Origin of the sequence: Pseudomonas sp. F1_0610 (genome assembly GCF_047470865.1) — a bacterium.
GTDB lineage: Bacteria > Pseudomonadota > Gammaproteobacteria > Pseudomonadales > Pseudomonadaceae > JAZDRH01.
This window is the reverse complement of the sequence record NZ_JAZDRH010000007.1, coordinates 1-56,503: the sequence shown is the minus strand read 5'-3', so window position 1 is coordinate 56,503 and position 56,503 is coordinate 1. Positions and strand designations below refer to the sequence as shown.

58 protein-coding genes, 2 tRNA genes, 1 other RNA gene, 1 pseudogene and 1 CRISPR repeat array are annotated in these 56,503 nt (G+C 41.7%); of the genes and pseudogenes, 39 read left to right on the top strand and 23 right to left on the bottom strand.

The features are described from left to right. The first annotated feature begins 21 nt into the window (after positions 1-21). The gene (locus tag VQ643_RS05820; RefSeq protein ID WP_414198370.1) at positions 22-216 is read left to right on the top strand and encodes a hypothetical protein; all 195 of its coding nucleotides are present in this window, start codon (positions 22-24) and stop codon (positions 214-216) included. Between the two features lie 176 nt (positions 217-392). Here the strand turns inward: VQ643_RS05820 and phrB are convergent, their stop codons facing one another. The 4 genes from phrB to VQ643_RS05800 all read right to left on the bottom strand — a co-directional run bounded on the left by phrB (position 393) and on the right by VQ643_RS05800 (position 4,939). Beyond that, complete coding sequence (phrB, locus tag VQ643_RS05815) at positions 393-1,796, bottom strand: deoxyribodipyrimidine photo-lyase (RefSeq protein WP_414198368.1); 1,404 nt, start codon at positions 1,794-1,796, stop codon at positions 393-395. A 10-nt stretch (positions 1,797-1,806) separates the two neighbouring features. Next, positions 1,807-2,730: a DUF523 and DUF1722 domain-containing protein gene (locus VQ643_RS05810; protein ID WP_414198366.1), complete on the bottom strand. Its 924-nt coding sequence runs from the start codon at positions 2,728-2,730 to the stop codon at positions 1,807-1,809. Positions 2,731-2,732: 2 nt separating this feature from the next. Further along, on the bottom strand, positions 2,733-3,410 hold the full coding sequence (locus VQ643_RS05805) for an endonuclease (protein ID WP_414198481.1): 678 nt from the start codon (positions 3,408-3,410) through the stop codon (positions 2,733-2,735). Positions 3,411-3,733: 323 nt separating this feature from the next. Further along, entirely contained in the window at positions 3,734-4,939 is a 1,206-nt protein-coding gene (locus VQ643_RS05800; protein ID WP_414198364.1) for a multidrug effflux MFS transporter, read from the bottom strand. Positions 4,940-5,160: 221 nt separating this feature from the next. Here VQ643_RS05800 and VQ643_RS05795 point away from each other — a divergent pair, with 221 nt between their 5' ends. Then, positions 5,161-5,403 (top strand): hypothetical protein, encoded by a 243-nt coding sequence (locus VQ643_RS05795; RefSeq protein ID WP_414198362.1) that lies wholly within the window; start codon positions 5,161-5,163, stop codon positions 5,401-5,403. Continuing rightward, positions 5,369-5,692, top strand: a complete 324-nt coding sequence (locus VQ643_RS05790) for a low molecular weight protein tyrosine phosphatase family protein (protein ID WP_414198360.1) — start codon at positions 5,369-5,371, stop codon at positions 5,690-5,692. Before VQ643_RS05795 ends, VQ643_RS05790 begins: the two co-directional genes overlap by 35 nt. A gap of 1 nt (position 5,693) precedes the next feature. Here VQ643_RS05790 and VQ643_RS05785 read toward each other — a convergent pair whose 3' ends face one another. Further along, positions 5,694-6,563 (bottom strand): MBL fold metallo-hydrolase, encoded by an 870-nt coding sequence (locus VQ643_RS05785; RefSeq protein ID WP_414198359.1) that lies wholly within the window; start codon positions 6,561-6,563, stop codon positions 5,694-5,696. Positions 6,564-6,669: 106 nt separating this feature from the next. Between VQ643_RS05785 and VQ643_RS05780 the strand changes: the two genes are divergently transcribed. The 3 genes from VQ643_RS05780 (at position 6,670) to VQ643_RS05770 (ending at position 9,264) form a co-directional block, all read left to right on the top strand. Beyond that, entirely contained in the window at positions 6,670-7,602 is a 933-nt protein-coding gene (locus VQ643_RS05780) for a LysR family transcriptional regulator (protein WP_414198358.1), read from the top strand. A gap of 63 nt (positions 7,603-7,665) precedes the next feature. Next, complete coding sequence (locus VQ643_RS05775) at positions 7,666-8,790, top strand: NAD(P)/FAD-dependent oxidoreductase (RefSeq protein ID WP_414198357.1); 1,125 nt, start codon at positions 7,666-7,668, stop codon at positions 8,788-8,790. Between the two features lie 12 nt (positions 8,791-8,802). Further along, positions 8,803-9,264, top strand: coding sequence for a methyltransferase family protein (locus VQ643_RS05770; protein ID WP_414198356.1), 462 nt, complete (start codon positions 8,803-8,805; stop codon positions 9,262-9,264). A 76-nt stretch (positions 9,265-9,340) separates the two neighbouring features. On the opposite strand, the gene htpX is transcribed toward VQ643_RS05770, so the two are convergent. Genes htpX through VQ643_RS05755 form a run of 3 tightly spaced genes read right to left on the bottom strand, consistent with a single transcriptional unit; the run spans position 9,341 to position 11,360 of the window. Next, positions 9,341-10,312, bottom strand: coding sequence for a zinc metalloprotease HtpX (gene htpX, locus VQ643_RS05765; protein ID WP_414198355.1), 972 nt, complete (start codon positions 10,310-10,312; stop codon positions 9,341-9,343). 31 nt (positions 10,313-10,343) lie between these two features. Further along, positions 10,344-10,904, bottom strand: a complete 561-nt coding sequence (locus VQ643_RS05760; protein WP_414198353.1) for a LemA family protein — start codon at positions 10,902-10,904, stop codon at positions 10,344-10,346. A 12-nt stretch (positions 10,905-10,916) separates the two neighbouring features. Next, positions 10,917-11,360 (bottom strand): hypothetical protein, encoded by a 444-nt coding sequence (locus tag VQ643_RS05755; RefSeq protein ID WP_414198350.1) that lies wholly within the window; start codon positions 11,358-11,360, stop codon positions 10,917-10,919. A gap of 323 nt (positions 11,361-11,683) precedes the next feature. Here VQ643_RS05755 and VQ643_RS05750 point away from each other — a divergent pair, with 323 nt between their 5' ends. Further along, entirely contained in the window at positions 11,684-12,814 is a 1,131-nt protein-coding gene (locus VQ643_RS05750) for an NAD(P)/FAD-dependent oxidoreductase (RefSeq protein WP_414198349.1), read from the top strand. Positions 12,815-12,831: 17 nt separating this feature from the next. Next, complete coding sequence (locus VQ643_RS05745; protein ID WP_414198347.1) at positions 12,832-13,203, top strand: RidA family protein; 372 nt, start codon at positions 12,832-12,834, stop codon at positions 13,201-13,203. 67 nt (positions 13,204-13,270) lie between these two features. On the opposite strand, the gene VQ643_RS05740 is transcribed toward VQ643_RS05745, so the two are convergent. Genes VQ643_RS05740 through VQ643_RS05725 form a run of 4 tightly spaced genes read right to left on the bottom strand, consistent with a single transcriptional unit; the run spans position 13,271 to position 16,876 of the window. Then, positions 13,271-14,491 (bottom strand): NRAMP family divalent metal transporter, encoded by a 1,221-nt coding sequence (locus tag VQ643_RS05740; RefSeq protein WP_414198345.1) that lies wholly within the window; start codon positions 14,489-14,491, stop codon positions 13,271-13,273. Between the two features lie 32 nt (positions 14,492-14,523). Further along, on the bottom strand, positions 14,524-15,441 hold the full coding sequence (locus VQ643_RS05735) for a biotin-dependent carboxyltransferase family protein (protein WP_414198343.1): 918 nt from the start codon (positions 15,439-15,441) through the stop codon (positions 14,524-14,526). After that, on the bottom strand, positions 15,438-16,139 hold the full coding sequence (gene pxpB / locus VQ643_RS05730) for a 5-oxoprolinase subunit PxpB (protein WP_414198342.1): 702 nt from the start codon (positions 16,137-16,139) through the stop codon (positions 15,438-15,440). Before pxpB ends, VQ643_RS05735 begins: the two co-directional genes overlap by 4 nt. Continuing rightward, a complete protein-coding gene (locus VQ643_RS05725; RefSeq protein WP_414198341.1) occupies positions 16,136-16,876 on the bottom strand; it encodes a 5-oxoprolinase subunit PxpA in 741 nt (246 codons plus the stop codon). Before VQ643_RS05725 ends, pxpB begins: the two co-directional genes overlap by 4 nt. 157 nt (positions 16,877-17,033) lie before the next feature. Between VQ643_RS05725 and VQ643_RS05720 the strand changes: the two genes are divergently transcribed. The 3 genes from VQ643_RS05720 (at position 17,034) to VQ643_RS05710 (ending at position 18,354) form a co-directional block, all read left to right on the top strand. Next, positions 17,034-17,549: a winged helix DNA-binding protein gene (locus VQ643_RS05720; RefSeq protein ID WP_414198340.1), complete on the top strand. Its 516-nt coding sequence runs from the start codon at positions 17,034-17,036 to the stop codon at positions 17,547-17,549. A 96-nt stretch (positions 17,550-17,645) separates the two neighbouring features. Next, on the top strand, positions 17,646-17,987 hold the full coding sequence (locus VQ643_RS05715) for a DUF5713 family protein (RefSeq protein WP_414198339.1): 342 nt from the start codon (positions 17,646-17,648) through the stop codon (positions 17,985-17,987). 25 nt (positions 17,988-18,012) lie between these two features. After that, entirely contained in the window at positions 18,013-18,354 is a 342-nt protein-coding gene (locus VQ643_RS05710; RefSeq protein ID WP_414198338.1) for a DUF5713 family protein, read from the top strand. Between the two features lie 1,020 nt (positions 18,355-19,374). Here VQ643_RS05710 and VQ643_RS05705 read toward each other — a convergent pair. Beyond that, positions 19,375-20,397, bottom strand: a complete 1,023-nt coding sequence (locus VQ643_RS05705) for an SMI1/KNR4 family protein (RefSeq protein WP_414198337.1) — start codon at positions 20,395-20,397, stop codon at positions 19,375-19,377. Beyond that, positions 20,394-22,415, bottom strand: coding sequence for a S9 family peptidase (locus VQ643_RS05700; protein WP_414198336.1), 2,022 nt, complete (start codon positions 22,413-22,415; stop codon positions 20,394-20,396). Before VQ643_RS05700 ends, VQ643_RS05705 begins: the two co-directional genes overlap by 4 nt. 96 nt (positions 22,416-22,511) lie before the next feature. On the opposite strand from VQ643_RS05700, the gene VQ643_RS05695 reads away from it, so the two are divergent. The 12 genes from VQ643_RS05695 to VQ643_RS05640 all read left to right on the top strand — a co-directional run bounded on the left by VQ643_RS05695 (position 22,512) and on the right by VQ643_RS05640 (position 32,495). Continuing rightward, positions 22,512-22,958, top strand: a complete 447-nt coding sequence (locus tag VQ643_RS05695) for an MFS transporter (protein ID WP_414198335.1) — start codon at positions 22,512-22,514, stop codon at positions 22,956-22,958. 522 nt (positions 22,959-23,480) lie between these two features. Beyond that, on the top strand, positions 23,481-23,885 hold the full coding sequence (locus tag VQ643_RS05690) for a DUF4189 domain-containing protein (protein WP_414198333.1): 405 nt from the start codon (positions 23,481-23,483) through the stop codon (positions 23,883-23,885). Between the two features lie 152 nt (positions 23,886-24,037). Then, entirely contained in the window at positions 24,038-24,433 is a 396-nt protein-coding gene (locus VQ643_RS05685; RefSeq protein WP_414198332.1) for a DUF4189 domain-containing protein, read from the top strand. A gap of 60 nt (positions 24,434-24,493) precedes the next feature. Then, positions 24,494-24,886, top strand: a complete 393-nt coding sequence (locus VQ643_RS05680) for a DUF4189 domain-containing protein (protein ID WP_414198331.1) — start codon at positions 24,494-24,496, stop codon at positions 24,884-24,886. A 91-nt stretch (positions 24,887-24,977) separates the two neighbouring features. Next, the gene (locus VQ643_RS05675) at positions 24,978-25,754 is read left to right on the top strand and encodes a class II glutamine amidotransferase (protein WP_414198329.1); all 777 of its coding nucleotides are present in this window, start codon (positions 24,978-24,980) and stop codon (positions 25,752-25,754) included. A 122-nt stretch (positions 25,755-25,876) separates the two neighbouring features. Beyond that, complete coding sequence (locus tag VQ643_RS05670) at positions 25,877-26,647, top strand: DUF3450 domain-containing protein (RefSeq protein ID WP_414198328.1); 771 nt, start codon at positions 25,877-25,879, stop codon at positions 26,645-26,647. After that, a complete protein-coding gene (locus VQ643_RS05665; protein ID WP_414198327.1) occupies positions 26,644-27,993 on the top strand; it encodes a MotA/TolQ/ExbB proton channel family protein in 1,350 nt (449 codons plus the stop codon). Before VQ643_RS05670 ends, VQ643_RS05665 begins: the two co-directional genes overlap by 4 nt. Then, complete coding sequence (locus VQ643_RS05660; protein WP_414198325.1) at positions 27,986-28,540, top strand: MotA/TolQ/ExbB proton channel family protein; 555 nt, start codon at positions 27,986-27,988, stop codon at positions 28,538-28,540. The genes VQ643_RS05665 and VQ643_RS05660 overlap by 8 nt, the downstream gene beginning before the upstream one ends. 17 nt (positions 28,541-28,557) lie before the next feature. Beyond that, a complete protein-coding gene (locus VQ643_RS05655; RefSeq protein WP_414198323.1) occupies positions 28,558-28,971 on the top strand; it encodes an ExbD/TolR family protein in 414 nt (137 codons plus the stop codon). Further along, the gene (locus VQ643_RS05650) at positions 28,971-29,654 is read left to right on the top strand and encodes an energy transducer TonB (RefSeq protein ID WP_414198321.1); all 684 of its coding nucleotides are present in this window, start codon (positions 28,971-28,973) and stop codon (positions 29,652-29,654) included. Before VQ643_RS05655 ends, VQ643_RS05650 begins: the two co-directional genes overlap by 1 nt. A gap of 61 nt (positions 29,655-29,715) precedes the next feature. Continuing rightward, entirely contained in the window at positions 29,716-30,813 is a 1,098-nt protein-coding gene (locus VQ643_RS05645) for a tetratricopeptide repeat protein (protein ID WP_414198319.1), read from the top strand. 191 nt (positions 30,814-31,004) lie between these two features. Beyond that, the gene (locus VQ643_RS05640) at positions 31,005-32,495 is read left to right on the top strand and encodes an aldehyde dehydrogenase family protein (protein WP_414198318.1); all 1,491 of its coding nucleotides are present in this window, start codon (positions 31,005-31,007) and stop codon (positions 32,493-32,495) included. Between the two features lie 62 nt (positions 32,496-32,557). Here VQ643_RS05640 and fdxA read toward each other — a convergent pair whose 3' ends face one another. Together fdxA and mutS are read right to left on the bottom strand one after the other, a co-directional pair. Further along, a complete protein-coding gene (gene fdxA / locus VQ643_RS05635; protein WP_414198316.1) occupies positions 32,558-32,881 on the bottom strand; it encodes a ferredoxin FdxA in 324 nt (107 codons plus the stop codon). Positions 32,882-33,004: 123 nt separating this feature from the next. Then, positions 33,005-35,569 carry a DNA mismatch repair protein MutS gene (gene mutS, locus VQ643_RS05630; RefSeq protein ID WP_414198314.1) on the bottom strand — a complete coding sequence of 855 codons (2,565 nt, stop codon included), beginning with the start codon at positions 35,567-35,569 and terminating at the stop codon, positions 33,005-33,007. Positions 35,570-35,883: 314 nt separating this feature from the next. Continuing rightward, positions 35,884-37,353: a CRISPR direct-repeat array (repeat unit 28 nt; unit sequence GTTCACTGCCGAGTAGGCAGCTTAGAAA). 176 nt (positions 37,354-37,529) lie between these two features. Between mutS and VQ643_RS05625 the strand changes: the two genes are divergently transcribed. The 3 genes from VQ643_RS05625 to VQ643_RS05615 all read left to right on the top strand — a co-directional run bounded on the left by VQ643_RS05625 (position 37,530) and on the right by VQ643_RS05615 (position 40,442). Then, positions 37,530-39,521, top strand: coding sequence for a TonB-dependent receptor domain-containing protein (locus VQ643_RS05625; protein ID WP_414198313.1), 1,992 nt, complete (start codon positions 37,530-37,532; stop codon positions 39,519-39,521). A 151-nt stretch (positions 39,522-39,672) separates the two neighbouring features. Next, entirely contained in the window at positions 39,673-40,131 is a 459-nt protein-coding gene (locus VQ643_RS05620; protein WP_414198311.1) for a hypothetical protein, read from the top strand. A gap of 65 nt (positions 40,132-40,196) precedes the next feature. Beyond that, complete coding sequence (locus tag VQ643_RS05615; RefSeq protein ID WP_414198310.1) at positions 40,197-40,442, top strand: DUF4113 domain-containing protein; 246 nt, start codon at positions 40,197-40,199, stop codon at positions 40,440-40,442. 89 nt (positions 40,443-40,531) lie between these two features. Here VQ643_RS05615 and VQ643_RS05610 read toward each other — a convergent pair. From VQ643_RS05610 to VQ643_RS05585, 6 genes are all read right to left on the bottom strand, one after another. Then, positions 40,532-40,605: transfer RNA gene (locus tag VQ643_RS05610), tRNA-Cys, on the bottom strand. A gap of 47 nt (positions 40,606-40,652) precedes the next feature. Next, positions 40,653-40,728: transfer RNA gene (locus VQ643_RS05605), tRNA-Gly, on the bottom strand. A gap of 99 nt (positions 40,729-40,827) precedes the next feature. Continuing rightward, positions 40,828-41,307, bottom strand: a complete 480-nt coding sequence (gene eco / locus VQ643_RS05600; RefSeq protein WP_414198308.1) for a serine protease inhibitor ecotin — start codon at positions 41,305-41,307, stop codon at positions 40,828-40,830. Positions 41,308-41,378: 71 nt separating this feature from the next. Next, positions 41,379-41,927: a CDP-diacylglycerol--glycerol-3-phosphate 3-phosphatidyltransferase gene (gene pgsA / locus VQ643_RS05595; RefSeq protein WP_414198306.1), complete on the bottom strand. Its 549-nt coding sequence runs from the start codon at positions 41,925-41,927 to the stop codon at positions 41,379-41,381. A 41-nt stretch (positions 41,928-41,968) separates the two neighbouring features. Continuing rightward, complete coding sequence (gene uvrC, locus VQ643_RS05590; protein WP_414198304.1) at positions 41,969-43,795, bottom strand: excinuclease ABC subunit UvrC; 1,827 nt, start codon at positions 43,793-43,795, stop codon at positions 41,969-41,971. Beyond that, entirely contained in the window at positions 43,792-44,442 is a 651-nt protein-coding gene (locus VQ643_RS05585; protein WP_414198303.1) for a response regulator, read from the bottom strand. Before VQ643_RS05585 ends, uvrC begins: the two co-directional genes overlap by 4 nt. A gap of 184 nt (positions 44,443-44,626) precedes the next feature. On the opposite strand from VQ643_RS05585, the gene rnd reads away from it, so the two are divergent. Both rnd and VQ643_RS05575 read left to right on the top strand, forming a co-directional pair. After that, a complete protein-coding gene (rnd, locus tag VQ643_RS05580) occupies positions 44,627-45,757 on the top strand; it encodes a ribonuclease D (protein WP_414198302.1) in 1,131 nt (376 codons plus the stop codon). After that, entirely contained in the window at positions 45,754-46,047 is a 294-nt protein-coding gene (locus VQ643_RS05575; RefSeq protein ID WP_414198301.1) for a YcgL domain-containing protein, read from the top strand. The genes rnd and VQ643_RS05575 overlap by 4 nt, the downstream gene beginning before the upstream one ends. A gap of 32 nt (positions 46,048-46,079) precedes the next feature. Here VQ643_RS05575 and VQ643_RS05570 read toward each other — a convergent pair whose 3' ends face one another. Further along, positions 46,080-46,343 (bottom strand): ComEA family DNA-binding protein, encoded by a 264-nt coding sequence (locus VQ643_RS05570; RefSeq protein ID WP_414198300.1) that lies wholly within the window; start codon positions 46,341-46,343, stop codon positions 46,080-46,082. A 140-nt stretch (positions 46,344-46,483) separates the two neighbouring features. Between VQ643_RS05570 and VQ643_RS05565 the strand changes: the two genes are divergently transcribed. The 11 genes and pseudogenes from VQ643_RS05565 to VQ643_RS05515 form a co-directional block, all read left to right on the top strand. After that, on the top strand, positions 46,484-47,143 hold the full coding sequence (locus VQ643_RS05565; RefSeq protein ID WP_414198299.1) for a thiopurine S-methyltransferase: 660 nt from the start codon (positions 46,484-46,486) through the stop codon (positions 47,141-47,143). Between the two features lie 110 nt (positions 47,144-47,253). Then, positions 47,254-47,350: signal recognition particle sRNA small type (gene ffs, locus VQ643_RS05560), an RNA gene on the top strand. A 122-nt stretch (positions 47,351-47,472) separates the two neighbouring features. After that, the gene (dnaX, locus tag VQ643_RS05555; protein WP_414198298.1) at positions 47,473-49,434 is read left to right on the top strand and encodes a DNA polymerase III subunit gamma/tau; all 1,962 of its coding nucleotides are present in this window, start codon (positions 47,473-47,475) and stop codon (positions 49,432-49,434) included. 10 nt (positions 49,435-49,444) lie between these two features. Continuing rightward, complete coding sequence (locus VQ643_RS05550) at positions 49,445-49,771, top strand: YbaB/EbfC family nucleoid-associated protein (RefSeq protein WP_414198297.1); 327 nt, start codon at positions 49,445-49,447, stop codon at positions 49,769-49,771. Between the two features lie 52 nt (positions 49,772-49,823). Beyond that, positions 49,824-50,423, top strand: coding sequence for a recombination mediator RecR (gene recR / locus VQ643_RS05545; protein ID WP_414198296.1), 600 nt, complete (start codon positions 49,824-49,826; stop codon positions 50,421-50,423). Positions 50,424-50,432: 9 nt separating this feature from the next. After that, positions 50,433-50,918, top strand: a complete 486-nt coding sequence (locus tag VQ643_RS05540) for a TlpA disulfide reductase family protein (RefSeq protein WP_414198295.1) — start codon at positions 50,433-50,435, stop codon at positions 50,916-50,918. A gap of 141 nt (positions 50,919-51,059) precedes the next feature. Next, positions 51,060-52,160, top strand: coding sequence for a D-alanine--D-alanine ligase (gene ddlA, locus VQ643_RS05535; protein WP_414198294.1), 1,101 nt, complete (start codon positions 51,060-51,062; stop codon positions 52,158-52,160). Positions 52,161-52,268: 108 nt separating this feature from the next. Beyond that, positions 52,269-53,819 carry an AbgT family transporter gene (locus VQ643_RS05530; RefSeq protein WP_414198293.1) on the top strand — a complete coding sequence of 517 codons (1,551 nt, stop codon included), beginning with the start codon at positions 52,269-52,271 and terminating at the stop codon, positions 53,817-53,819. A gap of 137 nt (positions 53,820-53,956) precedes the next feature. Next, on the top strand, positions 53,957-55,369 hold the full coding sequence (locus VQ643_RS05525) for a sulfatase-like hydrolase/transferase (protein WP_414198292.1): 1,413 nt from the start codon (positions 53,957-53,959) through the stop codon (positions 55,367-55,369). A 31-nt stretch (positions 55,370-55,400) separates the two neighbouring features. Continuing rightward, the gene (locus tag VQ643_RS05520; RefSeq protein ID WP_414198291.1) at positions 55,401-55,796 is read left to right on the top strand and encodes a DUF1090 domain-containing protein; all 396 of its coding nucleotides are present in this window, start codon (positions 55,401-55,403) and stop codon (positions 55,794-55,796) included. A 95-nt stretch (positions 55,797-55,891) separates the two neighbouring features. Continuing rightward, positions 55,892-56,503, top strand: a pseudogene (locus VQ643_RS05515) (transposase); the annotation flags it as partial.

Sequence of the window (56,503 nt, the reverse complement as noted above, 5' to 3'; positions counted from 1 at the left end):
TTAACCATTTGGCACAAGTCATTGGCTATTACTCTTGTAGTATTAGTACCTGTGCGAATTCTGCGGCGGTTAACAGATGCTGCGCCTGAGCTACTTCAGTCCGTTAGCCTATTTATGCAAAGAGCGGCTAAGCTAGGGCATTTGGCTATTTATGTGTTTGCCTTGGTTTTACTCCCGCTTTCTGGTTGGTTTTGGCGTTCCGTAGCAGTTTTTTAGCCCATGCTAATGGCACCTAATCTAGAGTGTTATACGCTGGCTAAATGGTGGCATGTAGGCTCTGACATGGCTGTGTGGCGCTATGATTACAGGGCATATTCTAATGGCGTTCAAACACAAGTTTATAGACAAAGATGCTGTGCTGGAAAACATCTGGCCTTGTCAAAAAAAATTAGTTAAATAGCTTTGAAGGCTTGCATAACACGTTCACGACTAAAGGCTAGATCTACTATAGGTTGAGGATAATTTAACCGCTGTCGCTCAGTAGTGGAAGGCTGGTGAATAGACTTATCGCTTAGACTAGCTAGCTCAGGAAGCCAATGGCGAATAAAGGTTCCTTTAGGATCAAACCGTTGGGACTGGGTGATGGGGTTGAATAAGCGAAAGTAAGGCACACTATCTGTGCCAGTGGATGCCGACCACTGCCAACCACCATTGTTAGCGGCAAACTCTCCATCGACTAAATGCTGCATAAACCAATGCTCACCAGCGCGCCAATTGATCAGTAAATTTTTACTTAGAAACATGGCGGTTACCATACGTAGGCGATTATGCATCCAACCGGTGGCTTTAAGTTGACGCATGGCCGCGTCAACTAGAGGAAACCCTGTATTGCCCGTTTGCCAAGCAGCAAGCTCATCGGGCGCTTGCCGCCATTGTATAAATTGGGTTTTATCACGGAAGGGGTAGCCTCGACTTAACTTCGGGTGCCCTTGCAAAATGTGATGATAAAACTCGCGCCAGAGTAATTCATTAATCCAGCATAAAACACCTTGCTCACCACTGAATAGCTCACCTTGGTTGGCGAATAAGGCACTACGTAAGCACTGGCGAATAGAAAGTACGCCACTATTTAAATAGGCGCTTAACCGGCTTGTACCTTGTAATGCTGGAAAATCACGTTGCTCGTGGTAGCTGTATATTTCACTGGTGGTGAATTGTTCGAGTTGTTGTTGAGCATAAGCCTCACCAGCAGGATAGCTAGCTGCTATTTCCGTCGCTACAGATAGCTGTGCTAGCGTGTTAGTGAGGTTTTTACCGTGTAACTTAATAGGTGCTTGGGGGGTGACAGCCCTTTGTGATTCTACTAAATCCGTCTGTATGCGTTTTAAGCACGCTTTTTTAAACTGACTGAAAACCTGAAAGTAATCACCTTTTTGTGTTACTAGAGTGCCAGGCTTAAACAGCAAGTGGTCTTGGTAAGCGTGAAAAGCTATGCCCTGTTGTGCTAGCGAGTCGGCACAGTTTTTATCACGTGTTTGTTCGTTTAATGGGCTTTCTTGGTTGCAGTGCACCTGAGTAATTTTTAGTTGCAAACAGAATTCAGTCAATTTTTCAGGGATCTGATGCCATCTGTCTACTTCAAGCACTATAAGCGGAATATTTAGTGCGCTTAGCGATTCTTGTAATAGCTGTAGGTTGCGTAGCTGAAAGTCAATTTTAGCTGGCGCATCTTTATGTAATTGCCATTGCTGTAGGCTGATAAAGTAGATAGCTAGGCAGCTACCTTGCTGGCGCGCTTGGCTAAGAGCGGTATTATCAGCAATGCGTAAGTCATTCCGAAACCAAACAAGTTGCATGAGTGAGTCCTCATTCTTGGTATAGGTTATAAATAACCTCTGGCATATACAGATAAAACTGCTTGGCTAAATAAGGGTGCGGATAGCTTAATTGCAGTTGGCGTAAGTGATCAATAGCTTGCGCTAAACTGCATTGTTGTTGATGAAAAGCTTGTAGCTGCGTATGTACTGCTTGACGTTCACTAGCGGTCAAGAAGTTTTTAAAATAACCAGCAATATGCAGTAAGCCGTTGTAGTGCTGGCCTCTAGTAGTAGGTTTTTGTAAAGCACTAATAAGTTGATTGACATAGCTTATATCAGAAAAGTCAGGTTTGGAAAGCTGTTTGCCAAGCTGCTTATAAATTGCATTGTCACTGACCATTAGTTGGTATTTATACTTAGCATGTAAGGCTTGCCATTGGGCTGTTGTAGCTGTTTGCTGAAGTAACAGTTGGCAATCTTGTAACGCAAAGGCCGCTGTTAGAAAAGCAGCTAGCTGAGTTTTGTCGGCTAATTGTTGTTCTTCTATGAGGGGTAAATAAAGGCGCTGCGCCTGTAATCCTTGAGTAAAAGCACCAGTGCCTAATGTTAGACTGCCATCGAGTTGCTTTATTGTGCTGCTGTAAAGTCCACAAGAAGGGGATTTTTGCATCAAAATAAAGCCGCAAAGCTTGGGGTGGGTTGTTAGTACATGCTGAGCATATTGATGAAGTGCGGGTGCAAAGTCGTGGTTATTAGGGTTATGGACACTGACAACGGCTATACCATCAGCCCTTTGTTCTAGCTGGATTGGTGGGCGTGGAACGCCTAAGCCAATGGCCATTTCAGGACAAAATGATTGCAAGTTAATATGCTGACTTAACTGCTCTATGCAGTAGCTACTGGCTTTGTCGCGCCCATCGTAGCGAACTTTTTGTCCCATTAAACAGGCGCTAATCCCTAATGTTAATGACATGGCTAGCCCTTTTTATTACAGAGGCTTAAGTCTACTTCTGAAACATAAGGGTTGCCATTGCCTTGTACACAAGCGTTTTGTTGATTACGCCAAAGTTCCCACTCTGTTACAGGGTATTTTCCGTGCCACGCCTTATAAAGCTTACTGTCAGCACTGGATAAATTAATTCCATAACGCTGGCTCATATACAAATAAGCGCGAGCAATAGTGCCGCGAGTATAGTCAGGCGGCATAGCTTTGCGCCCTTGAAAATCAATGACAAAGCGGCATTTGCCATATTGCCAATCTTGCTCACGCTTAGGCGGAGCTAACATGGCAAAACGGAAGTTACTGCGATCGCCGTTTACTTCGCCTACCACAGGTACCAGGTTATGCAAATCAGCTTCTGCTAGACTGAACCTAGCGTCTGTTTCGGAGCAGCGCTTGCGCCCGCCATCTTTCCAACATTGAAGGTTATGCCCAATATTCCAGGCTGGGACAATATGTTCCCATTCTAGGCGTGCTGCACGCTTAGGCTGTTTACGTGGTTTGTAACCGCAACTAGCCAAATCAATTTCACTGCCTGAATAGCGACAGCCGCAGTAAAAATCAATAGGTTTTTCAGCATAGATTTTACGTGCAGCATATTTGGCTTGATTGAAATTTCTAGGCGCTTTGGGATTAGCTGGAGTGATCTTTATTTCTGCTTGTTCAGATTTAGGTGTATCAGGTGTTGGCGCGGTTTTAGAAGGGCTAATTTGCGCAAGCACTTGGTCAATTTCAAGATAGCGCGCAATTTCGTTTAAACCTGGGATATCAGGCTTGACCAGTAGAACAAGTAAAAAAATAAGTAGGGCAGAGGCTTGAATCATTAATTTAGCCGGCGTTGTTAAGCCTAGCTTGCTAAAAGGTTTAAATGGTCGGCGCACAGTGTTATCAAAAATAGTTAAATTAAGATGAATAAGTTTAACTGAAATAGGCTTAGGAAACTAAGCCTAACTCGTTGTTTTAAAGTAGAACTAGATTAGCTATTGCTTGGGCCGATACGTTGTGCCATCACACTAAATACTAAAGCTAATAGGCCACAGACCATCATTGCACTAGGTATGATAGCTATGCTCAGTGGAAATTTACCGACAATAAAGCTAATTCCAGCCGCCAAAGTAAATTGCAGCATACCCATCAGCGCCGAAGCAATGCCAATATATTCACCGGCTTTTGACATGGTCATTGCCACTAAATTACTGGAAATAAAGCCTAACATAGAGATATTTAGCGCTAGTAATCCCATGTAGCTCCAGCGGTTAACAAGATCAGCATAAGAGAGCGCCATTGAGACAGCAGCAATAACAATATAACCAACTAAACCTAATACCAGAATGCGATAAGGTTGGTAGCGTTTGAGTAAGCGCACGTTGAGTAAACTGGCCGATACACTAATGAACGCATTACCTGCAAAAATAATTGAAAATGCTTGCTCACTAAAGCCAAAGTGCTTAATAAATACCAAAGGTGCGTTGCCAATATAGCTAAAAAGAGCCCCTAAGTTTAAGCAGGTGGCGAGCGTGAAAAGCATGAAAGCAGGGCTTGTGCATTGGCGTGCATAGCCGCGGAACGTATTTTTTAGATTGAGTGGAAGGCGTTTTTCCGGCTGTAATGTTTCGGGTAAATAAGGCAAGCTAAATGCAATGCAAATAATACCTACAAGCGCCATACTCCAGAAAATAATATGCCAATCGCCAAAGTTTAAGAGAATCCCGCCTAAGATGGGTGCTGTAATAGGTGCAATAATAGTGATTTGCATCAGCAGTGCTAGTAAACGCGCTGAGCTTGCTAAGTCACTGGTATCACGAATCATGGCACGAGGAACTACCGCACCAGCCGCAGCGCCCATACCTTGTAAAAAGCGTGCAGCTAATAGCAATTCAAAACTTTTAGTGTTTGCTGCAATTAGTGAGCCTATAACGAAAATAACAGTGCCAATAATCAACGGCATGCGTCGTCCATAACGGTCAAGAATAGGGCCGTAAAAACCTTGTCCAATACCAATACCAATTAAAAATACACTGAGGGTATATTGCATTTGTGCATCAGTGACTTTTAAGTCAGCAATAATGGCAGGGAAGGCAGGCAGATTCATATCAATAGCTGTTGCAATCAAGGCACTGAGCGCAGCTAATAGAAAGACAATACCAAGGCTAAGCGAGGTAACCGGAGCTTTTTGAGTCATTATTTAAAAACCATGAGTTATGCCTTAACGGTATATAAGGCGTAGCGCTGGAGGCAAGCTATGCTAACACATTGAATGCTTTATGTTGCTGTAATCACAGACTACTTAACAATTTTACAGCTCGTGTTTAGGGGCTGTTGCGGTATTTTGTGCATTTTTATACACTCTCGTTTCTTGTGTTATCGCGGCTGCTGAACCCGATTAACATAAGGAAATTCACTATGTCGAATTCACGAAGTTTAGCGTGGCGCCGTTATCAAGATGTATTGCATAAAGGTAATGGCATGGGCAGTGCAGCTTTGTTTAAAGCTGAAAAAAACTGGAAAATGCTGTACTTGCGTTCAGATAAAGTAAAGCGTGGCAAGCAGCTAGGTTTTACTTATCCTATTCAAAGCCCGCAACGTGTTTTAAATGAAGCTTGGGATGCCTATGAAACAGAAGCTGCTTTTTATTTGCAGTCGTAATAAATGGCGCAGCCCTACTGCTGAGGATGTGTGGCGTAACCTAGGTTACGCCACACGATCAGCGGGTACTAGCCGTGATGCAGTAAATCCAGTGAGCCTTGAGGACTTACGCTGGGCAGAGCATATTTTTGTCATGGAAGTTAAACACCGCCAGCGTTTATTAGCGGCTTATGCTCGTGTTTTAGCGCATAAACCGCTACATGTGTTACATATTCCAGACAATTATCAGTATCAAGATCCTGCCTTAGTTAACTTGCTCAAGCAAAAGGTGGAACCTTTTTTGCGTTAACTTACTGCCATTGCATTTCGCCGGTTAGCACTTTGGCACTAAGTTCTAGGCTTTCAACTCCACCTAATTGTGGATAGTGCCGTTTCATGCGTTCTATGAAGGTTGCCGCCTTAGGTTGGTCAGCTAAAGCTGCTTCAGCGTGTTGTAAATAATTTTGCATAAAGTCCAATGCTTCGTTTGCATTAGGTCGTACACCATTAAAGTGGCTGGGGATCACTTGCTCAGGCTTTAGCTGGGCAAGTTGCTGTAATTGCTGGCGCCATGTATCACGGCTAGCCTTACTGGCGGTATCTGCCAGCCAAACATGCCCACCTGTTTCAACTAAAATACCAGCAAAGGCTGTTTTTAAACTAGGCATCCATAATATGTTACGTTCTGGTGTTTGGCTGTCAGTACCAAGGATTTCAATGATTTGACCTTCAAACTCTAGCTGATTAGCTGTTAATGCGGTAGGTACTATTAAACGCTTAGGAGCATATTCAGCCAAAGCAGGTGCCCAAGTGGTGAGTTTGTGATCTTTGGTTGCTTTAATGTGTGCTACCACAGCCGGCGTAGCTAGTACTTGAGCTTGCGGATAAGCCTGAGTAATAGTGTCTAGGCCAAAGTAGAAATCAGGGTCACCATTGCTAATGAAAATTCGTTTTAAGGGTTTGCCTGTAGCTTGGATTTTTTCGACTAATGCCTGTGCATCTTTACTAGAAAACTGAGCATCAACTAAAAGCACTTCATGCTGGCCAATAATTAGCTCTGAGGTTACAGGAAAAATGGCATCATCGGCGGCTTTAAATACTTCAATACGCGCTTCCTGTGCCCAACTTGAATGGGCAGCAAAAAGGCTGGTAAACAGAAATGCTTTGCTGAATGTGTTCATTATTAACACCTGTGAATGAGTCAGTAAAATCAAGTTTACAGGCTTGACCTTGATGAAAAAGCCGCTTATTAGTGTTTTATTTGTTGCATAAATCGAGCAAATAGCTATGGATCGTATTACGGCAGCACAGGTTTTTATTGAGGTGGTTAGCCAGCAAAGCCAAACGGCTGCGGCCGATAAGCTAAATATGTCGCGAGCAATGGTATCGCGCTATTTGCAAGCGCTAGAAGCCTGGGTAGGGGTGCGTTTGTTGCATCGGACTACGCGACGTCTGAGTTTGACGGAAACAGGGAAGGACGTGCTAATGCAATGCCAGCAACTGGTTGCTGTAACGGAGCAAATGCAAATGCTAGGTTGGCAGCGTAGGACTGAACCTGCAGGCGTGCTACGTATTACCAGTAGCTCATCCTTAGCCCAAGCTTGGTTAATGCCCTATTTAGTACGCTTTACTCAAGAATACCCCTTGCTAAAGCTGGATTTTATAACCAGTAGCTCAACGCTTAACTTAGTAGAGGATAGAATTGATTTGGCAATACGTATTACAAACCAATTAGAGCCGAATCAAGTCGCTTTGCGCTTGGCTGATTGCACCTCTGTATTATGTGCTACGCCAGACTATCTTGCACAGCATCCTGAAATTACTCAGCCTGAGCAGCTGAGCCAGCATAACTGCTTGACTTATAGTTATTTTGGGCAAAAGTTATGGCAGTTTCAGTTAGGTAATGAGCGGCGTAGTGTGCCTGTCATGGGAAATGTAACGGCGAATGAATCTAATCTGTTATTAGAGGCTACAGTGCAGCATTTGGGTATTAGTCAGCAGCCTGTCTATGCAGTTGTACCGCTCATTGAACAAGGTAGATTAGTGCCCGTGCTAGAACAATGGCAGCTGCCAAGCTTGGGCATTTATGCAATTTATACAAGTAGAGAACATTTATCACCTGCTTTACGTGCATTGGTTGATTTTTTAAAACAAGGTTTTTCCAGTGAGCAATGGCTGCACTTGGCGGTATTACCTAAGAATATTATGAAAGTTGATTGACGCTACAGGCGCTGAGGTTTAGATTTTTCTTTTTATTTATCCATGATTGTTAAGGAACCCCCCGTGACTTCAGAACCACAAATTTATGACTATATTGTTGTTGGCGCAGGAATTGCAGGGGCATCAGTGGCTTATCGGTTGGCAGAGCAGCATAAGCTCATAGTGCTTGAGCGTGAAGATCAGCCAGGCTATCACTCAACAGGTCGTTCGGCTGCCATGTTTCAAGAGGCCTATGGTACGCCGCAAATTCGAGCATTAACACGTGCCAGCCGACGTTTTTATGAAAATCCGCCACAAGATTTCTGCGAAAGCCCAATTATGACACCACGTGGTTGTTTCTATGTTGCCAAGCCTGATCAGTTGGATGCATTAGAAAAAAGCCGTAGCATTGAAGGCTTGGCCGATATTGACTTGGAAACTGTATTTGAGCGTGTGCCTAGCTTAAATAGAGACTTGGTAGCTGGCGCTTTATTTGAAGAAGATGCACAGGATTTAGATGTGCATGTATTACACCAAGGCTATTTAAAGGGGCTTCGTAAGCAAGGCGGCCAGCTAAAGTGTAATGCACATGTGGTGGCTGCTGACTATGTGGAAGGTTTATGGCAAGTGAGTTTGGCTAACCATGAGGTTATCTTTGGTAAAGTGCTGGTCAATGCCGCAGGTGCTTGGGCTGATGAGCTAGCTAAAATTGCCCATATTGAGCCTGTTGGTTTGCAGCCTAAACGTCGCACCGCGTTTACCTTTAGCCCGCAACCTGCTTATGATTTTACGCATTGGCCGAGTGTGTGCGGTATTACTGATGACTTTTACTTTAAGCCAGATGCAGGGCAGTTGCTGGGTTGTCCTTGTAATGTAGACCCTGTTGAGCCGCAGGATGTGCAGCCAGAGGAGTTAGATATTGCCTTAGGTGTACATCATATTGAAGAAATGACCGATATGCGTATTGGCCGGCCGAACCATGTATGGGCAGGATTACGCTCCTTTGTGCGTGATGGCGATTTAGTCGTAGGCTATGAGCCACAACAACCTGCCTTTTTTTGGTTGGCTGCGCAGGGCGGCTATGGTATTCAGTCCTCAGCAGGGGTTTCGCTATTAGCCTATACGCTGCTCACTAAGCAGGCTCTGCCTGAGGTTTTAGTTAGGCAAGGTGTACAGCCTGAACAATTATCACCCGCGCGTTTTCGTTAAATAAGGACTTTTATGGGCTTTCTCTATAACCGCATTCCGCCACCTATTGTGATGCTATTTAGCGCTATCATGATGTGGGTGCTTTCTTATGGTATGTGGCATTGGCGTTTGCCTATGCGGCTACGCTTAATTATTGTGGTTATTTTGCTCATGTTGTCGATGACGATAGGCTGGTTAGCCTTAGCTCAATTTAAACGTGCACAAACCACCGCAAATCCGCTGAATTTAGAACGCTCTAGCCGTTTAGTAATGACGGGCGTTTACCGTTTTTCACGAAATCCAATGTATTTAGCTTTAGCCTTAATTCTATTGGCATGGGCAGTACTGCTTTCATCACCCTTTACCCTTATAGGCTGGGCGTTTTTTATTTTTTATATCACCCAGTTTCAAATTAAACCTGAAGAACGTATGTTAGAACAATTATTTCCAGAGCAGTATGAAGTTTATCGTAATAATGTCAGACGTTGGCTGTAAGTAGCTTTTATAAATTAGTAACACACACGACCTATAAAATGAAAGCTTATAGGTCGTGTGTGTTACTAAAACATTGTTATTTGTTGAAGTTTTGGTAGCCTAATAAATTATTAATTCTATTTTCAATGGTAGGGTGAGTTGAGAAAATCGAATCACCTTTATTGAAAATATAGGCAGCACTACGGTAAGACTCGCCTGTTGACTTACTTTCTGATTCATACTCATTTGTTTGATGATCACCAGAAATTTTCTTTAACGCATCAATCATGGCTTGGTTTTCGCCTGTTAGTTTAACCGCAGCTGCATCGGCCATGTATTCACGGGTACGAGATAAATAAAAGTATAAAACTTGGGTGATAATAGGTAGTACAAAGTTTAGTACTAACAAAATAATGCGCGCATTTTGTGCAGCTTTATTATTGCTATTACCGCGTCCCATATAAAATGCAATACGTGCAAAAATATTAGTGAAGGTTAATATAACGTTCGCCAAAATCCCGACATAGAGCGTAAGTTTTGAATCGTTATGAATAATATGACCCACTTCATGAGCCATAACAGCCTGTAATTCTTGACGATTAAGAATACGCAGCAAGCCAGCAGTTACCCCTAAAATAGCATTATTTTTATTCCACCCTGCAGCAAAGGCATTAGGGGCATCGTTGTGCATAATATAGAGCTTTGGAATGTAGCCTAATGAGGCGCTAAGAGATAACTCTTCAACAATATTAAGTAATTGACGTTCTACACTAGTACGGGCTGTTTCTTCTGTGAGTAACTGCGCATTGACACCCGAGAGCATCATTTTATGGCCAAATTTACTGATAATAAAAATACCAATAATAGTGCAGCCCATAACGACCATAGTGACGTATGGTATAAATTGAAAAGTGGCAAATTTTTGCATGTTTTGCAGTAGGCTTAGTTTAGGGTGTGCAAATAAAGCCACATCGCCTAGCAAGCCAACAATCAACATGATAAAAATATAAGTTGCAATAACCAATTTAGTACGCTGGTTATTTTTTTTAATAATTGCGCGAAAGTCCATGAAATTCCCTATTCAGCAGCGGGTGTTGAGCTTAAAGCTCAACACGGCGCTCTTCTTCTTTAGCAATACGGGCTTCATCTAAACGCCAGTAATCTTTATCAATGACTAACTGCGGAAAAAACTTAACAACGAACACAGCAGGAAACGAAGCAATGTAAGCTTTGTAGGTTTCTAAGGTGTTGTTATAGCCTGATTTAGCAAAGGCTAATTTGTTCTCTGTAGAAACAATTTCTTCTTGCAGTTGCTGTACGTTTTCGTTTGAACGCAGTTCTGGATAGTTTTCTAAAGCAATTTTGATAGAGCCGTCATTAACGATCTTACTGAGTTCATCTTGGGCTTCACGGCTTTGACTTGCATTACTATTCATTGTTTGTGCGCGTAACTCAGCAATGCGCGTAAAAATACTATTTTCATGTTCCATGTATTTTTTCACGACATTAATTAAGCTATCAAATACTTTACCGCGGCGGTCAAGTTGCACTGAAATCATACTCTCACTAGAAATCACTGCTTCACGTTTGGCAACAACGTTGTTGTAGACCATAAAGCCAAAAACAGCGATAACAACAAGAATAATGAGGAAAACTGTCATAAATAACATCCTTTAGTGGCGGGAGAGATTCCCATTAATAAGTGCTTGTATAAGTGATTTTAACTCATTTGGCTTATGGATTTCTTTGACTATTCGCCATTGTATGCCACGATTTTTTTGATTCCATTCAACAATCCCAGCCTTTTCTAGAATAACCCCTAAGTAAAGGGCTCCAGCAGCATGTAGTTTGTCGCCTGGATAAACTTGTAAAATGGCGATAGCCAAGCCACTTTTACCATCATCCGTATCAAGTTCGTCTACTTTTGAGCCTAAAGCAAACCAGTCACTACCAAATTTGCCATGAAGCCATGAGAGTATTTCCATGACTTCACGAACACCGAAAGTAAGGGTTTTAGCTATTTGTTGTTCATCAACACGTTTGAGGATTAGGTTGTCATTTTCCAGTAAACAAGAAAATACTTTGCCTTTATTGTCACCACCATGAGTCTTAAACATATGAGTCCTACCTTATTTCAGTTGCTGAGCTTGTGGGCATAGCATTGCAAATAATACGGTTATATGTGACAGCGCCTCTATTTTAGTTTTTCAGTGTTACTCTAAAGCTTTGGGTTACTTAAACCTCGTACTCATATCAATAGCTAAACTTGACTCTTGAGTCAATATTGCGAACCAAGGTGTTATCTAAATGATAAAAAATAATGAATTAGCTAGCATTAATTGACCTCTCTGCTTAGTATTTATGGGTTGATTTTAAAGCCTTGCTTTGCAACCTAAAGCAGTCTATTAGAGGCCAACATAACATAAGCTGAGGAGCTGAAATGGTAGATAATGTAGTAGTCGACTATGTTGTAGTCGGTGGTGGTATTGCAGGTGCTTCGGTTGCCTATCATCTAGCTGAGTATGCCAGTGTTACTGTGCTGGAGCGTGAGGAACAGCCAGGCTATCACTCTACAGGACGTTCAGCAGCAATGTTTATGGAAGCCTATGGCACGCCACAAATTCGCGCCCTAACCCGAGCAGGGCGTGATTTTTATAGTCATCCACCTGCTGTGTTTGGTGAGGCGCCTTTAATGACGCCACGCCCTTGTTTATATGTGGCTAAAGCTGATCAAGCAGATTTGATTGAAAAAAATCGCCATGTACAGGGTTTAGAGGAAATATCAGTAGCACGAGCTTGTGAATTGGTACCTTGCTTAAAGGCTGAAGAAATTTCAGGTGTATTACTTGAAGCCGATTCTAAAGACCTTGAAGTACATAATATTCACCAAGGTTTTTTACGAGGGTTAAAGCAAAAAGGTGGCACCTTAATTTGTAACGCAGAACTTGAAAAAGCTACTTTTGCTGAGGCTGTGTGGACAATTCAGTTAGCCAATGGCCAGTCACTTAAAGCAAAATATTTAGTGAATGCAGCAGGGGCTTGGGCAGATCATGTTGCCCAGCGTAGTGGCATACAGCCCATTGGCTTACAACCAAAGCGTCGTACAGCCTTTACCTTCTCTATGCCAGAAGCTGAGGGTACAGATTTTATGCATTGGCCAATGGTTGCAGGTTTGGCGGATGATTTTTACTTTAAACCAGATGCTGGGCAAATGTTAGGTTCTCCGGCTAATGCTGACCCAGTGCCAGCACAAGATGTACAACCAGAAGAGCTTGATGTCGCTATGGGCATCTATGCAATAGAAACTATGTCCAGCTTACAAATTCGTCGTCCTAATCATGTTTGGGCAGGTTTGCGCTCTTTTGTTGCTGATGGCGACTTAGTTGTGGGCTTTGATGATCAAGTACCTAGCTTTTTCTGGCTAGCTGCCCAAGGCGGCTATGGGATTCAATCAGCGGCAGGTGTGTCATTAATGGCCTCTAATTTGCTGCTTAACCAACCTTTAGCGGATGTGTTGCTGAAAGAGGGCGTAGAGCCTGATTTACTTAACGTAAAACGCTTACGTAAATAATGAGAGAGGATTACCTTATGAGTAAAATTGAACGCTTTGCGAGCCCATTACCACTACCTTTTTCGCGTGCAGTAAAAGCAGGGGGCTTTTTGTTTTTATCAGGCCAAGTACCTGTAGATGCACAAGGTAATGTGGTTAAAGGCAGTATTCAACAGCAAACCGAGGCTGTGATGCAGCGCATTCAAGAAACCCTAGCATTGCATGGTGCGAGTTTAGCCGATGTTGTGAAAGCAACCGTATGGTTAAGTGATATGAAGCATTTTGCTGGTTTTAATGAAGTCTATGCAGGCTATGTGGAAGGTAATTTACCTGTGCGCTCAACAGTGGCTAATTCAACATTGGCTTATGACGTTGACGTGGAAGTGGAAGTACAAGCTTATCTAGGTTAAGACAGATAATTAACTAAGATAAAAATGCCCACGTAAGTGGGCATTTTTGTTCACACTGTAGCTTTAATTAGCTATGCCATAGATTTATCATAGGTTCTAGGGCAAAGTAAAAGCCAACAAAGGACACTGCCACTGTTAGGTAGCCAGTAATATCTAGCCAGAGGGGATGCTTATATTGATCGCCTACAATTTTCTTATTGTGCGCTGCAAGCAATATGCAAAGTAAGCCAACAGGTAAAACAATGGCATTAATGGTGCCTGCAATAATCAGTACTTTTACAGGACGTCCAACTAATGCAAAAACGAGTGTTGAGATACAAATAAAAGCAATTACTAGGTATTTGTGGTTATGTTTAATCCATGAATGCCAAGACTGGATAAAGCTCACACTGGTATAGGCACAGCCAATAATAGAAGATACAGCGGCTGCCAGCAGAACTACACCAAAGGCTTTGTATCCCCAAAAACCGAGAGCATGTTGAAATACAGAAGCAGCGGGATTGTCGGTATCTAATACAAAACCTTGTGACACAACACCTAAGGTCGCTAAGAATAAACAAATACGAACCACACCAATGGTAGCAATACCAGTGATAGAAGCACGTGATACCCGTTTGACGTTCTCAATGCCTGTAATGCCTGCTTCTACTAAGCGATGCCCACCAGAGAAAGGAATATAGCCACCTACCGTACCGCCAACTAAAGTAATAATGGCGAAGATTAAGATGCCAGGATCATCAGGCGCAATAGATTGCACTAAGGCTTCTTTATAGGGTGGGTTGGATTCAATCATGACATAGCCAATTAAGACGAGCATGAGTACGCCTAGTACTTGCACGACAAAATCCATAACACTCATGGCATTGCGCAGCATAAATAGAATGATGACTAATACGCCTGCAATGATAGCGCCTAGAGCTACAGGAATACCAAAAATAACTTGCAAGGCAAGGCCAGCGCCACCCACATTACCAATATTAAAGGCAAGCCCACCTAAAACAATAATGCTTGATAGAAGTACTCCAGCGCCAGGGAAAACGCGGTTAGCAATATCTTGAGCGCGCATTCCAGATACACTGATAACTCGCCAAATATTCATTTGTGCAAAAATATCAATCAAAATAGAAATTACAATGGCAAAAGCAAAGGCCGCTGCAAACTCTTGAGTGAACTTGGAGGTTTGGGTTAAAAAAGCTGGGCCAATAGAGGAGGTTGCCATCATAAAGATAGCACCCAGCATCACCGAAAGCTTGGCACGAGAAGCTGTCGAAACGTTAGGTTCAGACATTGGTTATACCCCTAAAAATTATAAGAAATTGGTCATTGCCACTGTTTTAGCAGTCTGCGTTGTTGGCGCTGTGCTTGTTCTAAGGTGGTGACTTTTAGTTTTAATTTGGCACCTGGCATTAATTGCGCTAAACGTGTTAAAGCAATAGGTGTTAATGCGCCTAATCGTGGGTACCCGCCAATAGTTTGGCGGTCATTCATTAAAATAATAGGTTGTCCATCACTAGGAACCTGAATACCCCCTAAAGGAACGCCCTCAGATATCATGTTACTGGTTGCACAGCTAAGTTTAGGCCCTTGTAAACGTACTCCCATACGGTCAGCTCGAGTATCTACTTGCCATTCCTGATTAAAAGCAGCGAATAAACTCGCACCAGAAAATAGCTCAACTTGCGCACCTAAAATAACGTCAAAAGGCTCTGTGCTTTGGTAATTGGGAATATCTAGGTTGTTGAGTTGTTTGGGCGTAGGGTTATGGCCTTGCCATTGCAAACAGTCTTCATCTTGTAGTGCGCTACCATCATTATGTAGTCCGCCAATTTGTTCACGGGTTACAGTGGCAGCGCTACCCATTAAACGAGGAGCAATAAAGCCGTTAGGTACTGCAATATAAGCGCGCAATCCATGTTTAGGCTGACTGAAACTTAGCACTTGTCCTTTCTTAAGGAAAATGCTTTGCCAAGGTGTAATGGCAACATCATCTATCTGTGCGTTGAGATCAGCACCGCACAGTGCTAGACATACATCATCTTCTGCACGTAAACGTAAACCACCAAACATCACTTCAATGACAGGCGCATTTAGCGCGTTACCCAATAGAAAGTTTGCCCAATACATGGCAATCCAATCCATAGCACCACCTTGGGTAACACCCAGATGGCGTACCTGAAAGCGACCAAAATCTTGAATGCTGGCTAACGAACCTTTGCGTAAAACAGTTAGTTTTTTCATGGACTTACCTCAAACGCGCTGTCATCGCCGCCTAGGCGTATAAATTCAGCTTTCTCTACAGGTATAAAGCGAACTTTATCTCCAGGCTGTAATAGGCTACTGCCTTGTTCGTAATCGAATAAAGGGATAGGCATACGGCCAATGAGATTCCAGCCACCAGGTGAGGGAAGTGGATAAACTGCGGTTTGCTGGTCAGCAATGCCTAAGCTGCAAGCGGGTACTTTCTTACGTGGTGTAGCAAGACGAGGCGTGGCTAGTTTAGGGTCGACTAGACCCATAAATGCAAAGCCTGGAGCAAAGCCAAGCGCAAATACTTGGTAAGTACGCTGGCTGTGTAATTCGATCACTTGAGAAATTGTTAAGCCGCTGCGTTGTGCAATGAGCGTTAGTTCAGGGCCAACGCTAAGGTCATACCAAGTAGCAAGTTCATGAGTTTTACCTTGCGTGGCTTGGCTGATATCTAGGTTCTCTAAAGCATGATGAATCAGTTGTCTAGCTTGTTGATCGCTCAGTACATTCAAGTCATATTGCAGCAATACAGTGGTATAAGAAGGCACTATGTCGACTAATGTTTGTGCAAATACCTGACGTAATGCCGCTGTAGCTGCGCTGATCCAAGGCATATTCTGTTCATCAATATGCTCAAAGAAACGTAGCATTAAGCTATCAATGGCCACTATTTCGATACGGTAACTCATGCGCTTAAGGCTTCACGGATACGTTGAACGGCTGCAATAGAACTTTGATTATCGCCGTGTACGCATAGTGTATCGGCTTCTAAAAATAGCTCACTACCGTCATTAGCTATGAGTGCTTGTCCTTTAGCCAAGGTAATCGCTTGTTGGCATACGACATCCGCATCATGATGTACTGCGCCAGGAATAGAGCGTGCCACTAGGCGCCCTTCAGCATCATAGGCGCGGTCGGCAAACACTTCAAATAGTAGTTTTATGCCAACTTGGTCAGCTAGCTCTTTAGCAAGCTGATTGTCTTTCATTGACATCAGCATTAATGGCAGCTCGCTGTTATAGCTTTTCACCGCCTGCATAATGGTTTTTAGTAGTTCTGGTTGGCGCATCATATCGTTATATAAGCCGCCATGAGGCTTTACATAGGTAATTTGTGTACCTTGTGCACGGCAAATGCCCTCTAGTGCACCTATTTGGTAAAGCATGAAAGCATTTACTTCGGCGTTAGAACAGGTCATAGAACGACGCCCAAAACCTACCAAATCAGGATATCCAGGATGAGCACCAATGCGTACCTTGTTGGCAATGGCTAAGGCGACAGTAGTGTGCATAGTCAATGGATCAGAAGCATGAAACCCGCAAGCAATGTTGGCGCAGTCAATGTGCGGCATGACTTCTGCATCCAGTCCCATCTTCCATGCGCCAAAGCTTTCTCCAATATCACAATTTAAAAGCAAGTCATTCATGTGAACTAGTCCATATAAATACAAATATTTGGTGAATTTAACTTAATATTTATAAAACGTCAGTAAATTGTTGTTGAAATGCGACTAACGTGTAAGGCTTATCCGTGTCAGTCCTTGTGCTAAGATTGGTTACAAAATATGTGAAGATGAGCCGAACATGAACCAAACAATATTAGAAAAGCACATTGTCTCCTCCGCCCACCTCGCAGAACAGGCACAGGAATTGTCTGAGTTAGAATTTGGTTTAGTCATAGCTACAAATGCATTTCATCGCTGGATGGAACGTTGTATGAATGCCGCTGGTGAAATGGAACTAAAAAGCATAGACATTCAAGTTCTACATAACATTACTAGCCGAAACCGCGCCAAACGTCAGGGTGATATTTGCCTATTACTGAATATTGAAGATGCCCACACAGTCACCTATGCCCTTAAAAAGCTTTTAAAGCTTGAGTTAGTAGAAGGTACTAAGCAGGGCAAAGAAATGTTCTATAACACCACGGAAAAAGGCAAAGAGCTCTGTAAAAAATACGCAGAAATACGTAAGCAATGTCTAATTGAGTCATTTAAGAACATGCAAGCAGACCCAGAAATGCTTCGTCATACGGCAAGCTTATTACGCACCTTTTCTGGGCTTTACGACCAGGCGGCACGGGCAGCTACATCTTTATAGCGTACTTGTACAGTAATAACTTCGTATAAATACAAGTTCTAAATACTTGCTGCAAAAGAATAGGGTATAATGCTAGAACTTTTATGGAGATAAATAATGGCAATTTTTAATCAAAGTATTTTGGATCACGACTTTCTTCAAGATATGTACAACGATGGTTATTTTCCAGATAACTGTGTGGATTTAGTAAAAGAAGTACTTCTTAAACTTTGCCAAAGCATAGAAGATGAAGTGCCTAAAACACTGGAAGAACTTTATCAATTAACAGATGTTGCTACCGAAGAAATTAATGAGCTACAAGAGGTGTTTGAGGACGCCGATAGCGAAATTGAAACTGTAGCCCGTGATGCTATTTCAACAGATGTTCTTTTTATTGCACAAAGTTACGGTTTTACAGAAGCAGACATCGAAAGTGTAGTGCGCAATAGAGATTGGTAATTCACTTAAAAACCAGTGAGGGATTATGACGATTACGAATAAAGCTATTTTGGCGCATGAATTTTTAACAGATATGTATAATGACCAATATTTTCCTAAGCATTGTGTCGATTTAGTTAAAGATGTTCTTCTAAAGCTCTGTCAAACCATTGAAGAAAAATCACCACAAAATTTAGATCAGCTTTACTTAATTACTGAAGTTTCAACCGAAGAAATTAATGATTTATGCGATGTTTTTGAAGAAGCTGATAGTGAAATTGAAACTGTGGCTCGTGAAACTATTAGTCAAGATTTTACTTTTATTGCACATAGCTATGGTTTTATTGAAGCTGATCATGAAATGCTAATTAGTGGGCGTGACTGGTAGCTTATTTGACAGATAACAATCATTTTTACTTTTTGTTTGATGGAAAGGTCATAGCTGGAGCAGCCTTTTAAAAATATATAATGTGTGAATAATAGCTGTGCCACTCTATGGAATAAAACTGAAATCAGAGAAGGATGCTGAGTATGGATGCTAAAACTGTAAATATTATATCTGATGGTGAAATTCTCGCCAATTTTACCAAGGAATAAGTTATTGAAAACTTGATGCGTTTATTTAATAAAGAGCGCACGGCTATTGAACAGCTTTTATCTATGGAAGGTGCTGTTATAAAAAAGAACTAGCCGTTACACAGGCTGATACTTATGTAAAAACATTAACTCAAGCTGGTATAGCTGTTCGTATAGAAAATAGTGTTGTAAAACCTATGGATACAGCCGCTAGTTATTCAGCATATGCTACTCCAAAAACTGAGTTACCCAGTTCAGAAATGAATACTAATCATGAGTATGATAAAGTTCCTTTGTTTTTGTTTCATGGGCGTTTAGGAAGGTTACGTTTTTTTCTTGGTAAATCTTGCCGGTTTTTCTTATATTGTTAACAACCTATTTTTTCATACATAACGAAATACTTTTGTTTACTTGGCAGACTCCAATTGTTATATTTCTTACAGCATTATATGTAAGGCGTGCGTATGACTTGAATTAGAATGGTTGGCTTGGTGCAGCTGTGTATTTAGTGCCTATTTTAGTGTCTTTTTTAAACAGCGAGGCACTCAATAAAATTCTAAATTTACCCTTATTTGTATTTATAATTATTTTCTTTTAAAAAAAGGGGACGAATATGAGAATAAATATGGTAAAGTTACTAAGCTTAATACGCTGGCTGTTAAAATGATGGCTATATTGGGTGGGGTTGCACTTGTAGCTATTGTCTCTGGCTGTTTTCTTATTTAAAAGCACAGGTTAGGGGTTCGTGTTTAAATATAGGTGTTTTGGGAGCAATAGCATAAAGTTATTTTAATAAGTATTAATCTTTAGAGGCACTATAGGCTGATAAAAATTAGAGTTGTGTTAGTGCTTTCAGTAATTGTTGTTGTTTATGTATACTAAAAATATAGCCTTGATTACTCTGCTCTAAGCTGCCTTCCTCTAAACGCTTTTCCCACCAGTCACGTAAGAAACCGTAACCAATACCTCCAGTGCAAAAGCTATAACGCGTGTCATCAACAATAGAGAATACAATCATTAAGCCAAAACTGGGTAAGTCATAACGGGTTTCAAATTGTTTGGGTTCGTTAAGAAAATGCTCAATAGATTGTGCTGTTGTTAGTTGGCTGTAGAGGTAAAATAAAGCATCAAACATTAGCCAAGATTGCGCGTCGTTATGTAGGCTAAAATGCCCTTTCTCTTGCACAATGCGCTTGCCTAATGAGCGCAAATAGTGAGGGAAATTAGGCGTTTCATGTTGAATTTTCGCCATTGCTTTTAAAATAATAGGTGAAAAAGTGCCGCGCTCAACTGTAGCTAGCTCAGCCTCGCGCTCGGCTTCTTCATCAATTAAACTTTCACTGTCAACTAAACCTTGAATAAAATGAGTGAAATCAGGGGCAATTGGTGTGATGCAATAGTCTGATTCTTGGTCAATATGCACAATACTAGGCTCGCCTTGCTTGCCACATTGACGGTAATCAAAGGCTACTAAGTCATGTCCTCCAGAAATGGTATCCGCAAAATAAACGCCAACTTCAGGATAGCCCCAGGCTTTGGCGTTGTTTTGCCCAAATTCGCCCAGCAATGAATATCTAGCTTTTTCACCTACTGCGTAAAGACCTGATAATGAAAGGTTAAACCCTTCCCATTCATCATCCTCGCTCATGACAAAACAATCGCGTTTTAAATAGCCACCATTATGTTTTCGCATTAACTCGATATACGCCGCAGGCAATTTATAACCGCCAAGTTTTTGCTCAATTGCAGCAATGTATTCATCGCTAGGGGGCGCTTCATGGTAAGGATCTTCATCTGCATAGCCGTACTCCCATAAATCTACTAAATCTTCTTCTGAAAAATAGGGTTGATTCATGGTGTAACTCCTAATTGATTGAAAATAAAGGCGTACTCTAACGCGCAGTCATGCAGAGCTTGATAGCGACCACTGGCACCGCCATGCCCTGCATTGAGATCCGTTTTTAGCAAGATAGGTTGTTGGCTGAGGTTGTGTTTACGCAGTTTACACACCCATTTCGCCGCTTCCCAGTATTGCACCCGCGTATCGTTATAACCAGCCACTGACAAAATGGCAGGGTACGCTTGGCTTTGGATATTGTCATAAGGTGAATAACTTAAAATGCGTTGATAAGCTTCTGGCTGATTGGGATCACCCCATTCATCATATTCGGTAATAGTTAGCGGTAAATCAGGATTGAGCATGGTGTTTAAGGTATCAACAAAAGGAACTTCTGCGACTGCACAAGCAAATAAATCAGGGCGCTGATTGAGCACATTGCCTATTAATAAGCCGCCAGCGCTGGCGCCATTAATGACCAGTTGCTGCGAAGAGGTAAAGCCTTGTGCGATTAAGTGTTCAGCACAACTAATAAAATCGTTAAAGGTATTTTCTTTGTGCTCTAACTTGCCATTGAGATACCAAGCCTCTCCCAGTTCACCGCCACCACGTACATGGGCAATAGCGAAGATAAAGCCACGGTTAAGTAGACTTAAGCGTGCATGGGAAAACCACGCATCCAGACTTTCACCATAAGCACCATAGCCATATAAGTATAAAGGAGCAGCTTGTGCTTTTTGCAAAACAGATCGCTGTGCGACCAAACTAATAGGAATCTGCGTGCCATCTTGTGCTGTTGCCCATACACGAATGCTTTGGTAGTCATCGGCATTAAACTGGCCTAATACAGGTACTGATTTGAGTGGTTTTTGTTCGAGTGTTTGTAGATTAAGCGCTGAAATTTGCGCAGGTCTATTTAAAGACTCATAGCGTAATCGAATACAGGGTTGTTTGAACTCTAAGCTATTTTGAATAGATAGGTTATAAACGGCATCAGGCTGAGTTAGACGATGTCTACCATTTTGGTTGTGTATCTCTAATACGGGCAGAGCTTGCTCACGGTAACTGAGAACTACAGCAAACTGATTGAGTGTAAAGCTTTCTAACATACGCTGCGGGTCATGGGCAAATAGCAATTGCCAAGTAGACTGGCTAGGAATATTGCTATGAGAAATATAGAGCGCAAAGTTGATGCCATCTCGGTTTGTTTGGATAAACCAGCAAGGGTTGCCTTGCCATATGCCATGGTCGACATAATATTCATGCTGTTGTTGGCGTGGCTGCACACAAATAAAGTCAAACTCAATTTGGTTGGCGTTGAGCACCCAAACTTCTGTGGTGTTTTTGCTTTGGCTGTGAATAGTTAACACCTGCTCGTCAGCAGAGTTTTCTATTTGCACAAAAAAACGCTGGTCTTCTTCGGTGAATACAGTATCTGCCTGCTTGCTGCCTAAACAGCTACGCATAATGCGATAAGGACGGTGCATTTCATCTAATACAGCAAAGAAAAAATGCCGGCTATTGTTTGCCCAAACAAAGCTACCGTCGCACTCAGTAAAGGGCAGCTCGGTTGTTTTGTTGGTTTTTAAGTCTTTGATAAAAAGGCGATAAACCTCACTGCCAGTGGTGTCGAGGCTATAAGCCATATAACGATGGTTGGGACTAATATTAAGGCTGCCTAAATCAAAAAAACCTTCACCAGCTAACAGGTTGGGATCAAGCAGCAGTGTTTGACTGGCGTTATCAATACTTAAGTCAGTTGTACGTTGGCAGCGAAAATAACGAGGATACTCATCACCTGCCTGAGTACTTTGGTAGTACAGAAAGTCACCGTCAGGTTCAGGCAGCGATAAATCGGTTTCTTTAATACGTGCTTTGATTTCCTCAAACAAAGGAGCACGAAAATCATTATGCTTAGAGAAAAAATCATCAATAGCTTGATTTTCATTTTGTAAAAATTGCATAACTTCAGGCGTGTCGCGTTGCTCAAGCCATTGAAACTCGTCATTATGATCAGGATTAACTGGGTGTGTCATTTACGCCTACCTAAAACTTACAGAACTTATGCTGCATAACATGTTATGAAAACAACTATGCATGTATGATAAGCCACCTACACTTGCTTTGTACTAATGATTATGTTTGAAAACGACTACCAAATTGCGTGGGGCATCTACTTAGCCGCTGGACTAATGGCAATGTTAGTTTGGATGAAAATGACTGGTTGGATGTGGCGCTACTTACGAGAGCCTTTATGGGTGGCCATGGGCCTGATTATTTTCACCCCTGCCATTATTGATACGCAATGGTACAGCCCAGCCATAGTGGTGATTGCTTCTTGGCTAGTTTTAGGTGAGAGCTTTCCTGTTATAACGGTGGCGGACTTTGCTGGCTATACACAGATTGCCTTTGGTACCTATATTGCCTTTGCAGTTGTTCGTTTTCCTTTCTTGCGTATGTATCAAAAACGTAAAAAAGCTAAATTAGAAGCACAGGCCTTAGCTCAACAGCAGCGTCAAGCAGAAGAAGCTCAAATAATTGATAATGATGAACCTATTGAGTTTGTCGCTGAACGTTAAGAAAAACTATGTGCGAACTGCTGGGAATGAACGTCTAGGCATGAGCCTGCTGAGTGGTTTATTGGAATGCTAATCACAGGCTATATGTAACAGCAGGCTCAATTTTAATGCTCAATCATGTGTTTTATTTTAATCTTGATAATAGACTCTGCAATTACAGTGTTTGCTTTATTTGTGCAAAAAGGTATAAAAATATAAATGTGCCAAGCTAAAGGAAAAGGAACTTTAAAAAAAGCTTTTATAGAAAAGCACAGAAATTACTCAAGGTTGCGATAAAAGCATGATTAGTTCCAGGGGTAGTAATAATGATGAGGCAGCAAATATCATGCTTTATGCTATCCAATGTTTAATTGCTTGTATGGTTTTAAACCGATGAGTTTCAGAGTCAGCAAATATGGTAAGTTTAATAGTGAGTTCTTCCGGTGTAATACGAGTAGATCACAGGAGGTTTCGGTAGTGCACAGGGGCCTTCTGGAAGACTAACTGCTAGGCTAGAAAATAATGGAGAAAAAAAGGAATCTTATGTTGTTTATTTTTAGGAAAGAATTTATCAAATTTAGTGCAATATTATTATTATTGTTCTCAAATTCAGCTTATTCCCAGTATTATTGGGGAGCAGTTTATGTAGATAAAAACACTAGAATAGCGGGTGGCTCGTATAATATGAGTAGCGAATCTGAGGCAAAAAAAGTTGCCTTGGATTCATGTGTAAAAAAACATAATGGAAAAAGTAATAATTGTGTTTTTGCCCAATCTTTTTACAATGGTTGTGTATCTATATATATAGGAAATAATGCTAAAGGTGGCTGGGGAGTAAATGGAATTGATACTTACAATGCTAAATTCCAGGCAGCTCAGGCATGCCAAGAATCAGGCGGGATAGAGTGCAGAGAAGTTCTGAGTTTTTGCACGACAAGATATTACTAATGTTAGAGTGGTCAATAAAACGATTTTATATGAAAGTGTTTTTTAATCTGCAGATATTTAGTATTGCATCGTCTAATAGGGGGCTATATTTTTAGTTGTTTTGGCTTAGCTGCTGGTGGTAAATTAGCTTAATATTTATATAGGTTAGTATTATGAGAAAATTTGGTACTATATTATTGGTTTTTTCTTTTTTATTTATTTCTAATAATGCACTTGCACAAAAGTTTTGGGGGGCTGTTTATATTAATAAACAAACAGGTATTACAGGAGCATCTTGGAATTGGGAAGGGCAATCTGAAGCTGAAAATGAAGCTTTAAAGCATTGTAAGATAAAAAACTCAGGAAAGCAGGGAGAATGTCAATTTGTTCAAGCTTTTTATAATGGATGTATTTCTATTTATTGGTCTTCTATCACTAAAAACTATGGCTGGGGATTTAATGGTCATGACATGTATATTGCGAGAATGAACGCTGTTTCAGGTTGTTCAGGTGTAGGTGGTAAGCAATGTAAGGAAATATTAAATTTCTGCACAGCAAGGTATTATTAGTATTAGAGTTAATTTAATAATCCTTTGTATAAAATTATTTTTAATAGGTGGTTCAGTATTATGAAGTTTTTTCGCAATATGTTGCTAGTTTCTTGTTTTTTATTTGTCTCTAATAATGCGTTTTCTCAAACATATTGGGGAGCAGTATATATAGATTTAAATACAGGAATATTTGGCGGGGCATATGATGCTCAGTCGGAATATTATGCTAAAGATACAGCATTAAAATCGTGCCAAAATAAACACAGTGGTAAAAAAAATAACTGTGAGCTTTTAATTACATTTTATAATGGCTGTGTTTCTGTATATTGGGCTCCTAATAAAAAGGCGGGTTGGGGGTTTAATAGTGTTGATGCTTATTCTGCTCGAGTACATGCAGTCCAAAGGTGCGCAAACTCGGGAGGAAAGGAATGTAGTGAAGTCTTATTTCTGTGTACAACGAGATATTATTAATACAATGTATCAATCGACATTGTATTTAGCTGTGCAGGCTTAATGCGGCAAATGAACCTATTGAATTTATGGCTGAGCGTTAGGAAAAACTATGTGCGAATTGCTGGGAATGAGCGCCAATGTACCAACCGATATTGTATTTAGTTTTACAGGGTTAATGCAGCGTGGCGGCAAAACAGGGCCTCACAAAGATGGTTGGGGTATTGGCTTTTATGAGGGGCGTGGCATTCGCGTGTTTCAAGATCCAAAAGCCAGCTCTGAATCAGAAGTGGCTCAGCTTATTCAAGGGTACCCCATAAAAAGTACAGCTATTATTGCGCATATTCGCCAAGCAAATGTGGGTAATGTTTGTTTAGCCAATACACATCCTTTTGTGCGTGAGTTGTGGGGGCGCAGTTGGTGCTTTGCACATAATGGACAAATGCCTAACTTTCAAGGATTAACAGATTTTTACCAGCCCATTGGCACAACTGATAGTGAAGCTGCCTTTTGCGATTTGCTCAATCGTATTCGCCATGTATTTGATACAGAACCTAATTATCACGAGCTATTACCAGTACTGAGTCAAGCCTGCGCAGAGTATCGTCAGCAAGGTGTTTTCAATTGCTTACTTAGCAATGGAGAATGGCTCTTTAGCTTTTGTTCCAGCAAATTAGCTTGTATTACCCGACGTGCGCCATTTGGTCCCGCTACATTAAAAGACGCTGATGTTAAAGTCGATTTTCAAGCGGAAACGACCAAGAATGATGTAGTGACGGTGATAGCCACAGAACCTTTAACTCATGATGAGCAATGGACTCTATATAGAGCAGGACAATGGCGTTTATGGCTAGATGGAGAGTGTTTAGCTAGCGGCATTGTAGACTGAGTTGAAGTGTTCGACTAAGAGACATACAGCAAAATATTCTGATCTTTCCCTTGATTTGTTTACTGCGGAAGATGATAATCATTCTTCTTTAGAAATATTAATCAGTTAAGGGACATAAGTTCATGCGTCTACCAGCCTTGCGCCCGTTAGTAGTGGGGTGCTTGTTAGCCTCTCCTCTAGCCTTTGCAGCGCCGCTTGATGAAGCCTTAGATGCCAGTACTCAATTGAGTCAGGCAGCACAATCTTCGCAAAAACGAATTGAAGGTCTTGATGATGCAACACAAAAGATGTTGGATGACTATCGTTATTCCGTACATCAAGCGCAATCCTTAAAAGAGTACAACGCCCAAATGCGTGAACTGGTAGCCGCGCAACAAGCAGAACTTGAAAGCTATCAACAACAGCTTGATACCATTGAGCGAACTGAAGAAGCTGTCACTCCCTTAATGCGTCGTATGGTTCAAGTATTGGCTGAGTTTGTTGCAGCTGATGTACCTTTCCTTCCGCAAGAGCGCGCTGATCGCATTAGCACTTTAGAAGAGTTACTACCTCGTGCTGATGTTGGCGTTGCTGAAAAATACCGCCGTATTCTAGAAGCCTACCAAATTGAAAGCGATTATGGGCGCACGCTAGAAGCATGGCGTGGCGAAATTGAAACAGATAAAAAACAACGTACGGTTGATTTCTTACGTGTAGGCCGCGTAATGCTTTATTACCAAACACCAGATGGACATGAAAGCGGCTGGTTTAATAGTAAAACCCGTCAATGGGAAGTGCTAGATAACAGCGTTCGCAGAACACTACGTCATGCCATTGGTGTGGCTCGTCAAGAAAAAACCACAACATGGCTTGATCTCCCAATTAAAACTGCAGCGTTGGAGGCTAAACAGTGAAGCGTTTGTTAATTGCCAGTGCCCTCGCATTAGCTACTCTAGCTAGCGCACAGGCTGAAGTCTTAACCCCAGATCAACTGTTGCAGCGTATTCGCAGTGAGAAAGTTGCTGAAGAACAAGCTATGCAGCAACGCGAGCAAAGTTTTTTATCTGATCGTAACCAGCAATCAAGTGTGCTAGCCAAAGCACAAGCAGAGCTAAAAGCGCAAGAAACTGAGGCCGCCACTTTAAAGGCACAGTTTGAAGAAAATGAAAAAATTCTAGCTGAACAAGAGAAATTACTTAAAGAACGCACTGGTGCGTTAGGTGAACTCTTTACTGTTGTGCGTCAAAGTGCCGGTGATGTAGCAGGTCAGTGGCAAAGCAGTTTATTGAATGTGCAATACCCAGAACGCATTGCCCAGTTAGAGAAACTATCCGCCAGTCGTAAGCTACCAACAGCCGAGCAAGTAGAAGGCTATTGGATGACACTGTTAGAAGACTTAGCCGCTTCAGGCCGTGTGGAGAAGTTCTCTGCGCCTGTAGTGGGAAAAGATGGACAACGTACACAGCAGGATGTATGGCGTGTAGGTCCGTTCTCTGCGTATAGTAATCAAGCATTCTTAAGCTATGCAGAAGGCTCTGATGCGTTTAGCATCCTTAATAAACAACCAGAAGGTTTTAGCCAAGTAGCCCATTGGCAGCAAGCGAATACTGATCTATCAGCCTTATTAGTTGATCCTACACGCGGATCCCTGATTGAACAGCTACAGCGTGAACCTACGTTCTTCGAGCGAGTGCAGCAAGGTGGCTTTGTAGGTTGGGTTATTTTAACCCTAGGCGCTTTAGGTATTTTATTTGCATTATGGCGTATGACCTATTTAGCAACAGTAACAGCTAAAGTGCGTGCACAAATGCGCAATCTTGCTGCGCCTAAAGATAACAACCCTTTAGGTCGTGTGATTGGTGTATTCGGCAGTAATCCTACAGTCAATGATATTGAAACCTTAGAACTTAAGTTAGACGAAGCCGTCATGCGTGAAGTGCCTAAGCTGGAAGGTGGACAAGGGTTGCTCAAGCTGATCGCAGCGGTGGCGCCTTTGTTGGGTTTGTTAGGTACGGTAACAGGTATGATTATTACCTTCCAAGCCATTACCCAAAGTGGTGGCGGTGATTCACGCTTAATGGCGGATGGTATTTCACAAGCCTTGGTGACTACAGTGCAAGGGCTGGTTGTTGCTATTCCTATGCTGTTTTTACATAGCCTTGTCGCTAGCCGTTGCAAAGCCCTTGTACAGTTACTTGAGCAGCAATGTGTGGGCTTATTGTCATTGCAAATAACAGGAAAGAAACCACGTGATGAGTAATTGGCAAGCGTATTGGTTCTGGTTGGTTGACAGAGCCCACGACTTGCTCGACTTCATGTCAGCAGGTGGTGCTGAAATGTGGTTTTTGGCGGGCGTATGTGTTGCTTTTTGGACGCTTACGCTAGGCCACTGGTGGTTCACTTTACGTATTTTCCCAAGCTGGGCAAAAGATCGTAAGCAAGCCTGGAAGCTGATTTGCCAAGACGAAGTCAGCCATAGTTTATGTACACGCTCTGTGCGTTCTGCTTGGTTATCACAAGCTGAACAGCAACTGCTCAATCCACTGCGCTTGAATCGAACCTTAATCAGCTTGTTTCCATTGTTAGGTTTGCTTGGCACGGTAACCGGTATGATCTCTGTATTCGATGTGTTGTCAGTTGATGGTGCAGGTAATCCAAGAGCAATGGCATCTGGTGTTTGGCAAGCAACCTTACCAACGTTAGCAGGCATGGTTTTAGCCATCAGTGGCATGTTTAGTTTGGCGCGGCTTGAGCGTGATGCTCGTCGTGCACTAGGTCGGCTGGCAGATCAGCTGCGTTATGAATAAATAATGGATGATTGACGATGAGTTTGCGTCGCCGTAGTTATCGTGAAGAAGATGATCAAGGTATCGACCTAACGCCCATGTTAGATGTGGTGTTTATTATGTTGATCTTCTTTATTGTTACCAGCTCTTTTATCAAAGAGTCAGGTGTAGAGGTTAACCGTCCTCAAGCAGAGACTGCTAGCAATCAAGAAAAAGGCAATATTTTGATTGCAGTAACTGCAGATGGGCAAGTTTGGCTGGATAAACAAGCTGTTGATGTACGTAGCGTGCGGGCGCATGTTGAGCGTTTACGTCAAGAGCAGCCAGAAGGCATTGTGGTAGTACAAGCAGATCAGGATGCGCGTACAGGTTTAGTGGTGCAAGTGATGGATCAGGCACGCCTTGCTGGCGTTCGTGATGTCGCCTTGGCTGCTTCTGCGGAGTCGCGCTAATGCGTTGGGCCATAGCATTTTTGTTAGCACTTGCCTTGGCAATTGGTAGTTTTGTGTTGATGCTGGTAATGATCTTTCCACCGAGTAATAGCGTGGATGATGAACCTTTGAAGGTCGGACATTTTGTGCCTATGGCAAAAAGCAAAAATAGCGACCCAGCTCGTCAGCGCCAACAAGCGCCAGAAGAGCCACAGCAGGTAACACCGCCAACACAACAAAGTATGCAGCCTCAGATGCAAGCGCCTACTGCTGTGTCGCAAGTAATTGATATGTCAATTCCTAACTTGACGAGTAACATTTCAATTAGTTCAAGTACGCCAAATCTTAGTGGGTTAACCGCAGGGGTTGCCAGCGCGCCAAGTGCGCCACCTGCTAATGAGGGCGGAGGCGGCAGCCCAGGTGATGACTCAGAAGTGATTCCACTTAATGAAGTATTGCCTGTTTATCCCGATCAAGCGCGTCGTCGCGGTATTGAAGGCTATGTGAAATTGGCATTCACCATTACAAGAGATGGGCGTGTAGAGAATATTCGCGTGGTAGATTCATCGCCACGTAATGTGTTTGATCGAGAGGCACGTAGAGCAGCAACACGTTGGCGTTTTGCGCCACGCACAGAAGGTGGTATTAGCGTTGACCGTGAAGCCACTAAAACATTGCAATTCCGTTTAGAGCGAGGTCGTTAGCCTATGGCTAATGATCTCTAACTACTAATAGAGTGTTCTTCAAAGAACAAAGAGGTTATTCATGATGTCTCGTTGGCTATTAACCTTGCTATTGGTTTCAGCATCTGTACAAATACAGGCGCAAACAACAGTTGCACCTGAAGTACTTAAAGCCTTGCAAAGTGCACAAAGTGAGCAGCAGTCAGGACGACTAGATTCAGCTCAGCAGAAACTGGCAAACCTTAGCTTAAAAGATGGAACATTAGAACAAGCACTGGTTTGGCGCAGTCAAGGCTATATTGCTTGGGCGCAAGGCAACACAGCAAAAGCTGTTGGGCTTATTGAAAAGGCGTTAGCGTCTAAAAAGCTCGATACAAATCAAACCAAGGAAGATCAGCTAAGCTTAGGCAAACTGTATTTCATTCAAAAGGATTATCAAAAAGCTGTGAATTATTTAGCCAATGCTGCAGAAACAGATGAAATCCTACAAATGAAAATTCAGTCTTGGCAGCGTTTAGGGCGTTATGATCAAGCCTTGCCGCTAGCTGAGCGCTACCTTGCGAAACAACCTAGTATTGATGATCAGTGGTTGCAGTTTATGATTGGTGCCAATATTGAATTAAAGCGGTATAAAGACGCTGAAACTTGGCAGCGTAAACTCTTATTGCGTCACGAAACAGATGTTCGCCAGTGGCGCCAACTGGCCGGTATTCAACAAATGGCCGGCTCTCATGTACGTGCTATGGCAACTTTACGTGCAGCTTATAGCCGAGGCCTGAAATTCTCAGAAAATGACCTCGATAACTTAGTTGCCATGGCTGCAGCTTCTGATCAGCCTTGGCAAGGAGCTCGTTTGTTAGAAAATATGCTGCAAACAGGTTTGCTTTCAAAAAGCTTATCTCGTGAAGAGCGTTTAGCTCAGCTTTATTGGCAGGCGCGTGAGCGTAAGCAAGCAGCGCAAGCCTATGGTCAATTAGCCAAACGCACAGGTAAAGCACAACATTGGATGACAGTTGCTCAGCTAGAAATGCAACAAAATAATTGGCAGCAAGGCTTAACCGCACTGGATTCGGCTGAACGTGCAGGAGCTGATCGCCAACGTGTGAAACAATGGCGTGAATGGGCGCAAACTAGCATGGCCATTGATAGTAACAAGCAAAAGCAAGTCGTTAGCCGTTAACCTTCAATCAAAGAAGCCTTATTTAAGGCTTCTTTGATTTTTTACTTAGAAAAGTAAGCACTAAGAAACATCTAATAATAAAGATTATTCGAAAAAAACAGCATAAATCATCAAGTATTGAGCTGATACATACAAAGCCTGATAGAGCGCAGTAAGCTTAAAAATTGCCCTTGGCTCATCAGGAGTTTTTTATGAAACTATTGAAAGATCTAGCACAAGCACTACGTCCTCAGTCTCAGTACCAATTGCTTATTAATGGGCAATGGTGCGACGGTTCAGAGAAAAAAACCTTTATTAGCCACAATCCTGCTACTGGTGAGCAACTGTCAGTGCTAGCAGAAGCTTCACAGGCAGACGTTGATTTGGCAGTAAAAAGTGCATGGCAAGCTTTTCCACGTTGGAGCCAAACCAGCCCAGCTGAACGCTCTGCGCTTTTGCTGAAAATTGCAGACTTGCTAGAGCAAGAAACTGAACGCTTTGCTACCTTAGAAACCTTAGATAATGGCAAACCTATTCGTGAAACCAGCAGCGTAGACATTCCTGCTGCGGTCGATCATTTTCGCTATTTTGCAGGTGTTATTCGTGCCCATAGCGATGAAGCCGATGTGATAGATAAAGACACCTTAAGTTTAGTCTTAAGCGAGCCGATTGGTGTGGTAGGGCAAATTATTCCGTGGAATTTCCCTTTCTTAATGGGGGCGTGGAAAATTGCGCCTGCCTTAGCGGCGGGCAACTGTATTGTGATTAAGCCATCCAAAGAAACGTCAATCTCATTAATTGAGTTTGGGCGTTTATTAAGTAAAGTATTACCTGCTGGTGTGGTGAATATACTAACTGGCTCAGGCTCGCGAACTGGGCAGTACATGCTTGATCATCCTGATTTTAGTAAGTTGGCATTTACTGGTTCAACCGACATTGGCTATAACGTGGCTAAAGCAGCAGCTGAAAAACTAATACCTGCCACATTGGAGCTAGGTGGAAAATCAGCCAATATTGTATTTGCTGATGCGCAAATGGATAAGGCGGTTGAAGGTGCAGCTATTGGTATTTTATTCAATCAAGGGCAAGTCTGTTGTGCTGGTTCGCGTTTATTAGTGCAGCGACCTATTTATGAAGAATTTTTAAAGCAGCTAAAAGCTAAATTTGAATCTGTAAAAGTGGGTGATCCATTGGATCCGGCTACACAAATGGGCACACAGGTGAGTGATAGCCAAATGCAGAAAATTCTTAGCTACGTAGAGATTGCCACTAAAGAAGATGGCGCGCGCTTATTAACGGGTGGTCAGCGTCTTGGTAGCCAAGGTGCTTTTTTGCGTCCTACCATTATTGCTGACTGTAAGGCAGACATGCGCATTAGCTGTGAAGAAGTCTTTGGACCAGTGCTCGCGGTTATTCCATTTGACACTGAACAAGAAGCAGTAGAGATCGCAAACAATAGCGAGTTTGGTTTAGGTGGAGCCGTCTGGACACGTGATATCAATTGTGCCTTGCGCGTAGCTAAAGCTGTACGTACAGGTCGTATGTGGGTTAATTGCTATAACCAGTTACCTGCGCATGCGCCCTTTGGAGGCTATAAAAAATCAGGTATTGGACGCGAAACACATAAGATGATTCTTGATGCTTATACGCAAAAGAAAAATATCTTTATTAGTACTTCTGAAAGCCTGACACATCTGTTCTAGAGTGCTTATTTAACTTGGACCATAAAAAACCTGCATCAGCAGGTTTTTTATGGGTAGCACTTTTAGCGTTCTAAATACTGAAGTTTACCTTTAACACCGTCCCATTCTTCATGATCAGGAAGGGCGTCTTTTTTCTCAGTAATATTAGGCCAGATATCAGCGAGTTCACGGTTAATTTCCATGTATTCTTGCTGATCATCAGGTAGCTCATCTTCAGCAAAAATAGCCTCGGCTGGACATTCTGGTTCGCAAAGTGCGCAGTCAATACATTCGTCTGGGTGAATAACTAGGAAGTTAGGGCCTTCATAGAAACAATCCACAGGGCAAACTTCTACACAGTCAGTGTACTTGCAGCGAACGCAGTTATCAGTGACAACGAAGGTCATCTTAAGCTATCTCCTCAGCAGTCGCTCATGTTGATCTGTGCGTAACATTTAGCGAAAGGGTTAATTCTAAAAACGGTTAGGTGATTATAAACGCAGCATTCTATCAGTTTGTTGATCTAAACGTTAGATCTGACGCTTCCATGTATATAACAACTCAAGTGCTTGACGTGGGGTTAAATCATCTGGCTGCAATTGGTTTAGTGCTTTGACGAGCGGGTGCGGTTCGCTAGCAAATAAATCGGCTTGCATTGGCGCGCCTTTAGTCGAGACACAAGGGGCTTGTTGTTCATCAATGCTAGCTTGTTCTAAACGCGCTAAATGCTCTTTAGCACGGGCGATAACAGGCTCAGGCACACCGGCTAATTGGGCTACAGCTAAGCCGTAACTTTGACTGGCTGGTCCAGCTAAAACATTATGTAAAAAGACAATACGTTCTTGGTGTTCAGTAGCGCTCAGATGCACATTAGCTACGCTGGGAAGATTCTCTGGTAGTGCTGTAAGCTCAAAATAATGTGTTGCAAAGAGCGTCCAAGATTTGAGTTTAGCAAGCTGCTCAGCTGCTGCCCAAGCTAACGAAAGCCCATCAAAAGTGCTAGTGCCACGACCTACTTCATCCATTAATACCAAGCTATTATCTGTCGTGTTGTGTAAAATATTGGCTGTTTCACTCATCTCTACCATAAAAGTAGAGCGTCCCCCCGCAAGGTCATCACTGGAACCAATGCGGGTAAAAATACGATCCATTAATGAGAGTGTGCAGGCCTTTGCAGGTACAAAGCTGCCAATATGTGCCAATAGTGAAATTAGCGCTGTTTGGCGCATATAGGTTGATTTACCGCCCATGTTTGGACCTGTAATAATCAACATGCGAGTATCATTGTTTAGGTTTAAATCATTAGCCACAAAGGGAGTTGTTAATACTTGCTCAACCACAGGATGGCGTCCTTGTTCAATAGATAAACAAGGTTCTTGGCTGAATTTAGGACAGGCTAAATCAAGGTTTAATGCGCGTTCTGCTAGGTTAGTTAGCACATCGAGCTCAGCAAGTGCGCTAGCAGTATCTTGCAAGGGGGCTAGCTGTTCAATCAGCTTTTCTATGAGTTCTTCATAGAGTTGTTTTTCACGTGCTAAAGCACGACTTTTAGCAGAGAGCGCTTTATCTTCAAAGGTTTTTAATTCAGGCGTAATAAAGCGCTCAGCGCCTTTTAAGGTTTGTCGACGAATATACTCAGCCGGTGCACTTTCAGCTTGTTTGCTAGGAATCTCAATAAAGTAGCCATGCACACGGTTATAGCCCACTTTTAGATTGGCCAACCCTGTACGTGCTTTTTCCCGTTCCTCCAAATCCATTAAATATTGGCCAGCATTTTCACTAATAGACAATAGTTCGTCTAATTCAGCGTCATAGCCCATTTTTAGAACGCCACCATCACGAATGACAGCGGGTGGATTATCAATAATAGCTGACTCAAGTAAGTCCGCTAGTTGAGGGTAAGTGCTAATTTTTTGCGCTAAACACTTTATTCGTTCGGCTTCTACAGGCGCAATCACTTGCTGCAGATTAGGTAGAGCGTTGAGCGCATCACGCAAACGCGCCAGATCTCTCGGGCGTGCACTACGTAAACCAATACGAGCTAAAATACGCTCAATATCGCCTATTTCCTTTAAATGCGGTTGTACTTTTTCAAACTGGTAACTTTCAAGTAAATTACTAATAGCGGCTTGGCGTGCTTCCAGTACGTCTTTTTGCCGTAATGGTCGATGTAGCCAGCGGGCAAGCAAACGTGTGCCCATAGCAGTCTGATTTCTATCCATTACAGACAACAAAGTATTGTCACGACCGCCTGCAAGGTTTTGGTCTAATTCTAAGTTTTTGCGCGTAGCAGCATCCAAAATAACTGTATCACTAAGTCGCTCGTGCAATAAGCTACGTAGATGAGGCAGGGCTGTACGCTGGGTTTCTTTGGCGTACATTAATAAGCAGCCAGCGGCACTAATGGCAAGTTTTAGATTTTCGCAGCCAAAGCCTTTTAAATCTTGAGTAGCAAATTGTTGGCATAGACTTTTATGAGCGCTATCAAACTCGAAATCCCATGGAGCTCGGCGCTGTAAACCACGACGCTTATCTAGCGGTAAGCCTTGTGGCCAATCATCAGGAATAAGCAGCTCAGCAGGGTTTAAGCGCTCTATCTCAGCGAGTAGATTGTCCCAGCCGTTTAGCTCTTGTACGCTAAAACGACCACTTGCAATATCTAAAGTAGCCAAGCCAAATAACTTTTCGTCCCCTAAAACGGCCGCAATTAAATTATCTCGACGTTCATCAAGTAAAGCCTCATCGGTCACTGTGCCTGGAGTTAATATACGCACTACTTGGCGCTCAACTGGGCCTTTACTGGTCGCAGGATCACCTACTTGCTCACAAATCACCACAGATTGGCCAAGACTCACCAGCTTTGCTAAATAACCTTCTGCGGCATGAAAAGGAATACCTGCCATAGGCACTGCTTGACCTGCTGATTGACCACGTGCAGTAAGAGTGATATCAAGCAAATGGGCAGCTTTTTTGGCGTCCTCATAAAAAAGCTCGTAAAAATCCCCCATGCGATAAAACATCAGTTGGTTTGGATGCTGATTCTTCAATCGCCAATATTGCTGCATCATTGGAGTATGGTCAGAAAGCGTTGACATGTAATTACTTAGCGCTGTGCGTCTTTTTAGAAATAGGGTGTTGGTCTAAAACTATACCTTATAGTTTAGGCAGTTTTAATGGCTATCGCACGCCCAATTTGACGTAAGATGCTTTTAAACTCAGAATGCTCGCTAAGGGGGCATTAACTCCTTTTTAATAAGCTAAATTTAAGTGCCAGTTTACCCAATATTTTTTGTAAGAAATATTTTTATAATATAATCAATGAGTTATATGTTGATGAAAAATATTGGGTTGTTCCACTAAAAAGCATCTAAGTTCTTTAATAATAAGCACTATTTGACTATGATCTATAGTTCACTGCCGAGTAGGCAGCTTAGAAAATCCCTTGTTTATAGAGCGGGTTCGGCTTAATGTTCACTGCCGAGTAGGCAGCTTAGAAATCGTGGTACCGAGGCTGTGGCAAAGCTGTATTGTTCACTGCCGAGTAGGCAGCTTAGAAATGTTAAGAAGTCACCACTGGTCATACCATTGGGTTCACTGCCGAGTAGGCAGCTTAGAAAATTTGGTGCCGTCTTCGTTTGCAAAGACCAGCGTTCACTGCCGAGTAGGCAGCTTAGAAACAGTGCTTTATAGCGATGAGAATCAGGGCATTGGTTCACTGCCGAGTAGGCAGCTTAGAAATAAAACCATCATGATTGGTGACATGGAAGTTCCGTTCACTGCCGAGTAGGCAGCTTAGAAAATAATGATGATTGAGTAATGCTTGCGCCCTGTGTTCACTGCCGAGTAGGCAGCTTAGAAAAACACGCTCATGCAATTCGATGGCTTGGCTATGTTCACTGCCGAGTAGGCAGCTTAGAAAAAGCATTGGCTGCTCAACAACAAAAAGTAAAAGTTCACTGCCGAGTAGGCAGCTTAGAAAAGTGACGTTGGCGCGCTAAGCTTAGTTGATGGGTTCACTGCCGAGTAGGCAGCTTAGAAAAAGATCAACAATTGCACCCTCACCCAACTGAAGTTCACTGCCGAGTAGGCAGCTTAGAAATGAATCAATAGAACCGACGCCCCATCCGCTTCGTTCACTGCCGAGTAGGCAGCTTAGAAAATTTGTGGGGTAACAATATCGGGATTGAATCCGTTCACTGCCGAGTAGGCAGCTTAGAAAAACGATTAAGCGTTACGCGAAATTGCTTAAGCGTTCACTGCCGAGTAGGCAGCTTAGAAAGCGCATTTTGGGTGTACCTGAATACGACACGCGTTCACTGCCGAGTAGGCAGCTTAGAAACATACGGCCCATATAAGCTTTTAAGCCAAGCCGTTCACTGCCGAGTAGGCAGCTTAGAAAAATAGGCATAGCCCTCTACATTGTTAACACCTGTTCACTGCCGAGTAGGCAGCTTAGAAAAGCACGCTTTGGCTTTGATGAATACGGATTAAGTTCACTGCCGAGTAGGCAGCTTAGAAAAGCCTACATCAAAACTATGAGCTAGAAACACGGTTCACTGCCGAGTAGGCAGCTTAGAAATGTTAACGTAATAGGCTGAAAGCCAAATATCTGTTCACTGCCGAGTAGGCAGCTTAGAAACCAACGGTGGAAACCAACATGCCGACACTGCCGTTCACTGCCGAGTAGGCAGCTTAGAAAATGCTTGCAATTTCATCACGACCCTTTCGGGTGTTCACTGCCGAGTAGGCAGCTTAGAAACAGACGTAAAACTGGCGATTGTACGCGCCCTGGTTCACTGCCGAGTAGGCAGCTTAGAAAGCAGGCTGATTCATGAGCGATTCTAATTGATGGTTCACTGCCGAGTAGGCAGCTTAGAAAGCGGTAAATCACATCAAAGCTAAGTTCGCTACATGAGAGAAAGACAGCACTTCGAGCTAAGTATTCTTGCATCTTATAGTTAGAATAATCATATATATTTAAATGATAATTATTTGCAAATGATAATAAACATGCTTTATTGTTGCATTTTATTTCATAACTATTAGGAAGCTGCTGTGAAACCTCTTAGATATCAACCGCTGACGTTGGCTGTTTTATCAGCAACAACGCTATTAAATTTGGCTTATGCAGATCCGTCAAAAAATAAAAACGCTGCCGATTTAGCGACTACTGTGGTGACGGCTTCAGGTTACGAGCAAAATCTGCGAGATGCTCCAGCTACGATTTCGGTTATCACTAGTGAAGAATTAAAAGGAAAGGCCTACTATGATGTCACTGATGCACTGCGTGATATACCAGGTGTCAGCGTTGAAGGCGGTGGTAGCTCTAATGGGCGGGGGATGGGCGGCTTTAAAATTTCTATTCGGGGCATGCCCAACGAATATTCGTTACTGTTAATTGATGGAAAGCCACAAGGAAATTCGGGACAGGTTTTTTATAATGGTAATGGAGATTCACAGGAGACCGGTTGGCTGCCACCTATTGCAGCTATTGAACGTATTGAAGTTATTCGTGGCCCTATGTCTTCGCTGTATGGCTCGCAAGCCATAGGTGGTGTGGTAAATATTATTACAAAGAAAGTACTCAATGATTTTAGTGGAACAGTATCAGCGCAGCGCATTATTCAAGAAAACTCAAAGTCAGGCGACTCACAGCTGTACAACTTCTATTTAACGGGGCCAATAATATCAGACAGGCTTGGATTTTCATTAGATGGTAATTTTTCACAGCGCGATGAAGACAAAATCGAACGTGGAAATATGGATAATGAGCGACAAAATATCAATGCAAAACTGAACTGGATAGTAAATGAAAAAAATAATCTTTCCTTAGAGTACGGACATTTCCTTCAAGAGAGCAGCGGCAAAAAAGAAAATATTGGATTTGATATTGATCTAAGGGAAATTAAAAAAGAGGTTTATGGTGTAACCCATGAGTATGCTTGGACCGATGCTATAAGCACCCGAACATTTGTAACCAGAGAGGAAATGAGTAATAAATTTCAAAATGGCGGTACAAAATACATTCAGAGTATTGCCAATACAAAAACAGTTATACCGATGGAGACTAATACATTAACTCTCGGTGCCGAATATAAAAAAGAAGAGACAGATCATGGCACGCGCGGCTTAAACATTAAAAAGCTTGATCGTTGGAGTGGTGCTTTCTTTTTAGAAGATGAGTACTTTGTAACAGATGACTTTATGTTAACGGCAGGTATGCGCTGGAACCAGGATGAAAAATATGGTGGAGAGTTTACTCCAAGGCTATATGGGGTTTATCACTTAAATGACAACTTCACTGTCAAAGGTGGTGTTAGTACAGGCTATGTTACGCCAAATTTAAAACAGGGCGATTCAGCTTGGGTTGAGGGAGGTTTTGGTGCAAGAACGGATGGTGCCGATATAGGTAATGATGATCTAAAACCTGAAAAAAGCACTAACTATGAAGTGGGTCTAGTTTATGACAATTTAGAAAACCTAAACCTTTCAATGACACTTTACCAAACCTATTTTTCCAATAAAATCCAGAAATCTACTATTTGTGATCGTAGAGCAAGTAGTAATACAGGTGATCTGAGTTGTATTTATTTGGGATACGACTATGAAGCTATTGCCAAATATAATAATGCGGACAAGGCAGAACTTAAAGGTTTTGAGCTTTCTAGTAGCTTAGATGTGCTGGATAACCTGAGGTTAACCGCTAATTATACTTTTTCTGATAGTGAAATAACTAAAGGCAAAGGAAAAGGCGATCCTTTAAATAATTACCCAAAACATATGTTTAATATTGGTGCGGATTATCAAGCATTAGATGATTTGAAAATGTGGGCAAAGGCAAGGTACAGGGGAAAAACCTTGGAAGAAGGTGACCAACGCGTTCCTGCTTATGTTATGGCGGATCTAGGTGCAAACTACAATGTAACAAGCCAGCTTTCAGTTAATCTTGGGGTGTATAATTTTTTAGATAAGGAAATTAAGTATGAGAAATATGGAAAAGTACTTGATGGCAGGAGGTATGCCTTGGGTATTCGGTATGACTTTTAGTTAAGTATTATCTCGGCAATGAATAAAACTACCAATTTTTTTATATAAAATGTAAATGGTTGGTAGTTTTATATTTTTCATCTAAATTAATATAGGTGCTACTAGGAGGCACTTGTTAGTCTAAATAGTTAATATTAATAGAGAGGTTTTTATGGGGTATGATATTTCTTTTACAAGTAGTAAAGCACCTAAAGAGTTTAAAAAAGAAGAATTTGAGGAGTACTGTGCGTCTATTGGTTATCAAATAGCAGTGCATCCAAAATCTGACTTTTTTAACAGTAGTGGATTTTTTCCACTAAAAGTTTCCGGGAATATTATTTTTATCCATCCAGATTCAGAATTTTTAACAGGATTTGAGCTTTATTCTAGTTTTGAGGATGAGTTTCATTTTTTTTGTAATTGCTATGATGAGTTAGAGATTACAGTGGCGCTTATTCTTAGCAGCTATTTTTTAACTTTGGTAGGTGGTGAAGTGTCTGATCCTCAAATAGGGGATGACTATTCGAATCATGAAGATGTACTGGAAGCAATAAAAATGGCACAAAATAGATTAAATGCAGTAGTGCAGTCAGGTCGTATCAATCTGCATCCCTTTGAGGGATGGCGATAAAATTAAATATAATATAGTTACTTCAGTGGTATGAGGTGGCTGTAAAAATATAGATCACTTAGGATGTGCGAGTAATATTTTGCGAACTTCGCCAGCGCGGCGAATATACAGAAGATCTGTTTGAGCAAAAGCAAGCAAATCAGTCGCAAACACTAATGACAGTTCTTGATGATATCAACGAAAAATTCGGTGCTGGAACATTGCGACCAGGGCGAATCAAATTAGAACAAGAATGGGCAATGAAAAGACAATTTAAAAGCCCCTGTTACACCACAAAATTCGGTCAATTCATGGTCGCAAAGTGTGAATAATGCGGAACGCCTAAGGCGAAAATGCGGAACGCCTCTAAAATGACAGACAATAAAAAACCCTTAAGACGTTGAATCTTAAGGGTTTTATTTGGAGGCCAGAGTCGGAATCGAACCGGCGTTGACGGATTTGCAATCCGCTGCATCACCACTCTGCCATCTAGCCAATTTGGAAAAACTGTAATCATCTTCACTACAGTTTTTTTGAAACTTTGGAGCGGGAAACGAGACTCGAACTCGCGACCCCAACCTTGGCAAGGTTGTGCTCTACCAACTGAGCTATTCCCGCATAACAGGGCGCCATTCTAATGATTTTTAATAAGTCGTCAAGGCCTTTCTTATAAAAAACCTATTTATTTATCAAAGACCTAGAATAGCGCGAGGTTTTTTACTCTGTTTTTGCCGCTTGGCTAGTCTCTGCGGCTTGCCAAATACGATAGCGTACTTCTACGTCTTTAGGTGCGTAGATAACTAGGGGTAGTTTGCTGTTATAACGCACAAGCCCATCATCTGTGGCTACAGGAACAAAGGCCTTGGTTTTTGTGTTGTCAGGACAGGCCATCATAGTACTTGCCGGGCCTTTAATATCTTCAACAACATAGTAAGTATAGCCCCAGCCTTTGACGGTTTCTTCTTCAATATCGCCCATAAAAAAGGTGTTGTTGCAATCTTTTTCTATGGTTTTTCCTGGAATAATTTCAACTTTAAATAGATTTTCATTGGTTTGTGGGGTTAAGCGAATTACATGCCGAAGCATGCCGTTTTGTGCCTGAGGAAAGGCTTTAAGATCGTCAGTTGGAGAGTTTGCTAGTAGGTTAGTACTTACTAAAGATAATGCTGCCAATGAAAATAATGTACGCATAAACATGATAAATCTCCTATTATCATTTTGAGCTGGGAATAGCTCTTATGACCATAAAAACGATAAAAAGTTATATCCTATTTATGGTGTAAATGAGGCAGTGCAGCGCGTAAATAGTTAAGCATTGACCAGAGTGTTAAAACAGCTGAAATCATTAAGAAAAAGTAGCCTAGAGCAACCCAGATAGTCATTACAGGGGGGTTAGCTAATAAAATGACTAAGGCTAGCATTTGTGCCGCTGTCTTCCATTTACCCAATTGTGATACAGCAACTTGCGCGCGCGCGCCAATTTCAGCCATCCATTCACGCAAAGCTGACACTACGATTTCTCGGCTAATAATCACGAGTGCCGGAAGCAGGATAAAGAGTGATTGGTGGTTTTCTACCAGAAGTACAAGAGCAACTGCTACGAGTAGCTTATCAGCCACAGGATCAAGAAAAGCACCAAAAGGTGTATTTTGTTTCCAGCGCCTAGCAAGGTAGCCATCGAGCCAATCAGTAAAGCTGGCAAGAGCAAATACAATGCTAGCAGCCCAATAGCTCCACGCAAAAGGCAAGCAATAGAAAAGCACTAAGATAGGAATTAGCGCTACACGGAGTGTTGTTAATATATTTGGAATATTCATGCAAAAAGGCACTTACTTTGCGTGATTGAACATATTAAAAACTATTCACTATGCAATGCATGATAAATAGTTTCTGCTAGTGTACGACTAATTCCAGGTGTTTTGGCAATTTCTTCTATGCTTGCGCGCGAAAGTTCTTGTAATCCACCAAAATAAGTCAGTAATTCACGTCGACGCTTAGGTCCTACATTAGCAATTCCCTCTAAGGTTGAAGTGCGTCGTGTTTTGCCTCTTTTGGCTCTATGGCCAGTGATAGCAAAGCGATGCGACTCATCACGAATATGTTGAATAAGATGCAATGCGGGTGAATGAGCCGGTAGCGTAAAGGCATTTTGAATATCATTTAAAAATAATGTTTCAAAACCTGCTTTACGGGTTACGCCCTTAGCAACACCTAGCAACAACAGATGATTTAAACCTAGTTCTTGCAAAACATCTCGGGCCATTTGTAATTGTCCTTTGCCGCCATCTACTAGCAAAATATCAGGTAGCTTAGCGTCTGGATTATCTTGTGCTTTTTCTAGGCGGCGCATTAATGCTTGCTGCATGGCGGCATAGTCATCGCCAGGGGTAACGCCTTCAATATTGTAAAGGCGATAGTCTGCCTTAATAGGGCCTTCAGGGCCAAATACTACACAAGAAGCGACAGTGGCCTCACCGCTAGAGTGGCTAATGTCAAAGCATTCAAGACGTTGCGGTATTTCATCAAGGTTTAGCGCTTGGGCAAGTAGTTCAAAACGCTTGGCCAGCTGCATACGATTACTTAGGCGTGCTTGCAAGGCTTGTTCAGCATTGGTGACAGCCATTTGCTGCCAGCGAGCTCTAGTGCCCCGTACTCGTTGAATTATTTCGATTGGGCTTTGATAGGCTTGCTCTAATGCTTGGGCTAAAGCAGGAAAATCATCATGTTGATGATTAACGAGCAAAACTTTAGGCCTATTTTGTTGAGTGATTGCTAAATAATATTGCCCCATAAAGGCAAATAAAATATCTTCAGTGGTTTCTTCAATTGCTACTTGTGGAAAGTAGTTTTTACCGCCTAGTACGCGTCCGTCTCTTACTGTAATAACATGCACGCAGGCGCCACCTGGTAATGCAATAGCCGCAATAATATCAATATCACCGTGTCCACCTTCCATGCTCTGTTGGTCCTGGACGCGGCGCAGTAAGGCTATTTGATCGCGTAATTGTGCAGCTTTTTCAAAATCAAGTTGCTCTGAGGCACTAATCATAGAGTGTTTTAATTCATCTGTTAGTGCATCACTTTTGCCTTCAAGAAACATCACTGAAAGGCGCACATCTTCAGCATATTCTTGGTGGCTAACCAAACCAACACAAGGCGCTTTGCAACGCTTAATTTGATATTGCAAGCAAGGGCGGCTGCGGTTTTTAAAAAAACTGTCCTCGCACTGGCGCACTGCAAAGGCTTTTTGTAGGAGGTTTAATGATTCTCGGATAGCGCCGCTGCTAGGGTAGGGGCCAAAATAGCGCCCCTTGAATCGCTTGCTGCCACGATGAATAGTAAGACGTGGAAAATCACCATCAGATAACAAAACATAAGGATAAGATTTATCATCACGCAGTAAAATATTATAAGGCGGGCGATGCTGCTTGATGAGTGTTTGCTCCAGTAGCAAGGCTTCAGTTTCACTGGCAACTAAGGTCGTTTCTATGCGTGCAATTTTACTCACAAGTGCAGCGGTTTTTGGCGGCTGTTGAGTGTTTCTAAAATAACTTGAAAGACGGTTTTTAAGATTTTTCGCCTTACCAATGTAAAGTAGTGAGTTTTCGATGTCATACATGCAGTAAACGCCTGGACGTTGGCTGCATGTTGATAGAAATGCACTGGCGTTAAATGTTGGAATCATGAGCCCGTTGAATGATTTACTAGATGGTGACGGATAGCTAATAATGTCATTTCTACATCTGTTTTTACATTCAATTTTTCAAATGCTCGATAGCGATAGGTATTGATGGTTTTGGGTGAAAGACAAAGGACATCCGCAATATCATTGGCGGTATCACCATTGGCAATCATGATACAGATTTGCAGCTCACGTTGTGATAGTTCATCAAAAGGAGAGCCTTGCGCTGCTGGTTGAAAAGAGCGCATCGCCATTTGCTGTGCGATCTCAGCGCTTAAATAAGGTTTGCCTAAGTGCACTTGCTTAATAGCTTGTAACATTTCTGCAAAGCCTGTGCCTTTAGTAATGTAGCCAGTAGCGCCTGCCTCAATGAAGCGAGTAGGGTAAATATCATCATCACAAGCAGTCACAGCAATGACACGCGTATTTTCAAAACGCTTACGAATGCGCTGAGTGGCTTCTAAGCCCCCCATACCTGGCATGCGAATATCCATTAAAACTATGTCAGGGTTTAAGGCTTGAACTTGTTTTATGGCTTCTTCACCACTTTGTGCTTGGCCAACCACTTGAATATCTTGGTTGTCTTCAAGCATTCTAGTTATACCTGTACGGACTAAATCATGATCATCTACTACTAGTACCCGAATCATGGATCACCTCGCTTTACTTTAGTAGTAAGTGCATTTAATCCGTTAAAAAGCCACCACTGGTTTGTACTGTAACTGACCATTGTAGTTAAAAAATCTGTCATTAATATTGATGTATGTAGAATTTTCCGATCATTTTACACGGGTATTACTCAGGCGTTATATACTATGAGTAATTTTGTGGAGCATGTCGACTGTGAATATTCGTTGGATTACAACTGATGCAGCGCTAAGTAGCGCTTGCCAACTATGGCAAAAACAACCTGCACTTGCTTTAGACACTGAATTTATCCGTGTAGATACATTTTATCCAATTGCAGGATTGATCCAGGTGAGCGATGGGCAGTCATCTTACTTATTAGATCCATTAACCATTCAAGATTGGCGCTGCTTTGCGGCTGTTTTAGATAATCCTAATGTCGTTAAAATTCTACATGCGTGTTCTGAAGACTTAGAAGTCTTACATAGACTGGTAGGGACTTTACCAGCTCCTTTATTTGATACGCAAATTGCATGTAGCTATTTGAATATAGGTTTTTCTCTAGGCTACTCGCGTTTGGTTGAAAACCTATTAGGTGTGCACCTAGATAAAGACGAAACACGCTCAGATTGGTTGCAACGTCCACTAACTGCAACACAAGAGCTCTATGCCGCGCAAGATACTTTGTATTTAATAGAGATTTATCAGCGCTTACAAGCGCAGCTAAGCGCTGAAAAGTACCTGTGGGTGTTAGCAGATGGCGAGGATTTACTAGCACAGCACTATGTTCAAAGTCAGACTATTGCGGAGCGCTGGAAACACATTAAATTGGCTTGGAAATTAAATGCCCAGCAGTTAGCAGTATTACGCGCGATAAGCCAATGGCGCGAGGAGCTCGCACGACAGCGTGATGTGCCACGCAATAGAGTGTTGCGCGAGAACTCTTTATGGGAGTTAGCTGTTCAGCAGCCTAGTGATACGGGGCATTTATCACGGATACCAGAAGTTTCACCTAAGACAGTACGCATGGATGGTGATAAATTATTAAAAATTATTTCACAAGCGAAGGCTCTTCCTAAAAATCAATGGCCTGAGCTTTTGCCTGAACCGTTAAACGTTAAAGAAGCTAAGTTTTACAAAAAAATACGTAGTGCAGGTAATATTGTGGCTGAGCAACTAAATGTTGCTCCAGAAATTGTATTGCGCAAGAAGATTGCTGAAGAAATAGTACGTACTTGGCTAAAAACAGGTCAGATTACGTTACCAGATGATTTAACAGGCTGGCGTCGTGCTTATTTAGCCCCTGTATTAATTGAAAGCCTAAGAGATACGCAATGAAACAAATTTGCTCTATTTATGAAAGTAAGAAAAAGCTAGGAATGTATTTGTATGTACGCAAAGCGGATGCGTTAAATAAGGTGCCGGCTGCCTTATTAGAGTTATTTGGTACGCCTAAGCATTGTTTTGACTTTGTTTTAACACCAGAACGAAAATTAGCCAAAGAAGATATTGCGTTAGTACTAGAAAACCTTAATAAACAGGGTTTTCACTTACAGATGCCACCTCAAGAGGAAGATTACATCATGCATTTGCCTGATGAATTGCTCACACGCAATGATCCAGCCTAAAAGCGTCCTCATTACAGAATAAGCGTCTAAGTTTAGTTTAAAGTTAGACGCTCTTGATTTTGCTCCAATAGTTTTACACCAATACCAGGTACTTCAATGAGTTCATCAGCTGTTTTAAAAGGACCATTGGCGTCTCGAAAATCAACAATAGCTTGTGCTTTAGTGGGACCAATACCCTTTAAACTTTGTAATTCTTGTGCACTGGCTGTGTTAATATTAATGCTTTCGGTGTTATTGGCAAATACCATAAAAGGTAGATATAAAGCGAGACTGAGCGCAAGTAGTCGCTTTTTCATAAGCTGTACCTCTTAGAGTGAAAACATGTGCTAAGGGAAAAGTTGAACATAGTGGAAATAAAATGATAGTCAATTGCAGATGGGTGATTGATTAAAGGAACGAAAAGCCCCTTAATCCCAACAACAATAAGAGAGTTTTTATGCAGGCAGAATTTTGGCGTGAGCGCTGGGAGCGCAATGAAATAGGCTTCCATATCCATAAAACCAATCCTAATTTGCTTAAACATTGGCATCGTACACAGCTGCAGGCAGGTGATACTGTATTTGTCCCTTTATGTGGTAAGACATTAGATTTGCTGTGGTTTGTTGAGCAGGGCTTTAATGTGGTGGGTGTCGAGCTTGTGGAAAGCGCGGTACAAGCGTTCTTTGCAGAAAATAACTTGGCGTACCTTTGCCAAACTCAAGGCGCTTTTACAGTTTATATAAGTGATAATATTACTATTTACTGTGGTGATTTTTTTCAACTGAGCAAAGAGATGCTCACCCAGTGTTCAGGTTTCTATGATCGAGCAGCATTAGTTTCGTGGTCAGATGCGTTGCGTCAGCAATATGCACAACATCTGTGCTCAATCCTTCCTGCTCAATGCCAAGGTTTGCTGTTAGTTGTTGACTATCTACAAGAGCAGATGACAGGACCTCCTTTTGCAATTGACCAAACCATGATTGATGCGTTTTTTGCAGTACATTGTGATTACCGCTTATTAGATGTGCGCGATATTTTAAAATATGAAAAAAAATTTCAAGAGCGTGGTTTGCATCGCTTAGAGGAACATATTTACTGGTTAAAGAAGGTGCGTTAGTGCGACCTAAATCATTAAATTTAGAGAAAATTTTTCTGAAATGGTTGTAACTATTGGGGAACTCAGTACAATAGCGCCACCACTTCTAAAGTGGTTTGTTATGGAGGCTCTATCGGTCCCCTCGCAATGATTACTCATTAACCTGGTCAGGTCCGGAAGGAAGCAGCCATAGTGAGAATATCATGTGCCGAGGTGTGGCTGGTAGGGCCTCCTCCATTTATAGGCTGTAATTTTCCTCATTTTTTTGCACTTCTCCTTTTGCTTTAATGCAATTTTTTCTCCGCTCCGTTAGCATGGGCTTTATTCTTCTAACAGATTAATAGGTTGCAATGAGCTATCAGGTACTTGCTCGTAAATGGCGCCCGCGTTCATTTCGGGAAATGGTTGGACAAACGCATGTGCTTAAAGCCCTAATTAGTGCTTTAGATAATCAGCGTTTACATCATGCCTATTTGTTTACAGGTACGCGTGGTGTTGGAAAAACGACAATTGCGCGGATTATGGCAAAGTGTCTCAATTGTGAGCAGGGCATTAGCTCTACTCCCTGTGGGCAGTGCAGCATCTGTAAAGAGATCGATGAAGGTCGTTTTGTTGACCTTATAGAGGTCGATGCGGCAAGTAAAACCAAGGTTGAAGACACTCGTGAACTTTTAGATAACGTGCAGTACATGCCTAGTCGTGGACGCTATAAGGTTTATCTCATTGACGAAGTACATATGCTTTCTACAAGTTCATTTAATGCTTTACTAAAAACATTAGAAGAACCACCTCCTTATATTAAATTCTTGTTGGCGACAACAGATCCACAAAAACTACCTCCTACTGTATTGTCTCGGTGCTTGCAGTTCTCATTGAAAAATATGCAACCAGAAGCTGTAGTTGGACATCTTAACCATGTGTTGAGTGCAGAGCATATTCCATTTGAAGAAGATGCACTGTGGCTATTAGGTCGTGCTGCTGATGGTTCGATGCGTGATGCGATGAGCTTAACCGATCAAGCTGTTGCCTTTGGTGATGGCAAGGTGCTAGCTGAAGATGTGCGTGCCATGCTGGGAACCTTAGATCACGGACAGATATTTGGTGTATTAGACAGTTTAATTCAGGGTGATGGACGAGGTTTGTTGTCTGCTATTGCTCAGCTTGCAGAGCAAGGTCCCGATTGGATGGGAGTGCTAGCGGATGTGATCAACGTGCTACACCGTATTGCTATTGGGCAACTATTACCTGAGGCTGTTGATAACGGTGAAGGAGATCGTGAGCAGATTCTTGCTTTAGCGCAGCAAATGCCGGCTGAAGATGTACAATTTTACTACCAAATGGCATTGGTTGGGCGCCGTGATTTGCCATTAGCACCAGATGCTCGCAGTGGTTTTGAAATGGTGATGCTGAGGTTATTAGCTTTTCGCCCAGCAGGTTTGGCTGGAGGGCCTAGCACTCAATTGCAGACAGCTAAGGTTGATGCACCTAAAACATCATTAAGCGCCACTGCTTCTATTGAGTCGACCCTAGAGGTATTGCCTGAAAAAAAGCCTGAATCTGAAACACAAGACCTCCCTCCATGGGAGGAGCAAATAGATGCTGAATCAGTAGCTTCTAATGCAGTTTCAACGCACACTAAAGAGCCAGAGCCAGAGCCAGAGCCAGAGCCAGAGCCAGAGCCAGAGCCAGAGCCAGAGCCAGAGCCAGAGCCAGAGCCAGAGCCAGAAGCTAATGCAGTGCAACAGTCAGTATCTTTAGCATTAGAAGAGGCTGTAGACGATAACGCTGAAGATGAAGAGATTGACTTGTCAGCCTATAGCTATTTAGCAGATATGCAGGCAGATGAGTATTTTGAGTCAGAAACTAAAATTGATTCTCAAGATGTTGACTTGCAACCTGATATTCCTGTCGCAACAGGTTTAGCTTTACAATGGATTGAATTACAGCCTGCGCTAGGTCTAACAGGGCTAACAGCAAATATTGCAAATAACTGTACTTTAATGGAACAAAATGAAGCGCAATGGCTGCTGCATCTTGATCCTACACAAAGTGCATTATTTAATGAAACGCAGCGTAAGCGCTTAAATGAAGCTGTAAATAATCAGTTAAACCAAACAGTGGTGCTGCAGGTAGAAATTCAAACACCTGCCTATGAAACGCCTGCATTAGCCGCTAAGCGCTTTAAAGCACAACGCCAGCATGACGCTGAGCAAGAAATACAAAATGACCCCAATGTAAAACACATGATGAATGTTTTTGGCGCTACAATTATTGCCAATAGTATTCAACCTATAGATTCAGATCCTGCGTGAGGAATAGATTATGTTTAAAGGTGGTATGGCTGGACTTATGAAACAAGCTCAGCAAATGCAAGAAAAAATGCAAAAAGCGCAAGAAGAGTTAGCTAATGCAGAGGTTACTGGGCAGGCAGGCGGTGGCCTAGTGAGCGTGGTCATGACAGGACGCCATGATGTGCGTCGTGTGAGCATCGATGACAGCCTAATGAGTGAAGAAAAAGAAATTCTAGAGGACCTTATTGCAGCTGCCTTAAATGATGCTGTACGTAAAGTGGAAGAAAATACCAAAGAAGGCATGGCAGGGATTACAGATGGCATGCAACTGCCACCAGGTTTTAAAATGCCATTCTAATTTAGTAAAGCCAGCATAGTGCTGGCTTTTTCTTAGCTGAAATTGGATTGCTATGTCCTTTACTCCTTTAATTCGTCAACTAATTGACTCTTTTCGTATTTTGCCAGGTGTTGGGCAAAAAACAGCTCAGCGCATGGCGCTGCATTTATTAGAGCGTGATCGAAAAGGCGCTTTACGGCTGGCGCATGCGCTAGAGGTCGCTGTGAATGGCGTTGGCTATTGTGAAAAATGCCGTGCCTTAAGTGAGTCTCCGTTATGTTCAATTTGTTCTGATCAGCGCCGTGACCCAAGTCTGCTCTGCATTGTTCAAGGACCAATGGATGTTTTTGCTGTTGAACAAACAGGGTATCGTGGCCGTTATTTTGTACTAAAAGGGCATTTGTCACCGTTAGATGGTCTAGGGCCTGAGGCAATAGGTATTCCTGAACTAATGGATGCGATTACAGAAGTAATGCCACAAGAAGTTATTTTGGCGACCAACCCAACAGTAGAAGGTGAGGCAACAGCACACTATATAGCTCAGCTTTTACATGATAAAAGCATTTTAGTTTCACGACTGGCTCATGGTATGCCACTAGGTGGCGAGCTTGAGTTAGTTGATGGTGGTACGCTTACTCATGCTTTTGCTGGGCGTCGGCCTATTAGCCAATAAGGATTTATTATGTTTAAGCGCTTAATTTTAATTGTTGTAGCTGTATTTCTAACTGCGTGTAACCCAGAGCCTTTAACTTTTGGTAAAAACCAGCTAGGGCAGGATGTTTCAGTTGATGAGTTTGTAAAACGATGGATTGTGGTTAACTACTGGGCAACTTGGTGCGCTCCTTGCCGTAAAGAAATACCAGAACTCAATAAACTGCAAACCGATAATATTGATAAGGCTGTCTTAGTAGTCGGTGTTAATTTTGATAAGTTACAGGGCACTGAGTTAGAGAAAAGCAGTGAGGAAATGGGAATTAAGTTTTTAGTATTAGCAGATGATCCCGCTGATCGTTTACGCTTACCAAAAGCTGAACGTTTACCTGTGACTTATATTTTAAATAACAAAGGAATGCTAGTGGCTACATTAGAAGGTGAGCAAACTCAAGCAAGTATTGAGAATAAAATGAAAGAACTAGGTTGGAAGGGCGCTACAGAAGTTGCACCTTAATGTGTTGTTAAATACACAAAGGCAGCCTAACGAAGCTGCCTTTTTTATCCTTGAAAAGAGTGTTGTAGGTAATTAATTGCTAGCTTGTGGGGAGTAGCAGTAACCTATCTTTATGGGTGTTTTAGAGAAGGGAGCTAAAGCGTGGCAAAGATTCATGTTGGTATTGTGTTTGGTGGAAAATCGACAGAGCATGAAGTCTCTTTACAATCAGCAAAAAATATCATTCAGGCTATTGATAAAAAACGGTTTGAAATTAGCTTATTTGGCGTTGATAAAACAGGCCAATGGCAGTTAATGGATGCTGCAAACTTTTTACTTAATGAAAATGATCCCAGCTTAATTGCATTAAATCATTCTCACCAAACACTCTCTTTGCCGTTGTCTCAAGCTCAGCAAATTAGCGTGGAAACCGCTGGTCAGTCACAACTTAAAAATGTGGATGTTATTTTTCCTATTGTGCATGGTCATCTTGGCGAAGATGGTGCTCTACAAGGCTTATTACGCTCAGTAAATATTCCATTTGTAGGAACTCATATTCTAGGTTCTGCTATTTGCATGGATAAAGACATTACTAAGCGCTTATTGCGTGATGCTGGCCTAAACATCGCGCCTTTTATTACACTAAAGCGTTCAGATTATGCCCATTGTTCATTTGAAAAAATTAAGACAGAGCTGGGATTGCCATTCTTTATTAAACCAGCAAACTTAGGTTCCTCAGTGGGGGTTAGTAAAGTTGATAATCAACAAGAATTCGCCAAAGCAATGAAGCTAGCATTTGAGTTTGATCATAAAGTGCTAGTAGAAACAACTATTGTCGGGCGAGAGATTGAGTGTGCAGTTTTAGGTAACGACTATCCGCAAGCTAGTATATGTGGTGAAATTATAGTAGCAGACCAGTTTTATGCGTATGAAACTAAGTATATTAGTTCAGGTGCTGCAAAAATAGTTATTCCAGCAGCGATTAGCTCAAGAGTTCAAGAAAAAATTCAGCACATTGCCATTAAAGCTTATAAGGTTCTAGAGTGTTTGGGCATGGCACGTGTAGATATTTTCTTAACGCAAAATGAACAAGTCATCATTAATGAAGTAAACACCTTGCCCGGCTTTACCAATATCAGCATGTACCCAAAATTATGGGAAGCTAGTGGTTTGTCTTATAGTGATTTAATTACTAAACTAATTGAATTAGCATTACAACGTCATAGACAAGATAGTGCACTGTTAAACACAGTGGTTGCTTAATAAAGTGGTCAATATTATTTGAGTTCAGGCATATTTATGTATATCTGAAAAAGCCTTAGGCGCCTATTTATGATAATTTAGAGGCAGATTAATAATCAGGGATGACCCATGTCAGAATCAAAAATTACAGAGAAAAAAAACTTCCTAGCCAGTTTTTTAGATGCTATAGAGCGTGTGGGAAATAAACTCCCAGCACCAGCAATGTTATTTTTTTATGGAATGATACTAGTCTGGATCAGCTCGTTTTTATTGTCACGCTTTCAATTTAGTTATCTCGTACCTAAAACAGGCCAGCCTGTTGTTGTCCAGAACCTACTAACAGGTGACTCGCTGGCTAACTTTTTTGCTACTCTGGTACCAAGCTTTATGAGCTTTGGACCTTTAGGCATCGTTATTGTTGCAATGCTCGGTATTGGTGTTGCAGAGCGGTCAGGTTTTTTAAATACAGCCATTAAAAAACTGCTAAATATGACGCCTAGCAAGCTATTAACACCCATTGTTATTTTTGTTGGTATGTTAAGTCATGTAGCCAGTGATGCCGGTTATGTTTTAGTTATTCCTATTGGCGCAATGATGTTTTACTCTGTTGGACGCCATCCAGTAGTAGGTTTGGCAGCAGCATTTGCTGGTGTTTCAGGCGGTTTTGCCGCCAGTATAGTACCTAATGGTAATGATGCTTTATTACAAAGCTTCACACAGCAAGCAGCTCAGTTATATGATCCTAGTTATGAAGTTAATGTGTTAGCCAATTGGTTTTTTGGTATAGGCTCGACCTTTTTTCTAGTACTTGTAGGTTGGTGGGTTACAGAAAAAGTTGTAGAACCGCGTTTTAAGAATGTATCCATAAATAGTGACGTTCAGCCTCCTACAGACCTTAGTCAATATTCAGCAAAAGAACGCAAAGCTTTTATAGCAGCAAGCTGGGTTATGTTACTTGGCATTGTGTTGTTATTTGCAGTGTTATTGCCAGAGGCTTCACCTTTTCGAGATGCAGAAACAGGTCTCTTAACAAGTTATAAAGCAGCGGCAATGCAATCTATTGTTGCCTTTATTTTTGTGCTGTTTATTATTCCTGGTATTGTTTATGGGTATATCGCAGGCACTTTTAGCTCTAGCAATGATGTTATGCAAGCCATGAGTGAAAGCATGTCAGCCTTAAGTAGCTATATTATTATGGTGTTTTTCTGCGCCATGTTTGTAAAAGCTTTTAATGATTCTAATATAGGTACGCTCGTAGCTTTATCGGGTGCAGACTTGCTAAAAAGTATGAATTTACCTGCACAGATTACCATTATCGGTATGATAGTTTTAACTGCTGTAGTAAATTTAATGATAGGCTCAGCTTCAGCTAAATGGGCATTATTATCACCTATCATGGTACCAGTGTTAATGGGCGTCGGTATTTCTCCTGAGTTGACGCAGGCAGCCTATCGCGTAGGTGATTCAACCACCAATATTATTAGTCCGTTAATGCTGTATTTCCCTCTCGTAATGATGTACATGCAGCAATATATACGTAATGCTAGCGTAGGCTCCTTGGTTTCGCTAATGCTGCCATATTCTGTAGTTTTTCTTATTTCATGGATTGGTTTTTTATTACTTTGGTGGGGGCTTGATCTACCATTAGGCATTAATGCACCTTATACTTACCCAAATTAAATTTTAATGAGAGATAAAGGTTTTCTTGTGCAAGCAATAAAGATAGTGCTAGGAAGTGCTGTAATAGCATTTCTTTTGAATTTAGGATTGAGTGGAGAGTTTTTTAGTATTTTTTTATCGGGAATCTCATAGTAACTATGGGGTTTGTTATAGCTTTATTTTGCTTTAGGTTTACGCGTTGGTTATTGATTTTTGTTATCTGTGGAAGTGCATTATATTTTCCAGTGGCGTTAATCTCAGGGGTTATATCTAGAGGAATTTTATTAGCTGTATTGGAAACTGATACGCGTGAAGCAGTTTCATTTATTACAAGCTTACCTATAGAAAGTATATTTTATGTGCTAGCTATTTTAGTAAGCCTGATCTTTGTTTTTTGCATGATAGCGCCTTTATTTAAAGAAGTTAGATTAAAGGGGAGAATATTTATATTTTTTATACCTCTAGCAATTAGTTCTTTAGTTACAGTTTACCTAGATAAAAAATATGGATATGATCCAGTTATTGTATCTACAGCTGTTGGAATAAAAAAACTCTATAGAGAATATAAGATTTTAGACATTAGCAGTTTAAAAGAATCAAGCTGGGTTATTGGTGGGAAAAATGCTACAGAATATGAAAACTATATTGTTATTATCGGCGAGTCAGTAAGGGCTGACGCATTGTCTTTATATGGATCTCCTTTTAAAACAACCCCTTTTCTTGATAAAGTACCTAAACGCTATATTAAAAACTACTTTTCACCAGCCGTAAATACAAGCTTGTCTGTTCCACGGATATTAGCTTTAACAGATGAGAAAGGAAGGGTAATAGAAGAAAATAATGCGATCAGTTTAGCACGGCAGGCAGGATACAAAACGTTTTGGATATCTAGCCAAGGTTTTACAGGTGCTAACAATAGAACAGCAGCAAGAATAGCTAAGTTTTCTGAAAATATATATTTTACAAAGACATTTGAAAGTGACTTTGCTTTATATAGTGAGATAGATAAAGCTTTATCCGCCACAGGGCCTAAAGTTATATTTATTCATATGACAGGCTCACATGAAGATCCCTGTGAACGACTGAGTGACTATTCAGGGCCAAAACATAATATTCCTAAGCAAAAAATGCTGAGCTGTTATCTTACTTCAGTATCAAAAATGGATCAGTTTGTAGAACAAGTCTATAAAAAGGCAGAAACTAAAGGGGAAGCATTTTCTCTGATTTATACATCAGATCATGGACTGAGCATGAAAGAAGATTTAACAGGCTCCTTAGTGATATATCGAGATGAACAGTTCAGAGAGAGTTATATTGTTCCCTTTATTCTTATATCAAGCACAGACCAAGAAACTAAAGAGTATAATATAGTTAGAGATGGCTGGCATTTTATAGATTTTTTTGCTTTTTGGATTGGCGTTACTACAAACTATACAATAGATAACTATAATATTTTTGAAGCAGAATCAACATTAGACCCTCAAGTTATTGGGTATCATGAAAAGAAACACTCTGTTTTAGAAAAGAAAATAGACCTTGATTTAAAAGAATATCTATTGAGATTTCAGTAAAGCTAAGCTAAATCTATAAGGCATGTTTGTTATGTTTAAATATAGTTTTTATTTTTTAAGTTTAATTTGTGTTTTACCGTCATTTAGTTATGCTGATGAAGTAATATGCGAACAAAAGATAAAAAGAATTGAACAGCAGATTGAAATGGCTAAAGCTAAAGGTAATGCATTTAAAGAGCAGGGTTTATTAAAAGCATTAGAGAATGTAAAAAAATATTGTACAGATCATCAGCTAATAAAAGAGCAGCAGGAAAAAGTAAATCAACAACAAGAAAAAGTAAAGCAGCGTAAGGCTGAACTAATTGACGCTGAAGCCAACGGGAAAAGGGATAAAATAGCTAAGCGTGAGAGAAAATTAAAAGAAGCTCAGGCTGAGCTGGAAAAAGAATTGAAACTTTTGAAAGACTTTGAGTCACTTAAAGACTAAATACGATAAAGGTTCTGCTGGTTTTGTAATCCCCCCTCAAAACCACAGAGGCTATTTGTAGAAAATTCCATTAATATAAACTCAAGGAGTTTTCTATGCGTAAATCAAAATTCACTGAGAGCCAAATTATGGCAATTCTCAAACAAAATGAGGCTGGAGTTCCAGTCCCTGAGCTATGCCGTGAGCATGGTATTAGCTCAGCTTCGTTCTACAAGTGGCGCTCAAAATACGGCGGCATGGACACTTCGCTCATGAAGCGCATGAAAGGGCTTGAAGAAGAGAACCGTCGGCTCAAAAAAATGTATGCCGAAGAGCGTCTTAAAGCTGAGATTCGATTGGAAGCTCTTGAGGGAAAGCTCTAAAGCCATCCCTGCGCAAGGAGATGGCGCAAGAGGCGATAATCAAACATGCCATCAGCATTCGCCTTGCTTGCCTCTGTCTAGGTATTAGCGAGAGCTGTTTTTACTATCAAAGCAAGCTCAATGCTGAGAACGAGCAGATTGCCGACTGGCTAGTGCGTTTAACAGAAAACAAAAAACGTTGGGGCTTTGGCCTTTGCTTTTTGTACTTGCGTAATGTCAAAGGTTTTAAATGGAACCATAAGCGCGTTTACCGCATTTACTGTGAGCTGGAGCTGAACTTGCGTATCAAACCCAGAAAACGCATCAAGCGAGATAAGCCTGACGCGCTGAGGGTTCCAACGACTA

Coding starts and splice junctions, on each gene's coding strand:
- phrB (WP_414198368.1), bottom strand. CDS start 1,796: ATGCAACTTGTTTGGTTTCGGAATGACTTACGCATTGCTGATAATACC.
- VQ643_RS05810 (WP_414198366.1), bottom strand. CDS start 2,730: ATGTCATTAACATTAGGGATTAGCGCCTGTTTAATGGGACAAAAAGTT.
- VQ643_RS05800 (WP_414198364.1), bottom strand. CDS start 4,939: ATGACTCAAAAAGCTCCGGTTACCTCGCTTAGCCTTGGTATTGTCTTT.
- VQ643_RS05795 (WP_414198362.1), top strand. CDS start 5,161: ATGTCGAATTCACGAAGTTTAGCGTGGCGCCGTTATCAAGATGTATTG.
- VQ643_RS05790 (WP_414198360.1), top strand. CDS start 5,369: ATGAAACAGAAGCTGCTTTTTATTTGCAGTCGTAATAAATGGCGCAGC.
- VQ643_RS05785 (WP_414198359.1), bottom strand. CDS start 6,563: ATGAACACATTCAGCAAAGCATTTCTGTTTACCAGCCTTTTTGCTGCC.
- VQ643_RS05780 (WP_414198358.1), top strand. CDS start 6,670: ATGGATCGTATTACGGCAGCACAGGTTTTTATTGAGGTGGTTAGCCAG.
- VQ643_RS05770 (WP_414198356.1), top strand. CDS start 8,803: ATGGGCTTTCTCTATAACCGCATTCCGCCACCTATTGTGATGCTATTT.
- htpX (WP_414198355.1), bottom strand. CDS start 10,312: ATGGACTTTCGCGCAATTATTAAAAAAAATAACCAGCGTACTAAATTG.
- VQ643_RS05760 (WP_414198353.1), bottom strand. CDS start 10,904: ATGACAGTTTTCCTCATTATTCTTGTTGTTATCGCTGTTTTTGGCTTT.
- VQ643_RS05755 (WP_414198350.1), bottom strand. CDS start 11,360: ATGTTTAAGACTCATGGTGGTGACAATAAAGGCAAAGTATTTTCTTGT.
- VQ643_RS05750 (WP_414198349.1), top strand. CDS start 11,684: ATGGTAGATAATGTAGTAGTCGACTATGTTGTAGTCGGTGGTGGTATT.
- VQ643_RS05745 (WP_414198347.1), top strand. CDS start 12,832: ATGAGTAAAATTGAACGCTTTGCGAGCCCATTACCACTACCTTTTTCG.
- VQ643_RS05740 (WP_414198345.1), bottom strand. CDS start 14,491: ATGTCTGAACCTAACGTTTCGACAGCTTCTCGTGCCAAGCTTTCGGTG.
- VQ643_RS05735 (WP_414198343.1), bottom strand. CDS start 15,441: ATGAAAAAACTAACTGTTTTACGCAAAGGTTCGTTAGCCAGCATTCAA.
- pxpB (WP_414198342.1), bottom strand. CDS start 16,139: ATGAGTTACCGTATCGAAATAGTGGCCATTGATAGCTTAATGCTACGT.
- VQ643_RS05725 (WP_414198341.1), bottom strand. CDS start 16,876: ATGAATGACTTGCTTTTAAATTGTGATATTGGAGAAAGCTTTGGCGCA.
- VQ643_RS05720 (WP_414198340.1), top strand. CDS start 17,034: ATGAACCAAACAATATTAGAAAAGCACATTGTCTCCTCCGCCCACCTC.
- VQ643_RS05715 (WP_414198339.1), top strand. CDS start 17,646: ATGGCAATTTTTAATCAAAGTATTTTGGATCACGACTTTCTTCAAGAT.
- VQ643_RS05710 (WP_414198338.1), top strand. CDS start 18,013: ATGACGATTACGAATAAAGCTATTTTGGCGCATGAATTTTTAACAGAT.
- VQ643_RS05705 (WP_414198337.1), bottom strand. CDS start 20,397: ATGAATCAACCCTATTTTTCAGAAGAAGATTTAGTAGATTTATGGGAG.
- VQ643_RS05700 (WP_414198336.1), bottom strand. CDS start 22,415: ATGACACACCCAGTTAATCCTGATCATAATGACGAGTTTCAATGGCTT.
- VQ643_RS05695 (WP_414198335.1), top strand. CDS start 22,512: ATGATTATGTTTGAAAACGACTACCAAATTGCGTGGGGCATCTACTTA.
- VQ643_RS05690 (WP_414198333.1), top strand. CDS start 23,481: ATGTTGTTTATTTTTAGGAAAGAATTTATCAAATTTAGTGCAATATTA.
- VQ643_RS05685 (WP_414198332.1), top strand. CDS start 24,038: ATGAGAAAATTTGGTACTATATTATTGGTTTTTTCTTTTTTATTTATT.
- VQ643_RS05680 (WP_414198331.1), top strand. CDS start 24,494: ATGAAGTTTTTTCGCAATATGTTGCTAGTTTCTTGTTTTTTATTTGTC.
- VQ643_RS05675 (WP_414198329.1), top strand. CDS start 24,978: ATGTGCGAATTGCTGGGAATGAGCGCCAATGTACCAACCGATATTGTA.
- VQ643_RS05670 (WP_414198328.1), top strand. CDS start 25,877: ATGCGTCTACCAGCCTTGCGCCCGTTAGTAGTGGGGTGCTTGTTAGCC.
- VQ643_RS05660 (WP_414198325.1), top strand. CDS start 27,986: ATGAGTAATTGGCAAGCGTATTGGTTCTGGTTGGTTGACAGAGCCCAC.
- VQ643_RS05655 (WP_414198323.1), top strand. CDS start 28,558: ATGAGTTTGCGTCGCCGTAGTTATCGTGAAGAAGATGATCAAGGTATC.
- VQ643_RS05650 (WP_414198321.1), top strand. CDS start 28,971: ATGCGTTGGGCCATAGCATTTTTGTTAGCACTTGCCTTGGCAATTGGT.
- VQ643_RS05645 (WP_414198319.1), top strand. CDS start 29,716: ATGATGTCTCGTTGGCTATTAACCTTGCTATTGGTTTCAGCATCTGTA.
- VQ643_RS05640 (WP_414198318.1), top strand. CDS start 31,005: ATGAAACTATTGAAAGATCTAGCACAAGCACTACGTCCTCAGTCTCAG.
- fdxA (WP_414198316.1), bottom strand. CDS start 32,881: ATGACCTTCGTTGTCACTGATAACTGCGTTCGCTGCAAGTACACTGAC.
- mutS (WP_414198314.1), bottom strand. CDS start 35,569: ATGTCAACGCTTTCTGACCATACTCCAATGATGCAGCAATATTGGCGA.
- VQ643_RS05620 (WP_414198311.1), top strand. CDS start 39,673: ATGGGGTATGATATTTCTTTTACAAGTAGTAAAGCACCTAAAGAGTTT.
- eco (WP_414198308.1), bottom strand. CDS start 41,307: ATGTTTATGCGTACATTATTTTCATTGGCAGCATTATCTTTAGTAAGT.
- pgsA (WP_414198306.1), bottom strand. CDS start 41,927: ATGAATATTCCAAATATATTAACAACACTCCGTGTAGCGCTAATTCCT.
- uvrC (WP_414198304.1), bottom strand. CDS start 43,795: ATGATTCCAACATTTAACGCCAGTGCATTTCTATCAACATGCAGCCAA.
- VQ643_RS05585 (WP_414198303.1), bottom strand. CDS start 44,442: ATGATTCGGGTACTAGTAGTAGATGATCATGATTTAGTCCGTACAGGT.
- rnd (WP_414198302.1), top strand. CDS start 44,627: ATGTCGACTGTGAATATTCGTTGGATTACAACTGATGCAGCGCTAAGT.
- VQ643_RS05575 (WP_414198301.1), top strand. CDS start 45,754: ATGAAACAAATTTGCTCTATTTATGAAAGTAAGAAAAAGCTAGGAATG.
- VQ643_RS05570 (WP_414198300.1), bottom strand. CDS start 46,343: ATGAAAAAGCGACTACTTGCGCTCAGTCTCGCTTTATATCTACCTTTT.
- VQ643_RS05565 (WP_414198299.1), top strand. CDS start 46,484: ATGCAGGCAGAATTTTGGCGTGAGCGCTGGGAGCGCAATGAAATAGGC.
- dnaX (WP_414198298.1), top strand. CDS start 47,473: ATGAGCTATCAGGTACTTGCTCGTAAATGGCGCCCGCGTTCATTTCGG.
- VQ643_RS05550 (WP_414198297.1), top strand. CDS start 49,445: ATGTTTAAAGGTGGTATGGCTGGACTTATGAAACAAGCTCAGCAAATG.
- recR (WP_414198296.1), top strand. CDS start 49,824: ATGTCCTTTACTCCTTTAATTCGTCAACTAATTGACTCTTTTCGTATT.
- VQ643_RS05540 (WP_414198295.1), top strand. CDS start 50,433: ATGTTTAAGCGCTTAATTTTAATTGTTGTAGCTGTATTTCTAACTGCG.
- VQ643_RS05530 (WP_414198293.1), top strand. CDS start 52,269: ATGTCAGAATCAAAAATTACAGAGAAAAAAAACTTCCTAGCCAGTTTT.
- VQ643_RS05525 (WP_414198292.1), top strand. CDS start 53,957: ATGGGGTTTGTTATAGCTTTATTTTGCTTTAGGTTTACGCGTTGGTTA.
- VQ643_RS05520 (WP_414198291.1), top strand. CDS start 55,401: ATGTTTAAATATAGTTTTTATTTTTTAAGTTTAATTTGTGTTTTACCG.